We start from the raw sequence: 57671 nt of genomic DNA on the forward strand, positions 1-57671 counted from the left end.
TGCCGGGCTCGACAACGAACTGTTCTACATGGACAAGACGATGATGGTGTTCGGCGATGCGAAGAAAGTCATCGAGGATATGGTGAAGGCCGTCGAGTGATGTCTGTGTGCCGGCCGCTGATTATGCGGCGGCCGGCTTCCGTGTGAGTGAAAGCTGGGCCGTGCTACCGGCCCGCCGTGGAGCGCGGCGCGGACGATTTACGATCGGAGGGCGCTTCGACACGACGCAGGTAATCGGCGAGCCGCCGTCCTTCCATGTCGGGAAACGGTTCGTGCTCGGCGACGTTCGTCATGTTGGCGATGTCGAAGTTGCGGAAATCGCCGCGTAGCTCGCACCAGGCACCGACGGTCCAGCGCCCGCCCCAGTAGACGAGGCTCAGCGGCCAAATCCGCCGCTCCGTATGCGCCCCGAGCCGGTCGCGATACGCGAAACTGACGACATGCCGCGTATCCACCGCGCGGTGCAGCGTGTCAACTTTCTCCGAAAACGCTCGGTCGATGTGGAACGACGGCGCGAAGACGGCCAGACGTTCGAGCGTCGCGCGCTTGTCGGCCGGCATCGCCGAGGCCACTTTCGCCAACGCGCTGCGGGCGCCGCCGGCGAGTGCCGCACCGCCCCAGGTCTCGATCATTCTTGCGCCGGCCGCCAGCGCCGCCAACTCTTCAGCCGTGAACGTCAACGGCGGAAGGCTGGCCGAGCGGCTCAGCCGATATCCGATCCCGGCTTCACCCTCGATCGGCACGCCCGACAACTGTAAATCGCGCACGTCCCGATAGACGGTGCGCTGCGACACATGCAGCCACTCGGCCAACTGCTGCGCCGTCGTCAGGCGCCGGCCGCGCAGCAGTTCGGCGATTTGGAATAGGCGGTCGGCGCGTCGGGTCATGGTGCGGCCAGTGTATCAACGCGCTCAACGCAGATGGCGCGAATGCAGGCCGATACGGTTGCCTTCCGGGTCGATGAAGAACGCGATGTAGCCGATGTCGTTCGGCAGCTCGACGATCGAGCCGTCGAGCTTGCCGCCGGCCGGCGCCACCCGATCCAACGTGGCCTGCAGCGTCGGCTCGGCGGCGAGATAGACGGTCACGCCGTCGCCCGTCACCGACGGCCGCAGGTCGCGCGGATTGCCGACGATGGCGCCGCCCGTTGCTTCGTCTTCGTGCGAGAAGACGGCCATCGGCACGCCGCCGAAGACTTGGCGCTGCATCGGCTGATCGAGGGCGGCTTCGTAAAACCGCACGGCACGCTCGAAATTGATCGCGGGAATTTCGAACCAGGAAATGGTGCGCGTGGCAGTGGCAGTAGCAGTCATGACAGTCTCCGTCTAGGGTGGGAAGACAAGCTGGGCAAGGCGCCGGATAGCGCGTGAGACAGAGTTTGCGACAGCGCTGCTGACACCGTTCTGTCAGCAGCTTGTTCCCTTTTCGCGGGCACGGCCGGCCACGTGAAACCCAAGGGGCGGCGGCGATGGGCGCGCGCCGAAGCTCGGCCCGGAGCCGGACTCCCGGAACCAGGCTCCCGGGATGGCGTTTCCGGGACCGAGTTCCTGCGACGGAGCTTTTAGACGGAGGAGAGAATTAGGCCTGCGATTCCTGCGAGCCCGGCCGCGATTTCACGCTGCCCGCGACGAGATCGAAGCGGAACAGCCGGCATTCGAGCGCGCCGTTGAAAAGCGGCGTCTTGGTCGATTCGCGCAGCCGCATTTGCCCCGGCAGCGAACGGTCCGCCGTCAGCACGAATGCGCGCCAGCCGGCGAAGCGCTGCTTGAGCGCATCGCCGAAGGCGCGGAAGAATTCGCTGTCGGCGGCATCGGGCTGCGCGCGGCTGAACGCCTCGGCACCGTCCTCTCGGCTCGCGTGACGCGGCTCGCGCACCTCGCCGCGCGGGCCGCGGCCGCGCACGGCAATCCGCTCGCCGTAGGGCGGGTTCGCGATGATGATGCCCGGCTGCTCGAGCGGCGGGACGATTCCGCGCGCATCGAGCTGCTTGAGCCAGAGCGAAGGCACCCCCGCGCGCGCCAGGTTCGCGCGCGCCTTCTCGAGCATGTCGCCCGAGATATCGCTGCCGAAGATCGGCAGATCGGCCTTCTTGGCGCCGGCCTGGCGCTTGGCATCGAGCGCGGCGACCTTCATCGTCTGCCAGGTCGACACGTCGTATTGCTTGAGCTTCTCGAAGCCGAAGCGGCGTTCGACGCCGGGCGCGACGCCGAGCGCGATCTGCGCGGCTTCGGCGATGAACGTGCCGCTGCCGCACATCGGATCGTAAATGGGCGTGCCGGGCGCCCAGCCGGCCAGGCGCAGGATGCCCGCGGCGAGGTTCTCGCGCAGCGGCGCGGCGCCTTTGTCGAGCCGCCAGCCGCGCTTGAACAGCGGCTCTCCCGAGGTATCGAGGTAGAGCGTGCAGTTCGTCGCGGTCAGGAACGCGAATACGCGCACGTCGGGCTGTGCCGTGTCGATGCTCGGGCGCGCGCCGCTCACGCCGCGCAGCCGATCGCAAACGGCGTCCTTCACGCGCAGCGTGGCGAACTCCAGGCTGCGCAGCGGCGATTTGATCGCCGTGACGTCGACGCGCAGCGTTTCGTTCGCCGAAAACCAGCGCTCCCACTGCTGTTCGGCTGCCAGGGCGTAGATGTCCTGTTCGCTTCGGTAGGGACGTTCGGCGATCTTCAGCAGGACGCGGCTCGCGATGCGCGAGTGCAGATTCGCCGCCATGCCGGCAGCCCACCCGCCGCGAAAATGGACGCCGCCCGGTACCTGGGCGCCCGCTTCGAACGAGGGCGCGCCGGCCGCGCTCGGCAGGCGCTGCGCGATCTCGGCTAGCTCGGCGGCGAGCGGGGCTTCGAGCCCGCGCGGGCAAGGGGCGAAGAAGTCAAACGGCATGGGCGAAGGCATGGAGGAAAACCGAGCGTGCAAAGGCGTCATTGTACGCGGGTGCCGGGCCGGAGCCCGTCACGGTGCGTGGCCGTTTGCTGTGCTTTCCGTGCTGCCCGTGGTGCAATCGCCTGCATTGGCGCCGGGCGTCGGCGCGCGCGCGCCGGACGACATGGCGCGTACGACCGAGGCGATCGCATCGGACAGCGCGCCGACTGCGCGCCGATGTCCGTCCACGAGCGCGTCGTAGCCCGGCCCCACGGCTTCGGTTTCGACGCTCCGGCACGTCACCACGGTTTGCGTGCGCAGCGAATGCACGCTCCATACGGCATCGAGCACGGCGCGCGAACCCGGCCAGGATTCGAACCGGCCCACGTTCACGGCGATGCGGTAGACGGGCACGTTCTGCGGATGAGGCGAGCCGAAGACGTCGAACGTGCCGAGCTTGGCGGCCAGGTCGCTCGAGAGGGCCCGACGCAGTTCGTCGGCCGGCGGCGACGCCCAGCGCTCTTGTTCGAGCACCGTCACGCGCGTCGCGCTGTCGCGCACGACGAGCTGATTGCGGGCGACTTGCGTCGGCACGTCGACGGTCGGCACTTCGATCAGGAAGGGGGGCGTCGTTGCCTGGCCGGCGGCAGCCGCATGCTCGGTCGGGCTTTCGCCGCCGAGCGTATAGAAGCGGCTGGACGGCGTCGAGGCACATCCCGGCAAGAGGGCGGCGCCGAGCAGTGCGGCGCAGGCGGCAAACCCGGCTAGCGGGCGCCCGTAAAGGGTGAGTCGTTCACGCTTCATGGCTTTGACGAGTCCTTGTCCTTGGCTTTGCCGCGCAGCAGCGATTCGGGATGGCGCTCGAGGTAGTCGGCGAGTGCATTGAGCGTTTGCAGCGTCTGCGTGAGCTGGGTCAGTGCCTGATGCATGTCCGATTGCAGCGGCGAGTCTTGCTGCAGCGTCGATTGCGCCGCGCCGAACGTGCGCTGCGCGGCGGCCAGCGTATCGCGCGCCTGCGGTGCGAGTTGCGTATTCAGTTGCTTGAAGAGGCCGTTCGCGCTTTCGAGCGTGCCGTTCAGATTCTGGCTGATCTTGTCGAACGGAATCTGATCGACCTTGCGCGCGATGTCGGCCACCTGCACCTGCAGCTCTTCCAGCGTGTTCGGCACGGTTGGCAGCTCGAGCGGCGTATGGTTCACGTCGAACGAAACCGGCGCGGCTTTCGGGAACATGTCGAGCGCGACGTACAGCTGGCTCGTCAGCAAATTGCCCGTGCGCAGCTGGCCGCGCAGCCCGTGCGTGACGAGCGTGCGCAGCAGCTGTTTGCCCGCCGATTCGCCGCCTTGTTCGATCGATTCGCGGAACTTCCGGCCGAGACGATCGGGGTAGAGATTCATCGTGACCGGCATCGTGAAGTCGCGCGCCTTCGGGTCGTATTGAATGCCGATTTTGGTGACCTCGCCCAGTTCGATGCCTCGGAAATCGACGGTCGCACCGACGGACAGCCCGCGCAGCGACTGGTTGAAATTCATGACGACGGTGATCGGCGGGCCGTCGGGTGCGCGCATCGCGTCGCCCTCGTTCGCCGCCAGGTTGAAGACGGTGTTGTCCGCGGCTTCGGTGCCGACGGCTTCGCCGGGCGGCGATTGGAACGCGAGCCCGCCGATGATGACAGTCGCCAGCGACTGCGTGTTCAGCTTCAACCCGCCCGAGTCGATGCGCAGATCGACCCCGCTCGCATGCCACCAGCGCGAATTAAGGCCGACATACTGGTCGTACGGCGCATCGATGAAGACGTCGATCGACACGCCGGTGCCGTCGCGGTCGAGCGAGAAGCCGGTGACTTGTCCCACCTGCACGCGCCGGTAGTAAATCGGCGAACCGATGTCGATCGAGCCGAGCGAGGTGCCGTGCAGCGTGTAGCGCCGCCCCTTCTGATCGCCCGTGACGGCCGGCGGCTTCTCGAGTCCGACGAAATCGCTCTGCGAGTCGTGCGACCGGCCCGCGTCGACGCCGATGTACGAGCCCGAGAGGAGCGTGCCGAGCCCCGTGACGCCCGTCGTGCCGATGCGCGGACGCACGATCCAAAAGCGCGTGTCCTCGACGGCGAAATCGCTCGCTTCCTTCGTGAGCTGGACCGACACGATCACGCGCGAGTGATCGTGCGAGAGCCGGATCGTCTTCACCGAGCCGATGTCGACGTCCTTGTACTTGACCTTGGTCTTGCCGGGCTCGAGGCCCTCGGCCGTCGAGAAGCTGATCGTGATCAGCGGGCCGCGGTCGATGACGGATTTGGCGACGAGCGCGATGCCGACGAGCGCGGCAATGAGCGGCACGAGCCAGACCAGCGAGGGCAGCCAGCCCCCGCGATGCGTGGCGACGGGCTCGGGCAGGTCGGGCGGCAGCTCGGGGCCTCGCGGAGGGCCGCCGGCCGAGCCGCCGTTCGGGGAGGGGGGCTGTCCTTGCGGGCTAGTCATGGTCTCGTCCAGATGCAGAAGCGGAAGCGTTTCGGGTGCGGGTCTCCGCGCAGTCCCAGATGAGGCGCGGATCGAACTGAAGGGAGGCGAGCATCGTGAGCACGACGACGCAGGCGAATGCGAGCGCGCCCCAGCCCGCCGTGATGACGGCCAGGGACTTGAAGCGCACGAGCGCGACGGTCAGCGTCACGACGAACACGTCGAGCATCGACCACCTTCCGATGCGCTCGACGATGCGGTAAAGCTTGGTGCGCTCGAGCGGCCGCCAGTCGGAGCGCCGCTGCGTGGTCCAGGCGAGCAGGGCGAGCACGGTCAGCTTGAGCATCGGCACGAGGATGCTGGCGACGAACACGATCACGGCGAGCGGCCAGTCGCCCGACACCCAGAAATAGACGACGCCGCTCATGATCGTGTCGTCCTCGTTGCCGAACAGGGATGTGGTGTGGAGTACAGGCAGCAGGTTGGCCGGGATATAGAGAATCGCGGCGGCGATCAGGAGCGCCCACGTACGCGTCACGCTGTCGGGCTTGCGCAAATGGAGCGCCGCGTCGCAGCGTTCGCAGCGCTGCCGCGGCAAGGGGTTGCCCGCCGCGCGCGGCTGTACGTACCCGCAGGCATGGCAGCTGATCATGCCCGCGCGGGCGGCAGTCAGGTATCTCATCGGGTTGGGGTGCTGCCGCTCGAAGTGGGTGGGATCGATTGCCCGGTGCGCTCGCCGCGCGAGCGGCGCTGCGCAATCGCATCGGCCACATCCCAGAGGGCGCGCGGATCGAACAGGACGACGACCGCCAGCATCAGCGTCAGCGCGCCGAACGCGAACAGGGCCGCCTCGGGAATCACGCGCGCGAGGCTCGTCATTTTGACGATGGTGACGAGGATGCCCAGCATCAGCACTTCGATCATGCCCCAAGGCCGCACGAACTGGATCGCGCGGAGCACGAGATTGAAGCCGGGCGGCACGGTGCCGGCCCGGATCGGCACGAGCACGTAGAGCAGCGCGAGGAGCTCGATCAGCGGAAACAGGACGGTCGAGCAAAAGACGGCGATCGCGACGAGCTCCATCCCTTCGCTCCACAGCGCGACGAGCGCGCCGATCAGCGTCGTTTGCGACGTCACGCCGTTGACGTCGAGCTCGACGATGGGGAAGGCTTGCGCGATCAGAAACGTGAACAGCGCCCCGAGCGTGAGCGCGCTGATCCGCTCGAGCTGCACCGAGCTCGGACGGTAAAGCATCGCGCCGCACCGCGGACACTGTGCGCTGCCCTTCGCTGAATGGCGCGGTTTTCGCAACAGTGCATCGCAGTCGTGACATGCAATAAGGTCGTTTCCATTCATAGGCGTTGCGCGTCGACTCCGTGGGCCGGGGGATCCAAAGGGGGTGAACAATGACGGTTGACACCCCGCAAACCCGCGCCCATCTTACCAAAAGGGGTGCAATGCGCTTATCGGGAGATGCAGCCGAGCGTGCAGGCGAAGCGCCGAGCCGCCACCCGATGAGGCAACTTTCGCGCCACCTCGGGCAGCCTAGCCGACGGTGCAGGCGCTCCATGGCCGGCCGCATGAAAATACGGCTTGAGTTAGCATGGCGACGGTCCATTTTGGCAGCAGGCAATGACACACCGTAATTCGTTTTCCGCTTCCGACGAGGCTTATACCGCCACCGCGATCGGCCTGCATTGGCTGATTGCCGCCTTGATGGTTTGCGGCTTTTCGCTCGGCTGGGTCATGACGAGCATCCATGGCTTCACGCCGGCCAAGCTGCGCTACGTGTCGTGGCACAAGTGGATCGGCGTGACCGTGTTCGCGCTCGCGACGCTGCGCATCCTGTGGCGCGCCACGCACCGCGCGCCGCCGCTGCCGCCCGGCATGCCGGCGTGGCAGCGCGCCGGCGCGAATCTCGTGCACGTGCTCCTGTACGTGCTGATGATTGCGATTCCGATCACCGGGTATTTGTTCAGCTCGGCCTCGAACGTGCCCGTCGTCTACCTCGGCATCGTGCCGCTGCCGCGGCTGATCGCGCCGGACAAGGCGCTCAAGGCCGTGTTCGAGACAGCCCACCTCGTCCTCAATTGGAGCTTGGCCGCGCTCGTGCTGGCCCACGTGGGCGCGGCGCTCAAGCATCAGTGGATCGATCGCGACGGCTTGCTCGCCCGCATGATCCCATTCTTGAAGACGAAACAAAAAAAGCTCGATTTGCGTCAATTGCAAGAAAAATGAAAGGCATCAACTGACAAGGATGAAAATGAAAGCTTCGTTTTATCGCTATATGCTCGCCGCGTTCACGGCTGCGTCGATGGCTGCCTCGGGCATCGCCTTCGCGCAAGTCGACGCGGCGAAGAGCACCGTGACCGCCACGTCCAAGCAAATGAACGTGCCCGTCGAGGGCAAGTTCAAGAAATTCGACGCGAAGGTGAGCTTCGATCCGGCCAAGCCGTCCGCGGGCAGCGCGCAGCTGACCGTCGACGTCGGCAGCTACGACCTCGGAGACGACAGCTACAACGACCAGGTGCGCGGCAAGGAATGGTTCGACGCCAAGACCTTCCCGAAGGCCACGTTCGTTTCGTCGGCCATCGCGGCCGCGGGCGCGGGCAAGTACACGGTGACGGGCACGCTGACCATCAAAGGCAAATCGCAAAGCGTCTCGTTCCCGATGACGGTCGGTCAGCAAGGCGCGGAGCAGACGTTCGACGGCAGTTTGCCCATCAGCCGCCTGAAATTCGACATCGGCACCGGCGAATGGAAGGACACGTCGGAGGTCGCGGACGAAGTCACGATCAAATTCCATATCGTTGTACCGAAAAAGTCGTAGGCCCGGAGCGCCATCCCTGCCCAACGTTTCCGGCTTGCAATTCCATCGCTTAGATCGCCGCTCGCGCGTAGCGGCTTCCCATACGGAGCATCCTTTGTTGAACACTCGCACTCTCATCGCCGCCGCCGTTGCGGCCGCATCGATCGTCTCGCTGACGCCGGCATTCGCAGCGGACACGTATCAACTCGATCCGAATCACACGTACCCGAGCTTCGCGGCCGATCACTTCGGCGGCCTGTCGGTGTGGCGCGGCAAGTTCACGAAGACGACGGGCACCGTGACGCTCGATCGCGCGAACAAGACGGGGACGGTCGACGTCGAGATCGATCCGGCTTCGATCGATACCGGTAACGCGACGCTGAACTCGCATCTGCAAACGGCCGAGATGTTCGACGTCAGCAAGTACCCGACGGCAACCTACAAGGGTACGCAGGTCAAGTTCGACGGCGACAAGCCGGTCGAAGTGATCGGCACGCTGACGCTGCACGGCGTCACCAAGCCTGTCGATCTGAAGATCAAATCGTTCAAGTGCATGATGCACCCGATGCTCAAGCGTCAAGTGTGCGGCGTCGAGGCCGACGCCGACTTCAATCGCGACGAGTTCGGTCTCGATTTCGGCAAGGCTTACGGCTTCAGCATGGACACGAAGCTCGAGATTCAAGCCGAAGGCATCAAGCAGTAAGCGTTCAGTCGCCGCGGGCTGCCCCGAGCAGCCTCGTCGCGCGCACGCTCATGGAAAGCCGCCCGCGAGCGTTTCGCTTCGGGCGGTTTTTTGTCTCCCGAGAAGGTTCGCGTTGCATGCGACGTTTTAGCGGGCCATACTGGGCGCCGGCCGTCGCTGTCGTTCCGGCGGCACTTGGTTGCGCGCACATCCAATCCAAAAATCCCAAATGGGCGCTCGCGATGAACAGGCGCCTTCGTCGAGGATTTTCCCGGAAGACCACGACAGGAGACTGGCATGAGTGACACGTTGGCGGCAGCATCGATGACTTCCCGCGGCCATGTCTGGCGCGCCGTTCTGGCCACCTCGATCGGCAACGCGCTCGAGTGGTTCGATTTGGTCGTCTACGGCTTTTTCGCGGTCGTGATTTCCAAACTGTTCTTCCCGGCCGGCAACGACACCGTTTCGCTCCTGCTCGCGTTCGGTACGTTCGGCGTTTCGTTCTTCATGCGGCCGCTGGGCGCGATCGTGATCGGCGCTTATGCCGACCGCGTCGGCCGCAAGGCGGCGCTCACGCTCTCGATTCTGCTGATGATGTTCGGCACGGCCATCATCGTCGTGTTGCCGACCTACGGGACGATCGGCATCGCGGCGCCGCTGATTCTCGTTTTGGCGCGCTTGATGCAGGGCTTCTCGGCCGGCGGCGAGTTCGGCAGCGCCACGGCGTTTCTCGCCGAGCACGTGCCGCACCGGCGCGGCTTCTTCGCCAGCTGGCAGGTGGCGAGCCAAGGGCTCACGACCGTGCTCGCCGCCGTGTTCGGCACGGTGCTGACCGGTTCGCTTACCCACGAGCAACTGATGTCCTGGGGCTGGCGCGTGCCGTTCGCATTCGGTCTGCTGCTCGGGCCGATCGCGTATTACATTCGCTCGAGCGCCGACGAAACGCCTGAATTCCTGGCGGCGAAGACGACGGCTTCGCCGCTCCGCGACACGTTCGCGGATCACAAGGCGCGGCTCTTGATCGCGATCGGGATCGTCGTGCTCGGGACGGTCGCGACCTATCTCGTGCTGTTCATGCCAACCTACGGCGTGAAGCAATTGGGGCTGCCGCCGTCGGTGGCGTTCTCGGCCGTCGTGTTGACGGGCTTGATTCAGATGGTCGGGTCGCCGTTCGTCGGCCATCTTTCCGACAAGATCGGGCGCACGGGGATCATGTGTGCGTCGGCTGTGCTGATGCTGGTCCTGATTTACCCCGCCTTTTCCTGGCTCGCGCATGCGCCGAGCGCGGGTACGCTGATCGCCGTTCAAGTGGGGCTTGGCGTGCTCGTGACCGGCTATTTCGCGGCGCTGCCGGGCTTGCTCTCCGAAATCTTCCCGGTTCAGACGCGCACGACCGGTATGTCCCTCGCTTACAACATCGCCGTGACGATCTTCGGCGGGTTCGGACCGTTCATCATCGCGTGGCTCATTCGCGCGACGGGCGATAAGGTCGCGCCGAGCTTCTACATGATGTTCGCAGCGCTCGTCAGCTTGGCCGCGCTGATCGCCGCGCGCCGGCAGCTCGGCTTCAAGTAACGCAGCCGCGGCGACAAACGAAACGACAAACGAAAACGGCGCGCAGCGGAATCACCCGCATGCGCGCCGCTTTTCGAAGCGGAGCGACAACTAAAACGAACCGCTCAAACCTGTGCGCCCGCGTTCGGATCGCTCGGATCGTGTTTCGGCTTTTTCTCCTTGAGCAGATCTTCGCGCTTCACGCCGAGCCACATCGCCAGCGCCGCCGCGACGAACACCGACGAATAAATACCGAAGCAGATGCCGATCGTCAGCGCGAGCGCGAAGTAGTGCAGCGTCGGCCCGCCGAACAGGAACATCGACAGCACCATCATCTGCGTACAGCCGTGCGTGATGATCGTACGCGACATCGTGCTCGTGATCCCGTGGTTGATCACGTCGATCACCGACATCTTGCGTTCGCGGCGGAACGTCTCGCGAATCCGGTCGAAGATAACGACCGATTCGTTCACCGAGTAGCCGAGCACGGCCAGCACGGCCGCCAGCACTGACAGCGAGAACTCCCACTGGAAGAACGCGAAGAAGCCGAGAATGATCACGACGTCGTGCAAGTTCGCGATGATGCCGGCCACCGCGTATTTCCATTCGAAGCGGAACGACAGATAGATGACGATGCCCACGACGACGCAAGCGAGCGCGAGCAGGCCGTTCGTGGCCAATTCCTTGCCCACCTGAGGCCCGACGAACTCGACGCGCTGCAATTGGGCCTGAGCGTCTTGCTGCTTCAGGCCCGCCATGACTTGCTCGCTTTGCTGCGACGACGTGAGCCCTTGCTTCAGCGGCAAGCGGATCATCACGTCGCGCGAGGTGCCGAACGTCTGCACCTGCGCGTCGCCGTAGCCGAGCTTGTCGAGCGTGGTGCGCACGGGATCGAGCTGGACGGTCTGGGGATACTGCACTTCGATGACGGTGCCGCCCGTGAATTCCACCGACAGATGCAGCCCGCGATGGATCAAGAAGAACACCGCCGCGAGGAACGTCAAGAACGAGATCGCGTTGAAGATCAACGCGCGTTGCATGAACGGAATGTCTTTGCGGATGCGGAAAAATTCCATGGTCTGTCTCCGGGTTCTCGCGAACCGATTAGCGGGGGGCGCCCGGTTTGCGCGGCGCGTTGCCTTCGCTCGCGCGATTGCGCAGGACCGGCTTCGCGCCGCTACGGCTGCCCTTGCCCTTCGGTTGCGCGGCGACGGCCTTGGCCGCGCGCATCGTGTCCGTGTTCTCGTCGGTGTCGTTCGTGACTTGCGGGTAAGGCACGCCCTCGGCCGCGGCCGGCCGCCATACTTGGCCGATCGCGAGCGACTTGAGCTTCTTCTTGCCGCCGTACCACGCGTTGACGATCCCGCGCGAGAAGAACACGGCCGAGAACATCGACGTCAAGATGCCGATACAGTGGACGATCGCGAAGCCGCGGACCGGGCCCGAACCGAAGGCGAGCAGCGCCAGACCGGCGATCAGCGTCGTCACGTTCGAGTCGAGAATCGTCGCCCAGGCATGTGCATAGCCGTTCTGGATCGCGAGCTGCGGCGGCGCGCCGTGGCGCAGTTCTTCACGCACGCGCTCGTTGATCAGCACGTTCGAGTCGATCGCCATACCGAGCGCGAGCGCGATAGCGGCGATGCCGGGCAGCGTCAGCGTGGCCTGCAGCATCGACAGCACCGCGATCAGCAGCAGCAGGTTGACCGACAGGCCGATGACCGAGACGAGGCCGAACAGCATGTAGTAGAGGATCATGAACACGGTGATCCCGGCGAAGCCGTAGATGACCGAGTCGAAGCCCTTCTTGATGTTGTCGGCGCCGAGGCTCGGGCCGATCGTGCGCTCTTCGATGATGTCCATCGGCGCGGCGAGCGAACCCGCGCGCAGCAGCAGCGCGAGATCGGCCGCCGCTTGCGGCGTGGGCTGGCCCGTGATCTGGAAGCGATCGCCGAGTTCGGACTGGATCGTCGCGACCGTCAGCACCTGCCCCTTGCCCTTCTCGAACAGCACCATCGCCATCGGCTTGCCGATGTTGTCGCGCGAGACGATGGCCACGGCGTGGCCCGCCGACGAGTTCAAGCGAATATTGACGGACGGGCGCTGGTGTTCGTCGAAGCCGGCCGATGCATCGATGATGCTGTCGCCCGTGAAGATCACTTGCTTGCGCAGCAGCACCGGCGCCTGGTTGCCTTCGGTGAAGAGTTCGTCGCCGGGCGGGACCGCTTCGCCGGGTGCCGGATGCGTGTTGACCGGATCGGCCAAGCGCGCTTCGAGCGTGGCCGTGCGGCCGATGATTTCCTTCGCCTTCGCCGTGTCTTGCACGCCGGGCAGCTCGACGACGATGCGGTCGGCGCCTTGCTGCTGGATCACGGGCTCGGCTACGCCGAGTTCGTTCACGCGGTTGTGCAGCGTCTGGATGTTCTGCTTGACGGCCGCTTCCTCGACGGCGCTCAGCTGCGCGGGCGGGAAGGTGCCGACGACTTGCACGCCGCCGGCCGCCGCCGGGCGCGTGGCCCATTGCAGCTCGGTCACGCTGCGCGTCAGTTGCGTGCGCGCATTGTCGGCCGTCGCCTGATCGGCGAAATCGATCACGACCGATTGGCCGACGCGATTGACGCCGCCTTCGCGGATTTCGTTGTCGCGCAGGAACGTGCGCGCATCCGATGCGTCGGAGTCGAGGCGCTTGTTGAGCGCGCCCGCCATGTCGATCTGCATCAGGAAGTGGACGCCGCCGCGCAAGTCGAGGCCGAGATACATCGGCAGCGCGTGCAGGGCCGTGAGCCAGCGCGGCGACGCGCTTTCCAGGTTCAGCGCGACGACGTACTGCGGGTCGTTCGGATCGGGGTTCAGCGCCTTTTGCAGCAGGTCCTTCACGTGCAGCTGCGTATCGGTGTCCTTCACGCGGACGCGGATATTGGCGTTGGACGAAGCGTTGTCGAACGTGACGTCGTCAGGCTTGATCTGGTTCGAGGCGAGCGCGGACTCGACTTGCGAGAGCGTCGATTCGTCGAGCTTGACCGTTGCCTTGCCGCTGAGCACCTGCACGGCCGGCGCTTCGCCGTAAAAGTTGGGCAATGTGTACAGAAGGCCGATGGCGAGCGCCACGGCCATCACGACATATTTCCAAAGGGGGTAGCGATTCATGAGGGAGCCGAACGGGTGGGTTGGCGTGGGGGCGGTGCGGGGCTTTCGCCTGCCGGGCCGGCTTGGCGTCGCGCGTCAGGCGCGCCGCCTCGGGCCGGGCTCGGCAGGATAGGGCCGCATCAGAGCGATTTGATCGTGCCTTTCGGGAGAATCGTCGTGACCGAACCCTTTTGCACGGTGATTTCCGTGCCCGTGGCGATTTCGATACCGACGTAAGCGTCGCCGACCTTCGTGATCTTGCCGACCACGCCGCCGTTCGTCACGACTTCATCGCCCTTGGCCATCGCGGCAAGCATGTTGCGATGCTCCTTCTGACGCTTCATCTGCGGACGAATCATGATGAAATACAGCACCGCGAACATGAGAATGAGCGGCAAAAAGCTCATCAGATTCGACTCGGCGCCGCCGCCGGCTGCGCCTTGCGCGAGTGCGTTGGAAATCAGCGACACGTTGGTTTCTCCGTAAATAACGATCGTAAAGATCGTAAAGATCGCGGGCGATCGAAAAATAGCCGCGTATTTTACCACCGGCGCATGCCGCGCCGGCTGGGTGGTTTCCTCACCTGCCCGTTACCGCGCGCCGCCTCCCGCGCGGGCAGCGGCGAGGCCCGGTGTTCGCACGCGGCCGCTAGTCGACGCCGCGTGCGCGTTCGTCTCGAAAACGCAGACGAAATGCCTCGAACGTGCTCGTTTCGATGGCTTCGCGAATCTCGCTCATCAGTTCGAGGTAGTAATGCAGATTGTGGATGGTATTGAGTTGAGCGCCGAGAATCTCGCCCACTCGATGCAAATGGTGCAGGTAGCCGCGGGTGAAATTCCGGCAGGTGTAGCAGCCGCAGGTTTCGTCTAGCGGGCGCAGCGAATTCCTGTGCGTCGCGTTGCGGATCTTGAGGTCGCCGAAGCGCGTGAAGAGCCAGCCGTTGCGCGCGTTGCGCGTCGGCATGACGCAGTCGAACATGTCGATGCCCGAGGCCACGCCGGCCACCAGATCCTCGGGGGTGCCCACGCCCATCAGGTAATGCGGCTTGTCGGCCGGCAGCTTCGGGCCGATGTGCTCGAGCACGCGCATCATTTCCTCTTTCGGCTCGCCGACGGACAACCCGCCCACGGCCAGGCCGTGAAAGCCGATCTCGGCGAGGCCCGCCAGCGATTCGTCGCGCAGATCCTCGAACATGCCGCCTTGGACGATGCCGAACAGCGCGTTCGGATTGCCGAGCCGCTCGAATTCGTCGATCGAACGCTTGGCCCAGCGCATCGACATCCGCATCGAGGCGGCGGCGTCCTCGCGGGTCGTCGGCACGCCGTCGGTCGCGTACGGCGTGCATTCGTCGAATTGCATGACGATGTCCGAGTTCAGGACCTTTTGAATCTGCATCGACACTTCGGGCGAGAGGAACAGCTTGTCGCCGTTCACGGGCGAGGCGAACGTGACGCCGTCTTCCGTGATCTTGCGCAGATCGCCGAGCGAGAAGACTTGAAAGCCGCCCGAATCCGTGAGGATCGGCCGGCGCCAGCCCATGAAGCTGTGCAGCCCGCCGTGCGCGGCGACCGTCTCGAGCCCGGGGCGCAGCCAGAGGTGAAACGTGTTGCCGAGGATGATCTGGGCGTGAATCTCCTCGAGCTCGCGCGGCTGGATGGCCTTGACGGTGCCGTAGGTGCCGACCGGCATGAAGATCGGCGTTTCGACGACACCATGGTTCAGCGTCAAGCGGCCGCGGCGCGCGAGGCCGTCGGTCTTCAGCAATTCGAATTTGAGCCCGTCCAGACCCGGGACGGGCACGGACGAGTGATCGTGGGTATGACCTTCGGTCATCGATAAACTCCAAGCGCAACCGGGCTGCTCTGCATGAGACCAGAGTAAGCGCTAAAGCGCAAACTCTGGATCGCAAGTCCGGCGCAGGGGGGAAAGACACGCTTCCCAGGGTGACCGAGACGCGTGAATAAAAGCTAGGCGGTTCGACTACTTTGGCTATCCGCGCCGCCAATCCCTTCGTCGCGGAAGCAAGCTTCAAGACGCGCGAAGGGCCGACAACATAGGCGATCCGCCCGAACTCGGTTCAGTCCTAAGGCTCGACCTTCGTAAGCAGCATCGCGTCGCCATAGCTGAAGAAGCGATAGCGCGCTTCGATCGCATGCCGGTACGCCTCGCGGATCGTCTCGATGCCGGCGAACGCGCTGACGAGCATGAGCAGTGTCGACTTCGGCAGATGAAAATTCGTCACGAGCCGATCGACGACGCGGAAACGGTAGCCCGGCGTGATAAAGATGTCCGTCTCCGCCGAAGTGGCCGCCAGCGGCCGGCCCGCGGCCTCTGCATCGCGCGCTGCGGCTTCGAGCGCGCGCATCGACGTCGTGCCCACGGCAACGACGCGGCCCCCGCGCGCGCGCGTGGCGGCGATTTTATCGACGAGCGTTTGCGGCAGCTGGTACCACTCGCTGTGCATCTTATGCTCGGCGATGTTCTCGACGCGCACAGGCTGGAACGTGCCCGCGCCGACATGCAGCGTGAGCGTGGCGCGTTCGATGCCGCGCGCCTCGAGCCGCGCGAGCAGCGCCTCGTCGAAGTGCAGGCCCGCGGTGGGCGCGGCCACGGCGCCCGGGTTTTGCGCGAAAACGGTCTGGTAACGCGTTTCGTCGGACGCGTCGGCATCGTGCTCGATGTACGGCGGCAATGGCAGCCGGCCATGGCGCTCGATCAGCGTGAGGCAGTCGTCGGGAAAATGCAGCGTGTAGAACGGCTCGACGCGCTCGCCGACGGTCACGTCGAAGGCATCGGCCAGCCTCAAGGTCGTGCCCGGCGTGGGGCTTTTGCTCGCGCGGATCTGCGCGAGCGCGGTGCGCTCGCCCGTCAGCCGCTCGACGAGCACCTCGATCTTGCCGCCGCTCGCCTTTTGGCCGAAGAAGCGGGCCTTGAGCACTTTGGTATCGTTGAAGACGAGCAGATCGCCGGGCGCCAGGCACTCGGGCAGCTCGGCGAAGCGCCGATCGGCGAGGCGCGCGGGCGCGACGGCGGTGTCGACCTCGAGCAGGCGGCTCGCGCTGCGTTCGGGCAGCGCCGTTTGCGCGATCAGCTCGGGCGGTAGATTGAAATCGAAATCGGAAAGCGTGAACATGCTGCGTTGGTTGGCGGCGGGTGCGGCGCGACGGCCCGTGAGCCGCTATGATCGCGAAGCGCGATGCTCGTGCTTGATGCGGCCCCGCAGGCCTTTCGTTCTGAATAAACCGTTATTGTACTTGCCACCAGAGTAATGCCGTTGCCTCGATTGCGTCCGACCGATCCCGCCGACGATACGACGCCGCCCGCGCCCGCCGCGAAGCGGCGCCAAGCCGCGCCCGCCGACGCGCTCGCGCGCGATGCCGGCGGCACGCAACCCAAGGACGAGGACGACGTGCCGGTCGAACCCGCCGCCAGCGGCGCGGCGAAGAAGCGAACGAAGGCGGCGGCCGAAAAAGCGGCCGGCAAGGCAGCCGACAAATCCGCGGCCAAGCCCGCGAAGACCGCCGACAAGCTCGCCAAGCTCGGGCTCGCGCGCGACATCGATCTCGTCCTGCATCTGCCGATGCGGTACGAAGACGAAACGACGCTCACGCCGATCGGCGAGCTGTTGCCCGGCGAGACGGCGCAGACGGAAGGGCTCGTCGTCGATAACGAGATCGGCTACCGGCCGCGACGGCAGCTCGTCGTCAAGCTGCGCGACGCCGAAGGCGGCGAGCTCTCGCTGCGGTTTCTGAATTTCTACGGTTCGCAGGTCAAGCAAATGGCGCTCGGCGTGCGTCTGCGCGTGCGCGGCGACGTCCGCGGGGGCTTCTTCGGGCTCGAGATGGTCCACCCGGCCGTGCGCCCCGTCGAGGAAGACACGCCGCTGCCGCAGGCGCTGACGCCCGTCTATCCGAGCACGGCCGGCGTCTCGCAGGCGTATCTGCGCAAGGCCATCGACAATGCGCTCGCCCGCACGCCGCTGCCCGAGATCCTGCCCGAGCGCGTCGCCGAGCAGTATTGCCGGCCGCTCGAGATGCCGCCGCTCGCGCAGGCCGTGCGCGTGCTCCATCACCCGGGTGTGGGCGCCGACGAAACGGCATTGATCGACGGTACCCATCCGGCCTGGACGCGGATCAAGTTCGACGAACTGCTCGCGCAGCAGCTCTCGCTCAAGCGCGCGCACGAGGAGCGGCGCGCGCGCCTGGCGCCGTCGATGCCGCGCGGGGAGGGCGAGGCGATCGGGGAGACGCTCGTGGCGAAGCTCTCGGCCGCGCTGCCGTTCCAGCTGACGGGCGCGCAGACGCGCGTCGTCGCCGAGATCTCGGCCGATTTGAGCGCGCCGCATCCGATGCAGCGACTTTTGCAGGGCGACGTCGGCAGCGGCAAGACCGTCGTCGCCGCGCTTGCGGCCGCGCAAGCGATCGATTGCGGCTATCAGGCGGCGCTGATGGCGCCGACCGAAATCCTCGCCGAGCAGCATGCACGCAAGCTGCGCGGCTGGCTCGAGCCGCTCGGCGTCACCGTGGCCTGGCTCGCGGGCTCTCTGAAGGCGAAGGAAAAACGCGCGGCCGTCGAAGCGGCGGCTTCCGGCGCGGCGCAACTCGTCATCGGCACGCACGCGATCATCCAGGACACCGTGCAATTCGCGCGGCTAGGCCTCGTCATCGTCGACGAACAACATCGCTTCGGCGTCGCGCAGCGGCTCGCCCTGCGCGCCAAGGCCGACCGCACGGCCGAGGGCGGGGCGGCTTTCCAGCCGCATCAGCTGATGATGTCGGCGACGCCGATCCCTCGCACGCTCGCCATGACGTACTACGCCGATCTGGATGTCTCCACGGTCGACGAGCTACCCCCGGGGCGCACGCCGATCGTCACGAAACTGATCTCCGATGCGCGCCGCGACGAAGTGATCGCCCGCGTGCGCGACGCGGCGCTGAAGGGCAGGCAGGTGTATTGGGTGTGTCCGCTCATCGAGGAGAGCGAGACGTTGCAGCTGCAAACGGCGATCGAGACCTACGAAACGCTCGTGCTGGCGCTGCCCGAGTTGCGTGTCGGCCTCGTGCACGGACGGCTGCCGCCGGCCGAGAAGGCCGCGGTCATGGACGCATTCTCGCGCAACGACGTCCAGCTGCTCGTCGCGACGACGGTGATCGAGGTGGGCGTGGACGTGCCGAACGCATCGCTGATGGTGATCGAGCACGCGGAGCGCTTCGGCCTGGCCCAATTGCACCAGCTTCGCGGACGCGTGGGGCGCGGCAGCGCGGCTTCGATCTGCGTGCTGCTCTACAGCAACCCGCTGTCGCTGACGGCGCGCGAGCGGCTGAAGACGATGCGCGAGACGACGGACGGCTTCGAGATCGCCCGGCGCGACCTGGAGATCCGCGGCCCCGGCGAGTTCCTCGGCGCGCGCCAGTCGGGCGCGGCGATGCTGCGCTTCGCCAGTCTCGAGAACGACGCCTGGCTCATCGAGCCGGCGCGCGAAGCCGCGGCGCGGCTCATCGCGGAGTACCCCGAAGTCGTCCTGCAGCACCTGGCGCGCTGGCTCGGGGGGCGCGAACAATTTTTGAAGGCGTGAAAACGGGGACATGCCTGCCGCCCCCGTGCGGCCGAGGACACGTTGCCTGTTGGCTAATCGCCATCTCGGGTGTATAAGATAAACCTATCGATTCCAACGCCCTGATTGGTCCCCCAATGACGCTCACTGAACTGAAATACATCGTGGCGGTGGCGCGCGAGCGGCATTTCGGCCGTGCCGCCGAGGCGTGCTTCGTCAGCCAGCCCACCTTGTCGGTCGCGATCAAGAAGCTGGAAGACGAGCTCAACGTCCAGATCTTCGAGCGCGGCACGAGCGAGGTCAGCGTGACGCCGATCGGCGAGCAGATCGTCACGCAGGCGCAGCGCGTGCTCGAACAGACGCTCGCCATCAAGGAAATCGCGAAGCAGGGCAAGGACCCGCTCGTCGGGCCGCTGCGTCTCGGCGTCATCTATACGATCGGCCCGTATCTGCTGCCCACGCTCGTCAAGCAGATGATCAAGGGCGTGCCGCAGATGCCGCTGATGCTGCAGGAAAACTACACGCTCAAGCTGATCGAGCTGCTCAAGCAAGGCGAGATCGACGTCGCGATCATGGCGTTGCCGTTTCCCGAAACGGGCCTCATGGTGCGCCCTCTGTACGACGAGCCGTTCGTCGTCGCGTTGCCGGCGGGGCATGCGTGGGAGGCGCGCAAGAAGATCGATGCGAACGACTTGAAGCAGGAAACGATGCTGCTGCTCGGCAACGGCCATTGCTTCCGCGACCACGTGCTCGGCGTCTGCCCCGAGCTCATGCGTTTTTCGCAGACGGCGGACGGCATCCAGAAGACATTCGAAGGCTCGTCGCTCGAAACGATTCGCCATATGGTCGCAAGCGGCGTGGGCATCACGGTGCTGCCGCGCATGTCGGTGCCCGAGGTCAGGGCGCACGCCGGCGGGCCCGACGCGGGGCTGCTGAGCTACGTGCCGTTCGACGAGCCCGTGCCTGACCGCCGCGTCGTGCTCGCTTGGCGCAAGAGCTTTACGCGGATGCCGGCCATCGACGCCATCAGCGAAGCCATCTCGTCGTGCGTGCTGCCCGGTGTCAGCAAGCTCGATATGCCCGCCGTCATGAACTGATACCGATACTGCGGTTACTGTGCAGTGGCGGGTCGGCACGGCGTCCACCGCGTACCATGGCTTGCCGGTCGCAACCGGCATTGCGGTAAAGCTATCGAATAGATAAAAACAATCAAATTTATATTTTTGATAGTTTTTGTATTATTGGCTCCATGGATCGCCGTTCCCGGCGTTCACCGCAAACATGGAGGAAGTCATGTCGAAACTCATCGCTCGTGTCGTTTCTTCGTCGGCACGATCGCGTGCCGCGTTTTTTGCTCTGCTTGCCGACCGCGCGCTCGCCGCGTGAGCGATTCGTTTTCGCTCACCGCGCCGGCTTGGCCGCTTGGCTCCCCGCCCGGGCCATGCCGATGCGACGGCACGCATGTGGCACCGTTTCACTGGCCTGGGCTACACTGGCGTTCGTCCGTTCCACACTGAATTGCGCCGGCAGTGCGCGCTCGATCTCGATCGTCCGATCGCCGCCGACAGGTTCGGCCGTTTCGCTTCATCCTCGGAAGGAATCGCTATGGCAAAGAAAAACCCCGCAGTGCAAATCGACATCGGCATCAACGACAAAGACCGCAAGAAAATCGCGGACGGCCTGTCGCGTCTGCTTGCCGATACCTACACGCTTTATCTGAAGACCCACAACTTCCACTGGAACGTGACGGGCCCGATGTTCAACACGCTGCACCTGATGTTCGAAGGCCAGTACAACGAACTCGCGCTGGCAGTCGATGCCATCGCCGAACGCATTCGTGCGCTGGGCGTGCATGCGCCGGGCAGCTACAAGGACTTCGCCAAGCTCTCGTCAATTCCCGAGGCCGACGGCGTGCCCGCGGCGGAAGAGATGATTCGCCAGCTCGTGCAAGGCCAAGAGGCCGTTGCGCGGACGGCGCGCGAGGTCTTCACGGCCGCCGATGCCGCCAACGATCAGCCGACGGCCGATCTGCTGACGCAGCGCCTGCAAACGCACGAAAAGACGGCTTGGATGCTGCGTTCGATGCTCGCTTGATGAATCGCTTATCGCTTGATGCCGGCATGACGTAGTTGCCGCATCGTGCGCGCGCCGCGGCAGGGCTGCCGCGGCGCGCCATGACGAGGGCCTCTCCAAGGCAGGCCGCCTGATCGGGCGGCCCGTTGTCGGGGAGGCCCTCGGCGTTTCGGCTCTACAATACGGCGATTGTCTTCAGCTCTCGGCCGCCTTGCCCATGTACGCGCCCATGTTCGCCCGTCTTCCGCTTTATCTGCGCTTGATCCGCATGGACAAGCCGATCGGCAGCCTGCTGCTGCTGTGGCCCACGCTCAACGCGCTGTGGATCGCCTCGAACGGGCATCCGTCGCCTTCGCTGCTCGCCATTTTCGTCGTCGGCACGATTCTCATGCGTTCGGCGGGCTGCGCGATCAACGACTACGCCGATCGCGACTTCGACCGCTACGTGAAGCGCACCGAATCGCGGCCGATCACCTCGGGCAAGATTCGAGCATGGGAAGCGCTCGCGATCGCGGCGGGGCTATCGATCGTCTCGTTCCTGCTGATCTTGCCGCTCAACGGATTGACGAAAGGCCTCTCCGTGGTGGCGCTGTTCGTGGCCGGCAGCTATCCGTTCACGAAGCGTTTCTTCGCGATCCCGCAGGCCTATCTCGGCATCGCGTTCGGCTTCGGCATTCCGATGGCGTTCGCGGCTGTGCAGAATCACGTGCCGGCGATTGCATGGATCATGCTCGCGGCGAACGTGTTTTGGTCGGTGGCCTACGATACCGAGTACGCGATGGTCGATCGCGACGACGACATCAAAATCGGGATCCGCACTTCAGCGCTGACGTTCGGCCGTTTCGACGTGGCGGCGATCATGCTGTGCTACGCCGTCACGCTTGGAATCTACGCGTCGCTCGGCATCGTGCTGCACTTCGGCTGGCTGTTCTGGGCAGGGTGGGCGGGGGCGGTCGGTTGCGCGCTCTATCACTACACGCTGATTCGCGATCGCGAGCGGATGCCTTGCTTCAAGGCGTTCCTTCACAACAACTGGCTCGGCGGCGTGCTCTTCGTCGGCATTGCCGCGCATTACGCGGTGGCTGGGCTTTGATGCGATGCGCGGCGTCGCGCCGTGCCTTGCCTTGCCGCGTAATAGAAAATTACAGATTCCGAACGAGCGCCGGTAGTCGAAATGGGCGAGTAAGGCGTTATCCGTCATAAGGGAACCACCCTTATTTCGGAGAAATGAAACCATGAAAATCAAAACGCTTGCCGTCCTCTTGGGCGCCCTGGCAGTGGCCAACATCGCTTCGGCCGACGAACTCCACAACAAGGCGATGGCCGCGACGCACGATCTGCAGCGTTCCATCGAAGAAATGCACGTGATTCAGCAGGAACACGGCGGTCAGTTCGGCGGCCACATGGCACGCGCCGAGCAATTGGCCCGCCAAGCCGAGCAAGAGCGCAACGCGGCGTTGGAGTACTACCGCGCGGCGCACCCCGGCTGGCAATAAGGGTCGTTCAATAAGCGTTATTGATTGCCCAGCTCGTCGCCCATCTCCTTCGCTCGAGCGTCGGCGGCGAGCACCCCTTTCACGATCGCTTCCTTGATGCCTTGCGCGTCGAATGCGGCCAGGGCCGCCGCCGTCGTGCCGCCCTTCGAGGTGACGCGTTCCCGCAAGACCGAAGCGCTCTCATCCGATTGCACGGCCAATTGCGCCGCGCCCGCGAACGTACCGAGCGCGAGCGCCCGGCCTTCCTCGTCGCTCAAGCCGAGACGGCTAGCGGCCTCTTGCATCGCTTCGATGAAATAGAAAATGTAGGCCGGACCGCTGCCCGAGATGGCCGTGACGGCATCGATCTTGGATTCGTCGTCGAACCATACCGTGGTGCCGACGGCGCCGAGCACCGCCGACGCGAGCGTGCGGCCTGTCTCGTCTACACCCGGCAGCGCTGCGAGCCCGGTCACCCCTTGGCCGATCAGTGCCGGCGTATTCGGCATCGTGCGCACGATGCGCGTGTAGCCGCCGAGCCAGCGCGACAGATCGGCGCCGCGAATGCCGGCCGCGATACTGATGACGAGTTGCGTCGACAGATGCGGCGCGAGCGACGCCGATACGGCTTTCAACACCTGCGGTTTCACGGCGAGCACGACGGCATCGTAGCCGCGCAGCGCTTCGTCGGCCGCCGCGGCCGTTGCAATGCCGAATTGCGCATGCGTGCGCGCGCGGGCGTCTTCGTTGACGTCGATGGCGAAGAGGCCGGCGGGTGCGACGCCGCGCTTGATCAAGCCGCCGATCAATGCCGCGGCCATGTTGCCGCCGCCGATGAATGCGATCTTCATGATGGAGATGTGAGTGGGAGCAGCGGCTGATTATAGACCGCTGCTCGATGAGAATCAGTTGGGTGCAACCCGAAAGAGGTGCAACCCATTTGCGTGCGTGCTTCGGCCCAGCCTCGAACGCCTTCGGTCAATGCGCGTAATCGCGCTTGCCGAAGACGGCGGTGCCGATGCGCACGATCGTCGCGCCTTCCATCACGGCCGCTTCGAGGTCACCCGACATGCCCATCGACATCGTATCGAGCGCCACGCCTTCGGCCACGAGTGCGTCGAACAGCGCCCGCAGGATGCGATGCGGTTCGCGCTGCGCCTCGAGATCGCCGGCGGGTTCGGGGATCGACATGAGGCCGCGCAGCCGCAGCTTCGGCAACGCGCCGATCGCTCGTGCGAGGGCGGGCGCATCCGCCGGGGCGACACCGCTTTTCGACGCCTCGCCGCTCACGTTGATCTGCAGACAGACGTTGAGCGGCGGCAGCGCATCGGGGCGTTGCTCGGACAAGCGCTGCGCGATCTTGAGCCGATCGACCGAATGGACCCAGTCGAAATGCTCGGCCACGGGCCGTGTCTTGTTCGATTGCAGCGGCCCGATGAAATGCCATTCGATCCGTGCGCGCAGATCCGCGAGTGCCTCGATTTTCGAAAGCGACTCCTGCACGTAGTTTTCGCCGAAGGCGCATTGGCCCGCGGTGAACGCTGCGCGGACATCTTCCGCGGGGAATGTCTTCGAGACCGCGAGCAGGCGGATCGAATCGGGCGTGCGTTCGGCCGTTTGAGCCGCGCGTGCTATGCGAGCTTGAACGGCCAGCAGGTTGTCGGCGATATGTGACATGGGTTGTGCTCGAGGGAGGGCCTGGCCAAGCGCCGTAGCCTACCCATAAATCAAGTGCTCCACCAGTTCGACCCAGTGAGCGACCGGCATCGACGTCCCGCTTTGCAGGTGCGCGATGCAGCCGACGTTGGCCGACACGATCATCTGCGGCTCGAGCACTTCGAGGTTGCGCACCTTCCTATCGCGCAGCGTATAGGACATCGAAGGCTGCGTGACCGAATAGGTCCCGGCCGATCCGCAGCACAAGTGGCTGTCGGCCGGCAGACGGACTTCGATGCCGAACGAGGCGAGCAGATGCTCGACCACGCCGCGAATCTGCTGGCCGTGCTGGAGCGTGCACGGCGGGTGATACGCGACCGTATGCACGCCGCGCCGGCGCGCGAGGCCCGCCAGTTCGGCTTCGAAACCGCCGAGCACCTCGGCGATGTCGCGCGAAAGATCGGTAATCCGCTGTGCCTTTTCCGCATAGGCGGGATCGTTGCGCAGCAGGTGGCCGTACTCCTTGACCGTTGCGCCGCAGCCCGACGCGTTGATGACGATCGCTTCGATGCCCGCTTCGACGTGCGGCCACCAGGCGTCGACGTTGCGGCGGATATCGTCGAGCGCTTCGTCGCGGTACCCGAGGTGCAAACGAATGGCGCCGCAGCAGCCTGCTTCGGGCTCGATCAGCGTCTCGATGCCGAGCGCATGCAGCACGCGCGCCGTCGCGATGTTGATGTTCGGCAGCATGGCCGGCTGCACGCAGCCCGCGAGCAGCAGCATGCGGCGCGCAGCGGCGGGCGGGTTCGCTTCGCTCGCGCCTTCGGCGGGGGCCGGTTTCGTCGGCCACTCGAGCAGACGCTGGCGCGCCGGAATCTTGTCGCGCAGCCGGCGCGGCAGGAACGGCCGGACGAGCTGGCCGAGCCGCATGGCCGGCGCGAACACGGTGCCGTTCGGCAGCACGCTCGCGAGCACTCTGCGCAGAAGCTGCTGACGCAGCGGCCGCGGAACCGTCTGTTCGACCTGCTGCCGTCCGATCTCGACGAGCCGCCCGTATTGCACGCCCGAGGGACACGTCGTTTCGCAGCTGCGGCAGGTCAAGCACCGGTCGAGATGCAATTGCGTGCTGCGCGTGACGGCGCCGCCTTCGAGCATTTGCTTGATCAGGTAGATGCGTCCGCGCGGGCCGTCGAGTTCGTCGCCGAGCAGTTGATAGGTGGGGCAGGTGGCCGTGCAAAAGCCGCAATGCACGCATTTGCGCAAGATCGCATCGGCCTCTTCGCCGTCGGCCGTGTTACGGATGAAGTCTGCGAGTTGGGTTTGCATCGCGTCGCCCTTATCTCTTGCCCGGTCGCGTAATTCTGGAACGCACTGAACTCCTTCGTGACATCGATGCCAGCGATCAGAAATCGGGATACATGCGCGCGCGGTTGAAGATGCGCGCCGGATCGAAAGCTTCCTTCAGGCCGCGATGGATCTTCATCAGCGGCGTCGGCAGCAGCGTGAAGACGCCCACGCTGCGATCGAAGTTGCGGCCCGCGCGAAAGATCGTGGCGTGCCCGCCTGCCTGCTTCGCGCTGATGCGCACCGTCTGCGCATCGGTATCGGTGATCCACCAACGCTGCGCGCCGCCCCATTCCATCAACTGGGCGCCCGGCAGTTGCAGCGGCTCCGTGATCGAGGGCAGCGCGAGGCGCCATAGGGCTGCGTCGGGCGGGATCGAAGCGAAGAAAGGATCGGTCTGCTCGCGCAGCCCTTCCCAAAATCGTTCGGCCTCCACGGCATCGACAACTTCCCCGCCGATCGTATTGCGCGCGGTCTTCACGGCCGTTTCCGCGCCGGACAGGCGAACCGCGAGCGTGCCGTTGCGCCAGGCGCTGGCCGTGATCGGCAGCGGGCGGCCGCCCCATTCGTTGAGCTTGCGCACGGCGTCGGTGCCGTTCGTGTCGAACTTGAGCGTGATTTCGACGGCAGGCCGCGGCAGCACCTTGATCGACAGGTCGAGCATGAGGCCGAGCGTGCCGAGCGAGCCCGCCATGAGCCGCGCGACGTCGTAGCCCGCGACGTTCTTGACGACTTGGCCGCCGAAGCGCAGCACTTCGCCCGCGCCGTTCATCATCGTGACGCCGAGGACGAAGTCGCGCGCGGCGCCCGCTTGCGCGCGGCGCGGCCCCGAAATGCCGGCCGCGATGCAGCCGCCGAGCGTCGCGGCGCGGCCGAAGTGAGGCGGCTCGAACGCGAGCATCTGGTCGTGTTCGGCGAGCGCTGCTTCGATTTCCGCGAGCGACGTTCCGCAGCGGGCGGTGATGACGAGTTCCGCGGGATCGTAGGAGACGATCCCGCGATAGGCGCGCGTATCGAGGATTTCACCTTGCAACTGCTGGCCGTACCAGTCCTTGGTGCCTGCACCGCGCAAACGCAGCGGGCGCGCATCGGCCGTGGCCTGCCTGATCCTGTCGGACCAGTAGGTCACGATCTCCTCTTCCTGCATGGCTTCCCGCTTCGTGTTGTCGTTCATCCGGTTGAGCCGCAAGTCATGCCGTGGTTGCATTCTGTCCAGATTGTACCGGCCGAGCGCGGCGAGACAAGCCGCGGCGGCCGCGCCTAGGGGTAATTCCGCGTGCTCTCCGGCGCCAAGAGAGCTGAGCGGCCTCTCGAGAACCGCTCAACGACGGCTCAGGGGCCGCTTCGGACACGCTTCAAATCAGAATCGCGGCAGCTCGGGATGCGGCAGCAAGCCGCCGCGCACGTGCATCTTGCCGTATTCGGCGCAGCGCGCGCGGGTGGGGATGCCCTTCGTCGGGTTGAGCAGCTCGGCCGGATCGAAGGCGCGCTTGACCGCGAAGAACGCCTCGCGCTCGCCGGGCGAAAACTGCACGCACATCGAATTGATCTTCTCGATGCCGACGCCGTGCTCGCCCGTGACCGTGCCGCCGAGTTCGACGCAGGTCTCGAGGATCTCGGCACCGAACGCCTCGGCACGGCGCAGTTCGTCCCGGTCGTTGCCGTTGAACAGGATCAGCGGATGCATGTTTCCGTCGCCCGCGTGGAATACGTTGATGCAGCGCAGCCCATATTTCCCCTCCATCGCTTCGATGCGAGCGAGCAGCGGGCCGATGCTGCGGCGAGGGACCGTGCCGTCCATGCAGTAGTAATCGGGCGAGATGCGGCCCGCCGCGGGAAACGCGTTCTTGCGGCCCGACCAGAAGCGCAGCCGTTCGGCCTCGCTGCGCGAAATCTGCAAGCGCGTGGCGCCGTGCTCGCGCAGGACCGCCGTCATGCGAACGATTTCGTCGGCGACTTCATCGGGCGTGCCGTCCGATTCGCAGAGCAGGATCGCCGCGGCATCGAGGTCGTAGCCGGCGCCGACGAAGCCCTCGACGGCGCGCGTCGCGGGCTTGTCCATCATTTCGAGTCCGGCCGGAATGATGCCGGCCGCGATGATCGCCGCAACGGCTTCACCGCCTTTGACGACGTCGTCGAAGCTCGCCATGACCACTTGCGCCGCTTGCGGCTTCGGGACGAGTTTGACCGTCACCTCCGTCACGACGGCGAACATCCCTTCGCTGCCGATCATGACGGCCAGCAGGTCGAGTCCCGGCGCGTCCGGCGCGAACGAACCGAACTCGACGATCTCGCCGTCCATCGTCACCGCGCGCACGCGCAGCACGTTATGGACGGTCAGGCCGTATTTCAGGCAATGGACGCCGCCCGAGTTCTCGCTGACGTTGCCGCCGATCGTGCAGGCGATTTGCGACGAGGGATCGGGTGCGTAGTAGAGCCCGTAGGGCGCGGCGGCTTCGGACACGGCGAGATTGCGCACGCCGGGCTGCACGGTGGCCGTGCGCGCGTAAGGGTCGACATCGACGATCTTCGTGAAGCGCGAGAGCGAGAGCACGATGCCGTGCGCGATCGGCGTGGCGCCTCCGGATAGGCCCGTGCCTGCGCCGCGCGGCACGATGGGCACGCCGAGCCGCCGGCAGATCTGCAAGACGCGCTGAACTTGCGCCTCCGTTTCGGGCAGCGCGACGGCAAGCGGCAATTGGCGGTAGACACTCATGCCGTCGCACTCGTACGGCGCGGTATCTTCATCGCGATAGAGCAGGCAGTGCGTCGGCAACGTGGCCATGAGCGCCTGCACCACTTCGCGTTGACGCTCGGCGCGCATTTCTGCTGCCGGCAAGGCAACGGCTTCCATAGGCTCCCCCGTTGGCCGCTTCAGGCCGTGTACGAAAAAATCTTGCCCGGGTTCATCAGATTGCGCGGGTCGAACGCGTGCTTGACCGCGCGCATCGCGTCAACTGCCGCGAGTCCGTGTTCCTCGAGCAGGAAATCCATCTTGTGCAGCCCGATCCCGTGTTCGCCCGTGCAAGTGCCGCCCATGGCCAGCGCACGCGCCACGACGCGGCGGTTCAACCGTTCCGCTTCTTCCAGCTCCTCGGGCTTCTCGGGATCGATCAGCATCGCGACGTGGAAATTGCCGTCGCCGACATGGCCGACGATCGGACACGGCAGCGGCGAGCCGAGCAGATCCTGTTCGGTTTCGACGACGCAATCGGCCAGCCGCGAGATTGGCACGCAGACGTCGGTCGTCACGGCGCGGCAGCCGGGCTTCAATTGCAGCATCGCGAAGAACGCCGTGTGACGCGCATTCCAGAGGCGGCTGCGCTCTTCGGGCCGCGTGGCCCACGCAAAGCCGCTGCCGCCGTGCTCGCCGGCAAGACTCTCGACGCGCTCGGCTTGCTCCTTGACGCTCGCCTCGGTGCCGTGGAATTCGAAGAAAAGCGTGGGCGATTCGGTCAGCGTGAGATTCGAATGCCGGTTGATGGCGCGAATGGCCAGCGAATCGACGAACTCGACGCGCGCGATCGGCACGCCGAGTTGGATCGTCTCGATCACGGTACGGACGGCCTCGCCCATCGACGGGAACGCGCAGACGGCCGCCGAAACGGCCTCGGGCTGCGGGTAGAGCCGCACCGTGACTTCGGTGATGACGCCGAGCGTGCCTTCGGAGCCGACGAACAGGCGCGTCAGATCGTAGCCCGCCGACGATTTGCGGGCGCGCGTGCCGGTTTTGACGATGCGCCCGTCGGCGAGCACGACGGTGAGACCGAGCACGTTCTCGCGCATCGTGCCGTAGCGCACGGCGTTCGTGCCCGAGGCTCGAGTGGCCGACATGCCGCCCAAGCTCGCATCGGCGCCCGGATCGATCGGGAAGAAGAGCCCGGTGTCGCGCAGCGCTTCGTTGAGCGTCTTGCGCGAGACGCCGGCCTGCACGGTGGCCGTCATATCCTCGGCCGCGATCGAGACGATGCGGTTCATGCCCGACAAGTCGATGCTCACGCCGCCTTCGACGGCAAGCAGTTGGCCTTCGAGCGAGGAGCCGTTGCCGTAGGGGATGATCGGCACATCGTGGCGCGCGCACAGCTCGACGATCGCGCGCACGTCCTCCGTGCTTTGCGCGAAGACGACGGCATCGGGCAACTGCGGATCGAACGGGGACTCGTCGCGGCCGTGGTGGGCACGGACAGCGTCCGAGGTCGATACGCGCTCGCCGAACTCGGCTTGCAAGGCAAGAAGCAGATCGGCCGGAAACGGCCGGCGCGGGCGCCGGGCCGCCGGGGGCGCGGGATGGTTCACGAATGTAGTCTCCTGGCGCGCGAATCGCCTTCGCAGGCGCCGCGCGTCCGTGTAATCGAACGCGGCGCGCTGGCCGCCCGCGCGGCCGCGCCTACCCTGCGTTCAGTTCAAAAGTCGGTTTATTCTACGCCCAACGACGGGCCGCCAGTATGGGCCGACGTGGGCCTGCGGGCCGAACCCGAAGCCCGCCCGAAGCGCTTCGCGGCGCGCCTATAATGGGTCGCTTCGCATTTCGGCGCGGCATGCGCGAGCCGCCTCGCGGCGCGGCGAACCGCAGCCGAAACGCTGCCATAGGCCGCTAAAAGGCCGATCAGGCGCCGCAAACGAATCAAGGAAAAGGAGCAAGGACGATGGGCCACCGCTTGAGCAAGATCGCCACGCGCACGGGCGACGACGGCACGACGGGCCTCGGCGACGGCAGCCGCGTGCGCAAGGACGACGCGCGCATCGCCGCGATGGGCGAGGTCGACGAACTGAATTCGCATATCGGCGTGCTGCTGACCGAGCCGTTGCCCGCCGACGTCCATGAAGCGCTGACGGCCATCCAGCACGACCTATTTGATCTCGGCGGCGAGATTTGCATTCCGGGCCATACGGTGATCGGCGATGCCCACCTCGCCCGGTTGGACGGCTGGCTTGCGCGCTACAACGCCGATTTGCCGCCGCTGAAGGAATTTATCCTGCCCGGCGGCACGCGTGCCGCGGCGCTCGCGCACGTGTGCCGGACCGTTTGCCGGCGCGCCGAGCGCGCGATCGTCACGCTCGGCGCCGGACAAGCCCTTGCCGATGCTCCGCGCCGATACGTCAATCGCCTGTCCGATCTCTTGTTCGTGCTCGCCCGAGTGCTCAATCGCGCCGGCGGCGGCAGCGACGTGCTTTGGCAGCCGCAGCGTCGCGTCGAGTAGGAATCGACGGACGGGCATCGGGGTAGGGCGCCAGGGCGATAGCGCATCGCAGCAGCTTCTTGGCTCTGATCTGATGTAAACGAAGGGCGATTGCGGTCCTCCCGACATGCTGCCCTGCGACAAAGTGTCGTATGGAGTGCGCACCTTGTTAAAATGTATTCTTGATGCATCTTAACGAGGAACGCAAAACGATGACCTCCGCTCTTACGCCCGATCAAATCTCCCGTGTCAAAGCCACGGCCCCCGTGTTTGCCCAGCACGGCGCGACGATCACGAAGCACTTCTACCGCCGCATGTTCGCGAATCGTCCCGAATTGCGGAATCTGTTCAACCAGACGCACCAGACGAGCGGCAGCCAAGCCGACGTCCTCGCGCGCGCGGTCTACGCCTACGCCGCCAACATCGACAACCTCGGCGCGCTCGGCTCCGCGGTCGGCAGGATTTCGCATAAGCACGCAAGTTTGAATATCCGCCCCGAACATTACCCGATCGTCGGCGAAAACCTGCTTGCGTCGGTGGTTGAAGTGCTCGGCGACGCTGTCGACGAGGCAACACTCGAAGCTTGGCGCGCGGCCTACGCGCAACTCGCGCAAATCATGATCGGCGCGGAAGCGAAGCTCTACGACGGCGCGGCATGGAGCGGCTATCGTCCGTTCATCGTTTCGCGCAAAGTCGTGGAAAGCGACGAAATCACGTCGTTCTACCTGACGCCGGCCGACGGTGCCTCGGTTTCGGGCTTCCAGCCGGGCCAGTTCGTCACGGTGAAGCGCTATGTCGGCGAACTCGGGGTCGATCAGCCGCGGCAATACAGCATGTCGGATGCGCCGCACGGCAAGTGGCTGCGTATCTCGGTGAAGCGTGAGGGCGGAAACGAAGCGGTGCCGGCCGGGCGTCTCTCGACGCTCCTGCACGACGGCGTGGAAGAGGGGGCCATCGTCGAGGTGACCGCGCCGATGGGCGACTTCCGCCTCGATCGGACGAAGTCGTCGCCGGTCGTGCTCGTTTCGGGCGGCGTCGGCATCACGCCGATGATGTCGATGCTCTCGACGCTGGCAGCGGAAGGCAGCACACGCCGTGTCGCTTTTGTCCATGCCTGCCGGAACGGCAAGGTGCATGCGTTCAAGGAATGGCTTGCCAACACCGCGGCGACGCATGCGAACCTGTCGCGTGCGGTGTTCTACGAAGAGGTGGGCGCGGATGATCGGAAGGGCGTCGATTACGACTTCGAAGGCCGTATCGACTTCTCGTGTATCGCCGAGCAAGCCGTGCTGCCCGATGCCGATTACTACCTGTGCGGGCCGATGGCCTTCATGGAAGCACAGCGCAATGCACTCGTCGCACGCGGCGTCGATGCGGCGCGCATCCACAGCGAAGTGTTCGGAACGGGCGCGCTGGCGTAACCGGCCGCACCGATCAGGCAAGGGACTGCCTGGTAACGGGCCGCCCGCTCCCGGAAGCGACGCTCCGAGGGCGGGCGGCCCGTTTGTTCGTCAATTGCCGCTGCCGCGGGCGACACGCCGCTGCTTGACGCTCTCGGCCAGCCCTTCGAGCACGGCAATGCTTTCGTCCCAGCCGATGCATGCATCCGTGATGCTCTGGCCGTACGTCAGTGCGCAATCGGGCTGCAAGTCCTGGCGGCCGGCGACGAGATGCGACTCCACCATCACCCCGACGATGCGTTCGTCGCCGCCGGCCACTTGCCGGCCGATGTCCGCGCAGACGGGAATCTGATTCTCGTGCTTCTTCGAGCTGTTCGCGTGGCTCGCATCGATCATCAAGCGTGCGGCCAGCCCGGCGCGGCCGATGTCGGCGCAGGCCGCGTCGACGCTTGCCGCATCGTAGTTCGGCGTCTTGCCGCCACGCAGAATCACGTGGCAGTCCTCGTTGCCGGCCGTCGAGACGATGGCCGAATGGCCGCCCTTGGTGACCGAGAGGAAATGGTGCGGCTGCGAGGCGGCCTTGATCGCATCGACGGCGATCTTGACGTTGCCGTCGGTGCCGTTCTTGAAGCCCACCGGGCACGACAACCCGGAAGCCAGCTCGCGGTGCACCTGCGATTCGGTCGTGCGCGCGCCGATCGCCCCCCAGGACACGAGATCGGCGATGTACTGCGGGCTGATCATGTCGAGGTACTCGGTGCCGGCCGGCAGCCCGATTTCGTTGATGCCGACGAGCAGCTCGCGCGCGGCGCGCAGGCCGTCGTTGATCTTGAAGCTGTTGTCGAGATACGGGTCGTTGATGAGCCCTTTCCAGCCCACCGTCGTGCGCGGTTTTTCGAAATAGACGCGCATGACGATTTCGAGCTCGCCCGCGAAGCGCTTGCGCTCATGAACGAGCCGGCTCGCGTATTCGAGCGCCGCCTTCGGATCGTGGATCGAGCAGGGGCCGATGATGACGATGAGGCGATCGTCCATGCCGTGCAGGATCCGATGCATCGCACTGCGCGCGCTGTAGATCAGATCGGAAGCGGCTTCGGTGCACGCGAACTCGCGAATCAAGTGCGCGGGCGGCGTGAGTTCTTTCAACTCGCGGATACGGACGTCATCGGTGTTGTACGGGGGCATGCTGCGCTTCTCCTCATCGGGTACGGGGCTCGCCTGCGACCGGCTAATTGGCTGTTGGCCATTTGCTATTGGCTTTCGGCCGATTGGCGCCAAGGCGAAAAAAAACCGCCAGGCTCGCTGGCGGTTTTTCGGGAATTCGGGTTTGTGCTTTACGCGCTAACACCCCTCTCGATCCGCCAGCGGACTGAGATGCCAAAAGAAGTAAAAGTAAAACTTCGGCGACATGATCGGGGTGAGGCTCGTTAAAAAGATGCGTTCAACTTTATACCCCGGTTAAGCGGGGCCTGCAAGCCATATGCCGTTATAACGCGGAAAACCCGCATAAATCAGAAGGGCGATGCAAGATTCTTGCATCGCCCTCTCGGTTGGCTCTTAAACCGTGCCGCCCACGGTCAAATTATCGATACGCAGCGTCGGCTGGCCTACGCCCACAGGCACGCTCTGGCCTTCCTTGCCGCAGACGCCGACGCCCGTGTCGAGCGCCATGTCGTTGCCGATCATGCTGACGTATTTGAGCGACTCGGGGCCGCTGCCGATCAGCGTCGCGCCCTTGACGGGGTAGGTGACCTTGCCGTTTTCGATCATGTAGGCCTCGGAGGCCGAGAACACGAACTTGCCGTTCGTGATGTCGACCTGGCCGCCGCCGAAGTTGACGGCGTAAAGGCCGTGCTTGACCGATTCGATGATTTCCTGCGGCGCTTTGTCGCCGGCCAGCATGTACGTGTTCGTCATGCGCGGCATCGGCAGCGCCGCATACGACTCGCGCCGCGCGTTGCCCGTGACGGGCATCTTCATCAGCCGCGCGTTCAGCGTGTCCTGAATGTAGCCTTTGAGCACGCCGTCTTCGATCAGCGTCGTGCACTGGGTCGGGTTGCCTTCGTCGTCGATGTTCAGGGAGCCGCGGCGGTTCGGCAGCGTGCCGTCGTCCACGACCGTGACGCCCTTGGCCGCGACGCGCTCGCCCATGCGGCCGGCGAACGCCGACGATCCCTTGCGGTTGAAGTCGCCCTCGAGCCCGTGGCCGATCGCTTCATGCAGCAAGACGCCGGGCCAGCCCGGGCCGAGCACGACCGTCATCGCGCCGGCCGGCGCCGGGCGCGCGTCGAGGTTCACGAGCGCCGCCTTGACGGCGTCGTCCACATACCGCGCGAGGACGTCGTCGGTGAAGTAGCCGTAGTCGAAACGCCCGCCGCCGCCGCCGCTGCCGATTTCGCGCCGCCCGTTCTGCTCGGCGATGACCGTCACCGAAACGCGCACGAGCGGGCGAACGTCCGCCGCGAGCACGCCGTCGCTGCGCGCCACGAGCACGACGTCGTATTCGCCGGCGAGCCCGGCCATCACCTGCGTGATGCGCGTGTCGCGGCTGCGCGCCATTTTCTCGACGCGCTCGAGCAGCTTGACCTTTTCGGTGGCGTCGAGCGAGGCGAGCGGATCGGCCGCCAGATAAAGATCGCGTCCCGCCACGCCCTTGAGCGCGCTGGCCACCTTGATCTTCTGCTTGCCGCCGCCCGCTTTCGCGATCGAGCGCGTGGCGTGCGCGGCCTGAGCGAGCGCTTCGACGGAAAGATCGTCGGAATAGGCGAAGGCGGTTCGGTCGCCGGCGACGGCACGCACGCCGACGCCCTTGTCGATGCTGAAGCTGCCCGACTTCACGATGCCTTCCTCGAGGCTCCACGCCTCGCTGCGCGTCGCTTGGAAGTATAAGTCCGCGTAGTCGACGCGATGCGTGAAGATGTCGGCGAGCGTGCGCGTCAAGCGCGCTTCGTCGAGGCCGTAGGGCGTGAGCAGGACGTCTTTCGCGGTCGCGAGATTGCGGATGCCAGGTTCGATCAGATTCATGCGGTCGGTTCTTCGATGCGAAAAGGGGTTAAGCAAGCACGCTCGTCAAGCAAGTACTCGGTGGCGCCACGCCGGCAGGCTGCGCCTGACTTCGTCGATGCGCGCGCGATCGATGTCGCCGGCGACGACGCCGGAGCCTTCGTCCAGCACGGCCACGATTTCGCCCCACGGGTCGATCAACATACTGTGGCCCCATGTGCGGCGGCCGTTTTCATGCGAGCCGCCTTGCGCGGCGGCCAGCACGTAGCATTGGTTTTCGACGGCGCGGGCACGCAGCAGCATCTCCCAATGCGCGCGGCCCGTCGTGTACGTGAACGCCGACGGCACGACGATCAGCGCGCAATCTCCCATGCGGCGGTACAACTCGGGAAAGCGCAGATCGTAGCAGACGGACAGGCCGACCCGGCCGAAGGGCGCGTCGAACGTGCGAACGTCGCTGCCCGGGCGGATCGTGCGCGCCTCGTCGAACGATTCGGCGCCTTTTTCGAAATTGAACAGATGGATCTTGTCGTAGCGCGCTTGCTCGGCGCCGCTCGGATCGAAGACCAGTGTGGAGTTGAGCACGCGCGCGGCATCGGAAGGATCGGTTGCGGCCAGCGGCAGCGTGCCGCCGATCACCCAGATGCCGTGGCGCCGCGCGCTATCGGCCAAGAACCGCTGAATCGGGCCGTCGCCGTACGCTTCGCGCACGGTTAGTTTGTCGGCGTCCTTGTGCCCCATGAAGCAAAAGTACTCGGGCAGCAGCACGAGCTGCGCGCCCTCGGCCGCGGCCTGCGCGATGAGCCGCTCGGCGTCGGCGAGATTGCGCTCGCGCTCGGGCGTGCTGACCATCTGGAGCGCGGCGACGCGAAACGGTGTCGTAGGGACGGGTCGATCGCTCATGAATTCGGTGTCGGATGCTGCCGAGGATTCGCTGGCGCTGGGCTGGCTGGGCGCGGGGCCCAGCCGGGGGCGCTACTTCTCCGTCGCCTCGGCCGGAGCAGTCATCTTACCCCGATCGGCCGAGACCCGCTCGACGCGCGGGTGCGACCACGATCCCGTCACCGAATAGTCGTGCGCGAAGGCCCGCGAGATCGACTGCGACAGCGCGACGTTCGCCACGAGCGCGCCGAGCCCGAGCAGCGGATTGACGACGGTGGCCGCGATCACGGCCGATCCCGCGGAGATCGTCGGCGTGAGCACCACGTGCAGGTCCTGCGTCTCCTGAGCGAGATCCACGCTGCCCGACAAATCGGCGCGCATGGGCGCCGTGACGACGCGGAAATCCTCGGTGCCGGCGATGCCGTTGCGCACGGTCGCCGTGCCCGTCGCGCTCTTGAACGGCAGGCCGTCGCCGCCGATGACGTCGCGGAAGTTCAGCGCGAGCACGCGCGTGATGCTTTGCAGGCTCAGCACCCCGAGCAGCTTGGCGACGGCCGGGTCCACCTTCAGGATCTGGCCGTGATGCAGATCCATCGTCAGATGGCCGTCGAGCGTCGGATAGTCGATCGCCGTCGGGCCGCCGCGCCAGACGGCCTTGCCCGCGAGCGACCCGGAGCCGCCCTTGACCGTGCGCGGCAGGCCGAACCGGTCGAGCAGCGCGCCTGCGTCGGCGACGTCGAGCGTGAAATCGACGATCGTGCGGCGCGGCGTATCGGCGCCGGCTGCGCCGCCGAGGCGGCGCGAGGTGCGCCAGTTGGCCGTCGCGACGAGGTGCGCGGCCGGATTCGAGACGTCGAGCTTGTCGACCTGCCAGACCGGCACGCCGTCTTCGTCGAAGTTGCGTGCGTTCACGGCAAGCCGGCCGACGTCGTGGCCGTGCATCGTCAAATCGTCGATGACGAGGTCGATCGCGGGCATCGGCTGGTTCGCGCTCGGCGTGAGCTGCCCGAGCAGATCGTGACCGACCGCGACCGGGATCGCGGCCTTCGTCAGCCGCGCGCGCAGCTGGCCGCCGGGCGTGTCGGCCGCGCCGGGCCGCCAGGACACGTTGCCGGTCACTTCGTCGGAGGCGACGCTCGCTTGCCAATTCGGCGCCGCATGCGTCACGTCGACGACGACGTTCGACCACTGGCGGTTCAGGAGCTTGAGCGTCTTGAAGCGGGCCGAGATGCGGCTCGGCATGAATTGCTCCGCCTGCGAGGGCGGGTGCGATGCCGGCCGCGGCTTGCCCGGCGTATTTTGCGCCGTGGGCTGCGCTGCTTGCGGCGATTGCGCCGGGTCCTGGGATTGCTCGCGCAACGTGCTCACGAACGAGCGCCAAGCATCGGCGTCGAGCGAGTCCGCGCTCAGGCTGGCGGTGACGCCGTGCGCGGGAAGCGGCGCGGGCTCGTTCAAGCCGATTGCCCCGCTCAGAACCGATAAACCGGGTTGCCCCGCGTCGCGGTTTCCGCGTTCGACGACATACGCCGCTTGAACCGGCCCGAGGCGCAAATCGGCGCGCGCCCTGGTTCCCCCGTTTGCGCTCGCGCCGGCGCCTTCGCTTTCGTCCGTTGCGAGAGGTTGGACCGCGAGCGAAAACGGCATCGGCGTGCCGAGCGCCTTACCGAGCGGGGCGGGCAGATCGAGGGCGAGGCCAGTCAGGTCCGACGTGGCCGAGACCGTCGGCAGCCCGCCTTTCTTGCCGCGCACGGCGATCGAGTAGGGCGCGGCGCCGAAGGCGTGGCCGAGCAATTTCGCGGCCGGTCCGTCGAGCTTCAGTTGGCGCGCGCTGTCGGCGGCGATGCGGCCGGCGACGTTGAACGCATAGCTGCCGTTTTCCTGCAGCGCGCCGTCGGCATGCACTTCGCCGCCGAGCCAGCGGCCCGCCATGTGTTCGAGCGACAGCGAGCGCTTCGTGAAATGAACCTGGCCGGCGAGCCCTTCCAGCGGGGGGAATTGCGGCGCGGACAACGTGTCGCCCTCGAACGTGACGGTGCCCGCGACACCGACTTGCGGCGCCGGAGTGCGCGGCACGGTCAGCGTCAGAGCGAGGCCCGCGGGGCCGCTTGCCTCTAGTGGGTCTCCGGCGTGCCCCGACATGCCCGCGACGGCGCTGTGGTTCACGTAGTCGAGCAGGTCGGCAAGCGGGCCGTGCGCTTGGCCCGCGATGACGAGCGGGGAGCCGTGGTTGCCGAGGTCGTCGATGCGTCCCGCGATTCGGGTGAGCGCGACGCGCTTGTAATGGGCGCGGGCGAGATCGAAACGCAGCACGTTTTCCTTCAGCGTGAACACGCCGTCGATGCCTTCGAGCGCGGGCCAGACGTCCGGCGTGCCGTTCTTCAGCGTCCTGGGCGGATAGGGCGAAGGATCGAACTTGCCGCCCGTGAACGGTGCGACGATGCGGAAGATGCCGGCCTTCGGTTCGCGCGAGTAGGGGAATTTGTCGAGGTTGCCGTGCACCTCGATCGTTGCGTTGCGCGCGATGCCGCTTTGCAGGCCGTGGCCCAAATAGTGGCGCAGATGTTCGCCGATGCTGGTCGGCAGATAGCGCGGAATCAATGGCACCTTGGCGCGCGCGATCGTCGCCGTGAGGTCGAGCGCGCCGCGTCCGTGGCCGGGGTTCGTATAGGTTGCCGCGAGCGAGCCGGCTGTGTCGGCGTTCTCGATGCTCAGTTCCGGCACCGTGACCGAAAACGCCTTGTGCGCCTCGCCCGGCGCACGCGTGGGGCTGACGGTCCAGTCTCCGCGCATGCGCAGCCGGTCGAACTTCAGCCGTGGATCGTCGAACTCGCCGGGGATCGTGACGGCCGCGTTGACGGTGTCGAGCGTGAGCGAACCGTGATGCTCGTCGGCGTCGATGCTGCCCCATAGATTCTCGAATCCGGGCAGGCCGGCGCGCGGGTGGCCTGCCGGCGAGAGCCCCGGCGGCGGCTCCTGCGCGGCGAAGCTGATGCCTTGCAGATCGGCCTTGAACCGGTAGCCGACGACCGGCGCGGTGCCGCCGGCGCGCTCCTCGCTCGCGGCGAGCGGGCTCTCCGGACGGGCGCGTTCGACGGCGATCGTGTAGTTCGCGACCATGCCGCGCGGATCGAAGCGCACGAGCTCGTCGAGGAAGCGGCGCGGCACGGGCAGCGCGCGCGTGAATTCGGCGAGGATGCCGAGGTCGACGCGGTCGCCCGTTACGCTCATCAATTGCCCATGTTCGACCGTCGGCACGCGATAGCGGCCCGTCAGCGTCGACAGCGCGAGCGTGCGCGAGACGGGCGTGCCGTCGGGCAGCGGCGGCTGGGCGAGTTCGGCGCGCAAGTTCGTGAGCTGCAGCCGGTAGTCGCGCTGCGGGTCGATGTCGAGCGTCCAGCCGAAGCGGGCCACGGGCATGTCGAGCCGCGGCTGCGTCGGGCGTACGCGCAGCGCGATGTTCGATCCGTCGAGCCGGCCGTGCGCCGACCGAATATGCCCGCCCGAGAAGCGTGCCCAGATCGCGTTGTCGACCCGGCCGGCGTAGGTGGCCACGGGCAGCTTCACGTAGCGTGACAGCATCGGCAGCTCGACGGGGCCCGTCGACAGATACGCCTCGCCGTTCCAGTTCTGCGGCTTGCCGACGGACTTGAGCGGCGTATGGCGGAAGCGCGCGCGAAAATCGAGCTGCCCCTTGAGCAGGGTGCCCTCGGCCGGGGCTTGCAGGGCCACGCGATGAACCAGGCCGTCGTTCAGGATGGCGATGCGTACGTCGTGCAGCGCCAGTTCCGGCGCGCCCTGCTGTGCGTCGCGCCAATGCAGCGTGCCGCCGCGCAAGACGATCGCCTGTTGCGAAAGCAGCCAGGTCGAGAACGTGTCGTTGCCCGTGTGGGTCGTGGGCACTTGTACGCCGCCAACCCAGAGCGTGCCGTCCCGCTCGCGCGCGGCGTGCACGTCGGGCTGCTCGATGACGAGGCTGGCGAGCGCCGGTTTGCCGCGTAGCAGCGAGGCCCACGACAAGTTGGCGGTGGCATGCGGTACCGACAGCGCAAGGTTGCCCTGGCGGTCGTGGATGACGAGCCCGGTGACGTCGACCCCGGGCTCGAACACGGACCAGTACGGGGCCAGCTTGCCGATCCGTACGTCGACGTGCAGCCGCTGCGCGACGAGCGCCTCGATGCGCGGGCGAAAATCGTCGATCCGGGGCAGGAGCACGTAACGCAGCCCGATGAAGAGGGCTGCGGCGACGAAATAGACGATGAAGGCGACGGCCAGCGCGAATTTTAGAATTCGGCGCAGCCCTTGATGATCGTGCGCGTGTCCGGCAACGGCGGCTTCGGCGGATTCCTTGCTGTCGGACATACTGCTGCGAATCGGGGATATGGTAGTTTGGCGTCTCGGACGACGAAATGTATCACAGCGGCCGGCCGTCCCCGCGCGCGGGAACGTGCGCCGCCCGCCTTGCCGGCGGCCCCGCCGCGCCTCGTTCGGGCGTTCGGCGGCCGCTCGGCGTTGCGGTGCGGCAAGCACTGCGCGCGCGGCCGCCGTTTCCGCCGTTACCGCTTTTACCCAAGCGAGCCACGCCTATCCATGACTGCTGCCGTACTGCTGAGTTCCGCTTATTCATCGTATGCCTCGCGCGCGATCGCCGCGCGCCCTGAACTTTCCGAGCGTATCGCCGCCTGGGCCCAAGCGCCGATCACGCGAGCGCGCATCGATGCGCGGCTCGCCGAGCTGATTGCCGAACTGCGCAAGACGCGGGCCACCGAAGAAGGGGCGCCCCTCGGCGAAGACGCGCTGCGCTGCGTGCTGCGCCGGCTGCGCACCGAGGTTTTCTGCGCGGCGATGGAGCGCGATTTGGCCGGCACGGCGGATGTCGCCGAGGTCACAGGCACGATGACCGATCTGGCCGAAGCCGCGATTCAGCGCGCGATCGAAGTCCTTTCCGCCGATTTGGAAGCGCTGTTCGGCGAGCCGCGCTCGGCCGACGGCAATCGGCTCACGCTCGGCGTCGTGGGCATGGGCAAGCTCGGCGGCCGGGAGTTGAACGTATCGTCCGACATCGATCTCATCTTCGTCTATGAAGACGACGGCGAAACCGCGGGCGGCAGCCGCGCCGCCATCTCGACGCAGGAGTTCTTCACCCGGCTCGGACGCCGCCTGATCGGCGCGCTGGCCGAGCCGACCGCGGACGGGTACGTTTTTCGCGTCGACATGCGGCTGCGCCCGAACGGCGATTCCGGCCCCCTCGTCTGCAGCCTGGGGATGCTCGAGGAGTACTTCTACGTTCAGGGCCGCGAATGGGAGCGCTACGCCTGGATCAAGGGGCGGCTCGTGTCGGAGCAGGACAGCGATGCGGCGCGGCGGCTCTCGGAGCAGCTCGACGCGATCGCCAAGCCGTTCGTCTATCGGCGCTACCTCGATTTCGGCGTGATCGGCGCGATCCGCTCGCTGCATCGGCAGATTCGCGAGGAAGCCCAGCGCCGCGCCACGATGCGGCCCGACAAAGCGGACGACATCAAGCTCGGCCGCGGCGGCATCCGCGAGATCGAGTTCAGCGCGCAAGTTTTTCAATTGATCCGCGGCGGCCAGGATTCGGGCTTCCGGATCCGTCCGACGCTGGCGGTGCTCCGGCACGCGGCGGCACGGGGGCTGATTGCGCCGTCCGTCTGCGCGGATTTGTCGGTCGCTTATCGCTTCCTGCGCGAACTCGAGCATCGCCTCCAATATCGCAACGATGCGCAGACGCACGCGCTGCCCGTCGATGCCGACGAGCGGGCGAGACTGGCGGCGTCGATGGGTTTCGCCGATTACGCCGCGCTCATGGCGGTGCTCGACGCGCATCGCGAGCTCGTGGAGGCGCAATTCGATCAGATCTTCGCCGACAAGGCCGAGGCCCAAGCGCAGGCGGCCGATGCGAGCGGCGGGGAGGCGGTGCGAGCGGGCGAGCTGTGGGGCTGCGCGCTCGATGACGAAGCGGCCGACGAGCAAGTGGTCGCGCGCCTGAAGGCCGCCGGCTTCGACGCCGCCGGCGAAGTGCATGCCCGCTTGAGCGCCGTGCGCCGCTCGGGGCGCTACCAAGGCCTGCCCGAGCGCAATCGCGAGCGTTTCGACAAGATCGCGGCACGTGCGCTCGATGCGGCGGCGGCGATGGAGCCTTCGGCCAAACGCGCCTCGACGCTCGCGCGCATGATCGACCTGCTCGAGGCCGTGAGCCGGCGCGGTGCGTACCTCGCGCTGCTCAACGAATTTCCGGCCGCGCTCGATCGTGTGCTGGCCGTGCTCTCCGGATCGCGCTGGGCGGCCGGCTATTTGATTCGGCATCCGCAGCTGCTCGACGAACTGCTCGACGACGAAGCGATCGGGAGCCCCTTCGACTGGCCCGAGTTCAAGACGTCCCTGCGCTCGCGCTTGGCCGCCGCCGACGGCGTCGAGCAGCAGATGGATTTGCTGCGCCACGCGCATCAGGCCGAAGTTTTCCGCATCCTGCTGATCGATCTGGCCGGCCGGTTGACGGTGGAGCAGGTCAGCGACCGCCTGTCCGAACTTGCCGATTCGGTGCTCGACGTGGCGATCGGTGCCGTCTGGCAGCAGTTGCCGAAGCGCCATCGCGACGTGCCGCGCTTCGCCATCATTGCCTACGGCAAGCTTGGCGGCAAGGAGCTCGGCTATGCGTCCGATCTCGATCTGATCTTCCTCTACGACGACCCGGACGACGCGGCCGCCGATATCTACGCGACGTTCACGCGCCGGCTCATTACCTGGCTGACGACGGCGACCGGTGCCGGCACGTTGTTCGACGTCGACTTGCGGCTGCGGCCGAACGGCGAATCGGGGCTGCTCATCACCGATCTGGACGCCTTCCGGCGCTATCAGCTGCGCGAGGGCGACGCGGCCAACACGGCCTGGGTGTGGGAGCATCAGGCCCTGACGCGGGCCCGCTTTTGCGCGGGCGATACGCAGATCGGCCGCGAATTCGAGGACATTCGCCTGCGCGTGCTGACGACGCCCCGCGAGGGCGAGCCGCTCGCGGCCGAGATCGTGGCGATGAGAGAGCGTGTCGCGGCGGGCCATCCGAATCGCAGCGAATTGTTCGACGTCAAGCACGATCGCGGCGGAATGGTCGACATCGAGTTCGTCGTGCAGTACTGGGTGCTGCTGCACGCGGCGCACGATCCCGAACTGATCCGCAACACGGGCAACATCGCGCTGCTGCGCGAAGTGGCCCGCTTCGGGCTCATGGGTGCCGACGAGGCGGAGACGGTCGGCGCGGCCTATCGGACCTACCGCAAGCTGCAGCATCAACTGCGGCTCGACGGCATGGAGAAGGCTTGCGTCGCGCACGAACGCATCGAGCAGGAGCGCGAGGCCGTGCTCAAGCTCTGGCAGCGCGTGTTCGGCTAGGCGGCCAGCATTTCCTTGGCGTGCCGGCGCGTGGTTGCCGTGATCTCCAGCCCGCCGAGCATGCGCGCGACTTCCTCGATACGCTTGGCGTGATCGAGCGCCACGACGGTCGAAAGCGTCTTTCCGCCCTGGCTCGCCGCCTTCGCGACCTGGAAGTGATGATCGCCGCGCGCCGCCACTTGCGGCAGGTGCGTGACGCAGAGCACTTGCCGCATCTGGCCGAGCTGATGCAGCAAGCGGCCGACCACTTCCGCCACGCCGCCGCCGATGCCCGTGTCGACTTCGTCGAAGATCAGCGTGGGTGTGGGGCTCGCCGCGCTCGCGATGACGGCCAGCGCCAGGCTGATCCGCGCCAATTCGCCGCCGGACGCGACTTTCGCGAGCGGCCGTAGCGGCACCCCGGCGTGGCCGGCGACGCGGAACTCGACCTGCTCGAGCCCGTAGGCGCCGCCCTCGGCGAGCGCCACGAGCGCCACTTCGAAGCTGCCGCCCGCCATCGACAGTTCCTGCATGCCCGTCGTGACCGCCGCGCCGAGTGCCTTGGCGGCCTTCGCGCGCGCTTTCGACAACTGCTTGGCCTCGGTCATGTAGGCCTGCCGGGCTTTTTCGACCGCGGCCGTCAGCGCATCGAGATCGGCGGCGGCATCGAGCGCCGCTAGCTGTGCGCGGCGTGCTTCGTGTTCCTGCGGCAGCGTCTCGGGTTGCAGGCGGAACTTGCGCGCGAGCGAATGCAGCGCATCGAGCCGCAGCTCGACTTGCGCCAGGCGATCGGGATCGAGTTCGAGCCGCTGCGCATAGTGCGTCAGCGAGTAGGCGCCTTCGCGCAATTGAATCTCGGCCGGTTCCAGCGCGGCGAGCGCGTCGCCGAGCGCGGGATCGATCTCGGCCAGATCGCGCAGCTTCGAAACGATCGAGCCGAGCTGGCCGACCATCGCGCCATCGGATTCCGAGATCGCGTCGAGCGCGCCGCGCACGCCTTCGATCAGACTGGCCGAGTGGGCGAGCCGCCGATGCTCGGCACCGATCTCTTCCCACTCGCCGGGCTGCGGGGCGAGCTTGTCGAGTTCCGCCAGTTGCCAGGCGAGCCGCTCGCGTTCGAGTTGGATTTCGCGGTCTTTCGAGATGGCGTGTTCGAGCGCTTGCTGGGCGTCGCGCCAAGCGCGATGGGCGCGCGCGACGGCGGCCGAGATGGCCGTGAGCCCCGAGTGCGTATCGAACAGCGTGCGCTGGGCGTCGGGCCGCATGAGCAGCTGATGCGCATGCTGGCCGTGAATGTCGACGAGCATTTCGCCGACTTGGCGCAGCTGCGTGAGCGTGGCCGGCGTGCCGTTGATGAACGCGCGCGAGCGCCCGTTCGCGTCGACGACGCGGCGCAGCAGCACGCGGGTCTCGCCACCGTCGGCGTCTTCGGCGCCGAGCGCATGCTCGGCGAGCCAGCGTGCGACGTCGCCGCCGGCGTCGAATTCGGCCGTCAGATCGGCGCGCGCCGCGCCCGTGCGGACGACGTCGGCGTCGGCGCGGGCGCCGAGCGTCAGGGCGAGCGCATCGATGAGAATCGATTTGCCCGCGCCCGTTTCGCCGGAGAACACGGTGAAGCCGCTATCGAATTCGAGATCGAGCGCGGCGACGATCACGAAGTCGCGTATCGAGAGGTGGCGGAGCATGGGTAGGTTGTGTGCGACGAACGACGTTTCGTACGAGGCCGACGGGAATCGATGCAAGCTGGGCGGGCCGGATCCGCCGGGCGCGCCAGACAGGCCGGGTTACGGGGCCTTGGCATCGCCTTCCTCGTCGGACGGGTGCTCGTTCCAGTGGAGTTTCTGCCGCAGCGTCGCATAGTAGCTGTAGCCGACGGGATGCAGGAAGGGCACCGTGTGCCGCGAGCGGCGCACTTCGATCGTATCGTTCAGCTTCACGGCGGTGAACGATTGCATGTCGAAGTTCACGTTCACGTCGCGCCCGCCGATGATCTGGATGCTGACGTTGGAGCCGTCGGGCAGCACGATCGGACGGTTCGACAGCGCGTGCGGGGCGATCGGCACGAGCACGAGCCCTTGCAGCTGCGGATGCAGAATCGGGCCTTGCGACGACAGCGCATAGGCCGTCGAACCCGTGGGGGTGGCGACGATGAGGCCGTCCGAGCGCTGGATGTACATGAAGCGGCCGTCGACCGACACGCGCAGCTCGGCCATCCCGGAAAAGCCGCTGCGGTTGACCACGACATCGTTGAACGCAAGGGCATGGTAGATGGGTTCGCCGTCGCGCATGATGCGCGCCTCGAGCAGCGTGCGCTCCTCGCGCTCGAAGCTGCCCGCCAGCATTTGGGATATGCGCTGGCTCATTTCCGAGATCGCGATGTCGGTGATGAAGCCGAGCCGCCCTTGGTTCACGCCGATCAGCGGCGTGCGATAGGGCGCGAGCTGCCGGCCGATGCCGAGCATCGTGCCGTCGCCGCCCAGCACCACGGCGACGTCGGCGCGCGCGCCGATCTCGGCGGGCGTGAGCGCCGGATAGCCGGTGACGCCGATGTCGCGCGCGGTGGCGGCCTCGAACACGACCGAGAGGCCGCGCTTCTCGATGCAAGAGGCGAGCGCCGTCAGCGGCTCGCCGATGCCTGGCGTGTTGCTGCGCCCCACGAGCGCCACAGTCTTGAATTGGCTGCCAATTTCCATGCCGGCATTACACCATAGGTGTGTGTCGAAAAGAACCGTCGTCGTGGTTTGCCCTGCCTTGGTGCGGCCAAGCGCGCCGTCCCGTTCCGGCCATTTGTCGCTAGAATGGCGTTGTCCCGATAAGACGCCGGCGGCCAGGCGCGCCCGTCGCCGGCCGGGCGTCGCGTGCTTCCGGCCGGCCTTCCGCCTTCGTGCCGTGCGCATGCGAACGCTCGAGCGCCGCCACGCGCTCACGGGGGGCACGCCGTTCGGCTAAAATTTTGCGTCATGTTAGAACCCCGCGCACAGACTCTCCTCAAAACGCTGATCGAGCGCTATATCGTCGAAGGCCAGCCCGTCGGCTCGCGTACGCTATCGCGCTACTCGGGGCTCGAATTGAGCCCCGCGACGATCCGCAACGTGATGTCGGATCTCGAGGAGCTGGGTCTCGTCGCGAGCCCCCACACGTCGGCCGGCCGGATTCCGACGCCGCGCGGGTATCGGCTGTTCGTCGATACGATGCTGACCGTCGAGCCGGTTCAGGACGACGAAGCGGTCGAGCGCGTCGTGCGCAAGACTTTGAGGCCCGGCGAGCCGCAGAAGGTGGTCGCGGCCGCGGCGAGCGTGCTCTCGAACCTGTCGCAGTTCGCCGGTGTCGTGATGACGCCGCGCCGCAGCCACGTGTTCAAGCAGGTCGAGTTCATGCGGCTGTCGTCCAAGCGCATCCTGCTCATCATCGTGACGCCGGAAGGCGACGTGCAAAACCGCATGATGGCGACCCAGCGCGACTATTCGCCGTCGCAACTGACGGAAGCCTCCAATTACATCAACGCTCACTTCGCCGGGCTTTCGTTCGACGAGGTGCGGCGGCGCTTGCGCGAGGAAATCGACCAATTGCGCGGCGACATGACGACGCTGATGCATGCGGCCGTCACGGCCAGCACCGAGGAAAGCGAAGACAGCGAAACCGTGCTGATTTCGGGCGAGCGCAATCTGCTCGAAGTGGCGGATTTGTCGTCCGACATGGCGCGCCTGCGCAAGCTGTTCGACGTGTTCGACCAAAAAACGAGCCTCCTCCAGTTGCTCGACGTGTCGAGCCACGCGCAAGGCGTGCAGATTTTCATCGGCGGCGAATCGACGCTGGTGCCGATCGAGCAGATGAGCGTCGTGACGGCGCCCTACGAGGTGAACGGCAAGATCGTCGGCACGCTCGGCGTGATCGGGCCGACCCGGATGGCCTACAACCGGGTGATCCCGATCGTCGACATCACCGCGCGCCTACTGTCCACCGCGCTGAGCCAGCCCTAGCGCGCCGCTATAATGGTCCTCACGCCAACCTAAGCGGCGCAGCATTCGGGCCGCTTAAGCCTCGCCTTCGGGCGCTTCCTATTGCTCATGCGTTTCGATCTCGAGTTGCCGTCGCAGCCCGCCGCATCCCATCGCGTCGCCGTGCTGCTGATCAATCTCGGCACGCCCGACGCGCCGACGCCGCGCGCCGTGCGCCGCTATCTCGCCCAGTTCCTGTCCGATCCGCGCGTGGTCGAAATTCCCGCGCTCGTTTGGCAGCCGCTGCTGCGCGCGCTGATCCTGCCGCTGCGGGGGCGTTCGTCGGCGAAGAAATACGCGTCGGTCTGGATGCCCGAAGGCTCGCCGCTGCGCGTGTACACGGAGAGGCAGACCGAAGCGCTGCGCCAGTTGCTGCATGCGAACGGCTATCGCGTCCTCGTCGATCACGCGATGCGCTACGGCACGCCCGGCATCGGCGCGATGCTGGGGCAGCTCAAGCTCGCGGGCGCCGAGCGCGTGCTGTTGATGCCGATGTATCCGCAATATTCGTCGTCGACAACCGCCACGGCTTTCGACGACGCGTTCGCGGCGCTCGCGCGCATGCGCAACCAGCTCGAAGTGCGCACCGTGCGCCACTATGCCGATTCCCCGGCCTACATCGCGGCGCTGGTCGAGCAGGTGCGGCGCTATTGGGCCGCGCACGGCCAGCCCGATTTCGCGGCCGGCGATAAATTGGTGCTGAGCTTTCACGGCGTGCCGAAACGCACGATGGATCTCGGCGATCCCTACCACGATCAGTGCCGCACCACCGGGGCACTGGTGATGGCGGCGCTCGGGCTCACGCCCACCGAATGCCGCGTGACGTTCCAGTCGCGCTTCGGCCGCGCGGAATGGCTGCAGCCGTACACGGCGCCGACCTTGCGCGAGCTGGGCGCGGCCGGAGTGCGCCGCGCGGACGTCTTTTGCCCCGGCTTCACGGCGGACTGCCTCGAAACGATCGAGGAGATCGGGATCGAAGTGCGCGACGAGTTTCTGCACGCGGGCGGGAAGGAATTTCATCGAATCGCCTGCCTCAATGCCTCCGAGGCTTGGATCGCGGCGCTGGGCGAAATCGTGGTCCAGCAATTGCAAGGGTGGCCGGCGCGCGAGAGCGTGCCGGCCGGTGTCCCGGCATGAACGTTCCCGCCGCGCGTCATGGCGTTTATTTTCCGATGCTGCGATGAATCACAAGATTTCGACCGAACCCGGCGCGCGCACGCGCATCGACAAATGGCTCTGGGCCGCCCGTTTCTTCAAGACGCGGTCGCTGGCCGCCGATGCCGTCGAGAAAGGCCACGCGCGCATCGGCGGCGCAACGGTGAAGCCGGCGAAGGATGTTCGGATCGGCGATCTCGTCACGGTCGAGATCGAGCGGATCGTGTGGGAGGTCCAGGTGCTCGGGATCTGCGAGGTGCGCGGGCCGGCGAGCGTGGCGCAAACGCTCTACGCGGAGACGCCGGACAGCCAGACCAAGCGCGCGGCGGAAGCCGAGCGGCGCCGCACCTATCGCGAGCCCGCGGCCGCGCTGCAAGGGCGGCCGACGAAGCGCGACCGGCGCGTCATTGACAAGTTTTCAGGCGGGGATTGAACAGCGAATCGATCGCGGCGTGCGCGCCACCGTATTCCGTCGTGCAGGCGGTCACGGCGCCGGACAGGCAAATGGTGGTGGTTCCCGCGACGAGTACCAGGGCGACCACCGCAACGGCAAAGGTCAGTTTCACGGTACTCCCTCACGCGGAGAAAGGCGAATCGGACGTCGGCAACTCGGATGGGCACAGCTTGAGTGCGTTCCGGAGCGGGGGGCTCGGATTCGAAACGCATGCAAGCAGTTTAGGGCAAACCAGGATGGTGCTCAACGCGGTTTTGCCTTCGGTGCCGGTAACCAGTGTTACCGTTCGTTTCCGGCTCGCATTAAGTGCAAAAAAGGGGCGCGCAGGGGCTTGAAATGCGGCTCGGCAGCCCCATCTGCCGAAGCAATGCACGGCGGCATAGTTGTATTCGAGCAACGGGTCGAACCACGATGCGGTTTACGTTGCCCGGCCGGGCGGGGCGAAGTCCCCGCCTGTCGGCCGCTGCTTCGATTTCACTTTTTGGACGATTTTCAGCGACATGGAACATACGCAAGACAATCCGGCCAACCAGCAACCGTCGTCTCCCGACGCGACCGCGCAGCAGGGCGCGGCTGAGAACGCCGCGGCGCAGAGCGCCGCCGCCCAGGGCCAGCCCGCTGCCGCCGGCGCGTCCCCCGACGCCGCGCTAGCCGAAGCACAGGCGAAAGTCGCCGAGCTGAGCGAGAGCTTCTTGCGCGCGAAGGCCGAGACGGAAAACGTCCGCCGCCGCGCCGCCGAGGACGTGACGAAGGCGCGCAAGTTCGCGATCGAAGCGTTCGCCGAGCATCTGCTGCCCGTGCTGGACAGCCTCGAAGCCGCTTTGGCCGATACCTCGGGCGATGCCGCGAAGCTGCGCGAGGGCGTCGATCTGACGCTGCGCCAGCTGTCGAGCGCGATGGAAAAGGGCCGCGTGACGGTTGTGAACCCGGTGGGCGAGAAGTTCGATCCGCATCAGCATCAGGCCATTTCCATGGTGCCGGCGGAACAAGAAGCGAATACGGTCGTTTCCGTGCTGCAAAAGGGCTATGCGATCGCCGATCGCGTGCTGCGCCCGGCGCTCGTGACGGTCGCGGCGCCGAAGTAAGCCGCGCGGCAAGCCCCACGCAAGGCGCCGTCGATGAGCGCGCACGGCGTCGACGCCACCGCGTTTTCCGTTTTCGAGAGCGGGACGTGTCCGGCGAGGCGCGGGCGAAAATTGCAAAAATCGATTGACCTTATAGATTTCAGGGTCTTGAAAACGGTCCGGCGGCACACATCTTGGGTGCAGGTTTGAATTGAGCGGGCGGCAGCGCCAACGAAGCGCCGTCTCGTCGAAGTAATCGGAATATCTCGGAGATCAGGAAAAATGGGCAAGATTATCGGTATCGACCTCGGCACCACGAACTCGTGCGTGGCGCTGATGGAAGGCAACCAAGTGAAGGTGATCGAGAACTCGGAGGGCGCTCGCACGACCCCGTCGATCATCGCCTACATGGACGACAACGAAGTGCTCGTCGGTGCGCCGGCCAAGCGTCAGTCGGTGACGAACCCGAGGAACACGCTGTTCGCGGTCAAGCGCCTGATCGGCCGCCGCTTCGAAGAAAAGGAAGTGCAGAAGGACATCGGCCTGATGCCCTACAAGATCCTGAAGGCCGACAACGGCGACGCCTGGGTCGAAGCGCACGGCGAAAAGCTCGCTCCGCCGCAAATCTCGGCGGAAGTGCTGCGCAAGATGAAGAAGACGGCCGAAGACTACCTCGGCGAGCCGGTCACGGAAGCCGTGATCACGGTGCCGGCGTACTTCAACGACAGCCAGCGTCAAGCCACGAAGGATGCGGGCCGCATTGCCGGTTTGGAAGTCAAGCGGATCATCAACGAGCCGACGGCGGCCGCGCTGGCGTTCGGCCTGGACAAGGCCGAAAAGGGCGACCGCAAGATCGCCGTGTATGACCTCGGCGGCGGCACGTTCGACGTTTCGATCATCGAGATCGCCGACGTCGACGGCGAAATGCAGTTCGAAGTGCTCTCGACGAACGGCGATACGTTCCTCGGCGGCGAAGACTTCGACCAGCGCATCATCGATTACATCATCGGCGAGTTCAAGAAGGAGCAGGGCGTCGATCTGTCGAAGGACGTGCTCGCGCTGCAGCGCCTGAAGGAAGCGGCCGAAAAGGCGAAGATCGAGCTGTCGTCGAGCCAGCAGACCGAAATCAACCTGCCGTACATCACGGCCGACGCCTCGGGTCCGAAGCACTTGAACCTGAAGATCACGCGCGCCAAGCTCGAAGCGCTCGTGGAAGAGCTGATCACGCGTACCGTCGAGCCGTGCCGCATCGCGATCAAGGATGCCGGCGTGAAGATCAGCGACATCGACGACGTCATCCTCGTCGGCGGTATGACGCGTATGCCGAAGGTGCAGGACACGGTCAAGGAATTCTTCGGCAAGGAGCCGCGCCGCGACGTGAACCCTGACGAAGCCGTGGCCGTGGGCGCCGCGATTCAAGGGCAGGTGCTCTCGGGCGAGCGCAAGGACGTGCTGCTGCTGGACGTGACGCCGCTTTCGCTCGGCATCGAGACGCTCGGTGGCGTGATGACGAAGATGATCAACAAGAACACCACGATCCCGACGAAGCACGCGCAAGTGTATTCGACGGCCGACGACAGCCAATCGGCGGTGACGATCAAGGTGTTCCAAGGCGAGCGCGAGATGGCCGCGGGCAACAAGCTGCTCGGCGAATTCAACCTCGAAGGGATTCCGCCCGCGCCGCGCGGCGTGCCGCAGATCGAAGTGACGTTCGACATCGACGCGAACGGCATCTTGCACGTCGGCGCGAAGGACAAGGCGACGGGCAAGGAAAACAAGATCACCATCAAGGCGAACTCGGGCTTGTCCGAAGCCGAGATCGAAAAGATGGTGAAGGATGCCGAGGCGAATGCCGAGGAAGATCACCGCATGCGCGAGCTGGCCGATGCGCGCAACCAAGGCGACGCCCTGGTGCACAGCACGAAGAAGGCGCTGACCGAGTACGGCGACAAGATCGACGCCTCCGAGAAGGAGAAGATCGAGTCGGCATTGAAGGAACTCGAGGACACGCTGAAGAGCAGCTCGGCCGACAAGGCGGAGATCGAAGCGAAGGTCGAGGCGGTCGCCACGGCGTCGCAAAAGCTAGGCGAAAAGATGTACGCCGACATGCAGGCGCAAGGCGCCGCCGGCGCGGCAGCCGGTGGTGCGTCGGCGGGCGGTGCGGGCGGAGCGAGCGCCGGCCAGGGCACGAGCAAGCCCGAGGACGACGTCGTCGATGCCGAGTTCAAGGAAGTGAAGAAGGACTGACGATTGACTGACGGCCGCGGAAATCGCGCCGTGAAGCGGCCGGCCATGAAAATGGACCGGCCGGATCGACGCCTGGCGGGCCTTCGGGTCCTCCGGGCACATTTGCTTTATGGAGGGCGGGGCTGCTTGGCCCGTTCGAGACGGCCTGGCGGTGCCAGCCTAACGAGTCGCAAGACTCCACAGTATGCGAAAGGAGCGGTCGCGCCCCAAAGCGCGAACCGGCGGTGAACCGATGGCGAAACGGGATTACTACGAGGTTCTGGGCGTTGCGAAGAACGCGAGCGACGACGAGATCAAGAAGGCGTATCGCAAGCTCGCGATGAAGTACCACCCCGACCGCAACCCGGACAGCAAGAATGCCGAAGAGCATTTCAAAGAGGTGAAGGAAGCCTATGAAATGCTGTCGGACTCGCAAAAGCGCGGGGCGTACGACCAGTACGGTCACGCCGGCGTCGATCCGAACATGGCGGGCGCCGCGGGTGCGCAAGGCTTCGGCGGCTTCGCCGATGCGTTCGGCGATATCTTCGGCGACATCTTCGGACAAGCAGCGGGCGGCGCCGGTGCGGGCCGCGGCCGCGCGGGCCCTCAGGTCTACCGTGGCGCCGATCTGCGCTACAGCATGGAGATCACGCTCGAGCAAGCGGCGCACGGCTGCGAGACGCAGATTCGCGTGCCGAGCTGGGTCTCGTGCGAGATCTGTCACGGCTCGGGCGCCAAACCCGGCACGAAGCCCGAAACCTGTCCGACCTGTAACGGCTCGGGCGCCGTGCGCATGTCGCAGGGCTTTTTCAGCATCCAGCAGACGTGTCCCAAGTGTCACGGCACCGGCTCCTACATTCCCGATCCGTGCGTGAACTGTCACGGCGCTGGAAAGGTGAAGGAGACGAAGACGCTCGAGGTCAAGATTCCGGCCGGCATCGACGACGGCATGCGCATCCGTTCGTCGGGCAACGGCGAGCCGGGTGTCAACGGCGGGCCACCGGGGGACCTGTACGTCGAGATCCACATCAAGGCGCACACGGTGTTCGAGCGCGACGGCGACGATCTGCACTGCCAAATGCCGATTCCGTTCACGACGGCGGCGCTCGGCGGCGAGATCGAAGTGCCGACGCTCGCGGGCCGCGCGTCGTTCACGGTGCCCGAGGGCACGCAGTCGGGCAAGACGTTCCGGCTCCGCGGCAAGGGCATCAAGGGCCTGCGCTCGAGCGTTCCCGGCGATCTGTACGTGCACGTGCAAGTCGAAACGCCCGTCAAGCTGACCGACCCGCAGCGCGATCTGCTCAAGCAGTTCGAGAAGTCGCTCGTTGAAGGCGGTCCGCGTCACAGCCCGCAGAGCAAAAGCTGGTTCGACCGGGTGAAGAGTTTTTTCGATTGATCGGCTGGTCGGGCGTGCGCTCGTTCGCACGACGTGTTGTTGCACGAGCGCGCCGACGCAAGGGTAGTAGATGAACGCAGAACAACGCGGCGCCGTTTTCGCGCTGCTCGACGATTGCGACGCGAGCGCCGCGACTCCCACCAGCCGTCTCTACACGGGCTTCGCGCGGGCGCATGTCTGCACGGATCCTTCGATGCTCGACGCGGTCTGTGCCGAAGTCGAGCGCGACGTGCGCGGCGGGTTGCACGCCGTCATGCTGGGCGATTACGAATTTGGCCGCGATTTGGAATTCGGCAAGCGGCTGATTGCCTCGGCGGCTGTTCCGGCTTCGGTAGCCTCTTATTCGCCTTCTCGATTCACGCAGCGCGGCGATGCCTCGCTGCGTTTTTTGTTGTTCGAGCGATGCGATAAGCGCTCGCGCGAGCAGGTCGATGCGTGGCTCGCGGCACTCGACGGCGGCATGCCGCCCGAGCATGGCGGGGCGGTATCGGGCGCGGGCGCGGGCATCGGAACTGGCACTGGCACTGGTGAGGCCGAGGCGCTGCCGCCGCCGCCGCCGTCCGTGGCCGGCGCGGCGAACGTCGTCGAGAGCGTGACGCCCGAGGCGTTCGCAACGGCGATCGCTGCCGTGCATGAAGCGCTGCGTGCCGGCGAGTCTTACCAAATCAACTACACCTATCGCCTCGCATTCGAGGCGTTCGGTTCGCCCGTCGGGCTGTACCGGCGCTTGCGCGCGCGGCAGCCTGTCCGTTACGGCGCGCTGATCGCGCTGCCCGGCGACGAATGGGTGCTCTCTTGCTCGCCGGAGCTGTTCGTCGAAAAGCAAGGGGGGCGGCTGCGCACGCGCCCGATGAAGGGAACGACGGCGCGCGGCGCCTCGCCCGAGGACGATGCGCGCGCGGCGGCCTTCTTGCGCAGCGATCCCAAGAATCGGGCCGAGAACCTGATGATCGTGGATTTGCTGCGCAACGACCTCTCGCGCGTGGCGAAGACGGGCTCCGTTTGCGTTCCCGCGTTGTTTTCGGTCGAACCGTATCCGTCGATCTGGGGGATGACCTCGACGATCGAGGCGGACTTGCGCGAGCGAACCTCGTTCGCCGGCATCCTGCGCGCGCTGTTTCCGTGCGGATCGATCACGGGCGCGCCCAAGCACCGGACGATGCAGCTCATCGACGAGATCGAAACGACGCCGCGCGGGCTCTACACGGGCACGATCGGCTGGGTCGAAGCGCCGGCTGCAACGTCCGCGCACGGCGAGGAGGCCGGCTGCGGCGATTTCTGTCTATCGGTCACGATTCGCACACTGACGCTTGGCGCGCCGTCCGGTACGCGCGGCACGCGGCGCGGGACGATGGGGGTCGGCGGCGGCATCGTGCTAGACAGCGTGGCCGCCGACGAATACGCGGAATGCCGGCTCAAGGCGAAGTTCCTGACGGGCGCGGACCCGGGGCTGCAGTTGTTCGAGACGATGTATGGGACGCGCAACGACGGCGTGCGCTACCTCGAGCGGCATCTTGCGCGCCTGGGCAAGAGCGCGGCCGCACTAGACTTCCTATTCGACGAATCGGTGCTGCGCGAACGCTTAGCAAAGCAATGCGCGCAATTTCCGGCGGGCGTCGCGCACCGGGTGCGGCTCGCGCTGAGCAAGGATGGCAGCGCGCAGATCACGAGTGCCGTGCTCGGCGAAGTGATGCGGCTCGCCGATGCGGGCGATACGGCTAATATGGCTAATACGGTCGATGCCGCCAACACGGGCTATTCGGGCGGGGCGGCAGCCGATCGGCCCGCCGCTCCCGATAACGCCTTCGCGCCGGTCGGCGTTCTGCTCGCACCGGAGCACGGCTTCGAGCCCGTGCGCTCGGACGATTTCCTACTCCGGCATAAAAGCACGTCGCGCGCCGAATTCGACCGCGCCTGGCGATTGGCCGAAGCGCGAGGCTGCTTCGACACGCTGTTCTTCAACGAACGCGGGGCGTTGACCGAGGGCGGGCGCTCGAACGTGTTCGTCAAGCTCGACGGCCGCTGGTATACGCCGCCGCTATCGGCGGGGCTGCTGCCGGGCGTGATGCGGCAAGTACTGCTCGAAGATCCCGCGATGCAGGCGAGCGAGCGGACGCTGACCCAAGCCGACTTGTTGCGCGCGGAAGCACTCGTCATCTGCAATGCGTTGCGCGGTGCTTTGCCCGCGCGCATCGTTCGGAACGCCTAAGCGCTAGCTCGTACGCGCCCGCACTCGACCTGGGGTGCGGAGGCGACCCGGCGGCGGCCGTCGTCGGCAGGTCCGGCGACAACCCATTCGAGTGCAAAACGTGGTTTCAGAACACGTGCTCGAGCCCGGGGAACGAGCCGTCCTTGACGGCCTTCACGTACGCCTCGACGGCTGCCCCGACGCTGGGCGCGCCGGCCATGAAATCCTTCACGAAGCGGGCCGGCTTGCCGGGGAAGATGCCGAGCATGTCGTGCAAGACGAGCACTTGGCCCGAACAGTCGACACCGGCGCCGATGCCGATCGTGGGCACGGCGACGGCCTTCGTGACGGCCGCCGCGACGGCCGGCGGCACGGCTTCGAGCAGGACCGCTTGGGCGCCGGCGTCCTGCATCGCGCGTGCGTCGCGCAGCAGGCGGCTCGCGCCTTCCTCGGTTCGGCCTTGCACTTTGAACCCGCCGAACGCATGCACCGACTGCGGAGTCAGCCCGATGTGCGCGCAGACGGGCACCGAGCGCTCGACGAGAAAGCGCACCGTTTCGGCCAGCCATTCGCCGCCTTCGAGCTTGATCATCTGCGCGCCGGCGCGCATGACTTCGACCGAACTCGCGAACGCATCGGCCGGCGTGCCGTAGGTGCCGAACGGCAGATCGGCGGCGATCAGCGCACGCGGCTGCGCGCGCGCGACGCAGGCGGTGTGATAGGCGATGTCGGCGAGCGTGACGGGCAGCGTCGTCGTTTGACCTTGCACGACGTTGCCGAGCGAATCGCCGATCAACAGCACGTCGACGCCCGATCGGTCGAGCAGCGATGCGAAGCTCGCGTCGTAGCACGTCAGCATCGCGATCTTCTCGCCCGCTTCACGCATGGCCTGCAGCTTCGGCACGGTGATCTTCGGCCGGTTGGATTCCTGCAAATAGGTCATCGAAAGTCTCGTGTTCGGAAAAAGGGACGCCGGGAAACCGGGAACCCGTAAAGGAAATTTAGCGTGCGTGCACCGACGGACCGGATATTAAAGCGCTTTGACGAAGCTCGCCTTGCGTCCGCGCATCGTCTCGATGTGTTCGATCAGCAGCGCGAAATCCGTATCGGATTCGAGCAGATTCAGGTGCTCGGTGTTGACGGTCAGCACGGGGCTGTCGTCGTAGTGATAGAAGAACTGATCGTAGGCGTCGCTCAGTTGGCGCAGATACGTTTCGGAGATTCTCGCTTCTTCCGATCGTGCACGCTTGTTCACGCGCGTGAGCAGCGTCGCGGGGCTCGCCTGGAGGTGAATGACGAGGTCGGGCACCGGCGCATCCGCGGCGGCGATGCGCTCGGCTAGCAACTGATAGAGCGGCCATTCGTCGGCATCGAGCGTCAGGCGCGCGAAGATCGCGCTCTTGTGCGGGATGAAATCGGTGACGAGTGCGTGTGCGTCGCCTCGCGCGAGCAGTTCCGCGGCTTGGCGGCCCTCTTCGGTGCGCTGCAGCGCGAATTGGAGTTCGGTGGCCAGCGCGTAGCGCGGCATGTCGCCGTAAAAGCGGGCGAGAAACGGATTGGCTTCGGGCCGCTCGAGCAGCGTGCGCATCGGCCAGCGCTCGGCGAGCCGCTGCGCCAGCAAGGTCTTGCCCGCGCCGATCGGTCCTTCGATCGCGATGTAGCGGTGCGGGGCGCGCAAGTCGGGAGCCGTCACCGTTACAGGCGGGACATTCGACGGCATCATGACTTGCCGCCTTGGGCTGCGGCGAGGGCGTCGGCCA

The 57671-nt window shown here is 66.1% G+C and carries 48 protein-coding genes (1 of these 48 running past the window's edge); 20 read left to right on the forward strand and 28 right to left on the reverse strand.

The features are described from left to right. A partial coding sequence (locus DWV00_RS30650; protein WP_147298014.1) for an NAD(P)(+) transhydrogenase (Re/Si-specific) subunit beta occupies window positions 1–100 on the forward strand: 100 nt, incomplete at its 5' end. Between the two features lie 64 nt (window positions 101–164). On the opposite strand, the gene DWV00_RS30655 is transcribed toward DWV00_RS30650, so the two are convergent. The 7 genes from DWV00_RS30655 to DWV00_RS30685 form a co-directional block, all read right to left on the reverse strand. Further along, complete coding sequence (locus tag DWV00_RS30655) at window positions 165–887, reverse strand: helix-turn-helix transcriptional regulator (RefSeq protein WP_115537378.1); 723 nt, start codon at window positions 885–887, stop codon at window positions 165–167. A gap of 24 nt (window positions 888–911) precedes the next feature. Beyond that, window positions 912–1313: a VOC family protein gene (locus DWV00_RS30660; RefSeq protein WP_115537379.1), complete on the reverse strand. Its 402-nt coding sequence runs from the start codon at window positions 1311–1313 to the stop codon at window positions 912–914. Window positions 1314–1578: 265 nt separating this feature from the next. Then, a complete protein-coding gene (locus DWV00_RS30665; protein ID WP_115537380.1) occupies window positions 1579–2892 on the reverse strand; it encodes a THUMP domain-containing class I SAM-dependent RNA methyltransferase in 1314 nt (437 codons plus the stop codon). A gap of 57 nt (window positions 2893–2949) precedes the next feature. Further along, a complete protein-coding gene (locus tag DWV00_RS30670; protein WP_115537381.1) occupies window positions 2950–3663 on the reverse strand; it encodes a PqiC family protein in 714 nt (237 codons plus the stop codon). Then, on the reverse strand, window positions 3660–5336 hold the full coding sequence (locus DWV00_RS30675; RefSeq protein ID WP_115537382.1) for a PqiB family protein: 1677 nt from the start codon (window positions 5334–5336) through the stop codon (window positions 3660–3662). The genes DWV00_RS30670 and DWV00_RS30675 overlap by 4 nt, the downstream gene beginning before the upstream one ends. Next, a complete protein-coding gene (locus DWV00_RS30680; protein WP_115537383.1) occupies window positions 5329–5997 on the reverse strand; it encodes a paraquat-inducible protein A in 669 nt (222 codons plus the stop codon). The genes DWV00_RS30675 and DWV00_RS30680 overlap by 8 nt, the downstream gene beginning before the upstream one ends. After that, the gene (locus DWV00_RS30685) at window positions 5994–6671 is read right to left on the reverse strand and encodes a paraquat-inducible protein A (protein ID WP_115537384.1); all 678 of its coding nucleotides are present in this window, start codon (window positions 6669–6671) and stop codon (window positions 5994–5996) included. Before DWV00_RS30685 ends, DWV00_RS30680 begins: the two co-directional genes overlap by 4 nt. 276 nt (window positions 6672–6947) lie before the next feature. Here DWV00_RS30685 and DWV00_RS30690 point away from each other — a divergent pair, with 276 nt between their 5' ends. The 4 genes from DWV00_RS30690 to DWV00_RS30705 all read left to right on the forward strand — a co-directional run bounded on the left by DWV00_RS30690 (window position 6948) and on the right by DWV00_RS30705 (window position 10381). After that, window positions 6948–7553 carry a cytochrome b gene (locus DWV00_RS30690; RefSeq protein ID WP_115537385.1) on the forward strand — a complete coding sequence of 202 codons (606 nt, stop codon included), beginning with the start codon at window positions 6948–6950 and terminating at the stop codon, window positions 7551–7553. Between the two features lie 25 nt (window positions 7554–7578). Further along, window positions 7579–8145: a YceI family protein gene (locus DWV00_RS30695; RefSeq protein WP_115537450.1), complete on the forward strand. Its 567-nt coding sequence runs from the start codon at window positions 7579–7581 to the stop codon at window positions 8143–8145. Window positions 8146–8242: 97 nt separating this feature from the next. Then, window positions 8243–8827, forward strand: coding sequence for a YceI family protein (locus DWV00_RS30700; RefSeq protein WP_115537451.1), 585 nt, complete (start codon window positions 8243–8245; stop codon window positions 8825–8827). Between the two features lie 276 nt (window positions 8828–9103). Next, window positions 9104–10381 (forward strand): MFS transporter, encoded by a 1278-nt coding sequence (locus DWV00_RS30705; protein WP_115537386.1) that lies wholly within the window; start codon window positions 9104–9106, stop codon window positions 10379–10381. A gap of 104 nt (window positions 10382–10485) precedes the next feature. Here DWV00_RS30705 and secF read toward each other — a convergent pair whose 3' ends face one another. The 5 genes from secF to queA form a co-directional block, all read right to left on the reverse strand. Further along, window positions 10486–11436, reverse strand: a complete 951-nt coding sequence (secF, locus tag DWV00_RS30710) for a protein translocase subunit SecF (RefSeq protein WP_115537387.1) — start codon at window positions 11434–11436, stop codon at window positions 10486–10488. A 28-nt stretch (window positions 11437–11464) separates the two neighbouring features. Beyond that, on the reverse strand, window positions 11465–13504 hold the full coding sequence (secD, locus tag DWV00_RS30715; protein WP_115537388.1) for a protein translocase subunit SecD: 2040 nt from the start codon (window positions 13502–13504) through the stop codon (window positions 11465–11467). Between the two features lie 119 nt (window positions 13505–13623). After that, complete coding sequence (gene yajC / locus DWV00_RS30720; RefSeq protein ID WP_115537389.1) at window positions 13624–13953, reverse strand: preprotein translocase subunit YajC; 330 nt, start codon at window positions 13951–13953, stop codon at window positions 13624–13626. A 178-nt stretch (window positions 13954–14131) separates the two neighbouring features. Next, window positions 14132–15316, reverse strand: coding sequence for a tRNA guanosine(34) transglycosylase Tgt (tgt, locus tag DWV00_RS30725; RefSeq protein WP_115537390.1), 1185 nt, complete (start codon window positions 15314–15316; stop codon window positions 14132–14134). 250 nt (window positions 15317–15566) lie between these two features. Then, complete coding sequence (gene queA, locus DWV00_RS30730) at window positions 15567–16616, reverse strand: tRNA preQ1(34) S-adenosylmethionine ribosyltransferase-isomerase QueA (RefSeq protein ID WP_115537391.1); 1050 nt, start codon at window positions 16614–16616, stop codon at window positions 15567–15569. A gap of 135 nt (window positions 16617–16751) precedes the next feature. On the opposite strand from queA, the gene recG reads away from it, so the two are divergent. From recG to DWV00_RS30755, 5 genes are all read left to right on the forward strand, one after another. Further along, a complete protein-coding gene (gene recG, locus DWV00_RS30735; RefSeq protein ID WP_115537392.1) occupies window positions 16752–19058 on the forward strand; it encodes an ATP-dependent DNA helicase RecG in 2307 nt (768 codons plus the stop codon). A gap of 116 nt (window positions 19059–19174) precedes the next feature. Further along, window positions 19175–20134 (forward strand): LysR substrate-binding domain-containing protein, encoded by a 960-nt coding sequence (locus tag DWV00_RS30740; protein WP_115537393.1) that lies wholly within the window; start codon window positions 19175–19177, stop codon window positions 20132–20134. 508 nt (window positions 20135–20642) lie between these two features. Then, window positions 20643–21131 (forward strand): Dps family protein, encoded by a 489-nt coding sequence (locus tag DWV00_RS30745; protein ID WP_115537452.1) that lies wholly within the window; start codon window positions 20643–20645, stop codon window positions 21129–21131. A 208-nt stretch (window positions 21132–21339) separates the two neighbouring features. Beyond that, window positions 21340–22203: a 4-hydroxybenzoate octaprenyltransferase gene (gene ubiA / locus DWV00_RS30750; protein WP_115537394.1), complete on the forward strand. Its 864-nt coding sequence runs from the start codon at window positions 21340–21342 to the stop codon at window positions 22201–22203. Between the two features lie 142 nt (window positions 22204–22345). Beyond that, the gene (locus tag DWV00_RS30755; protein ID WP_115537395.1) at window positions 22346–22606 is read left to right on the forward strand and encodes a hypothetical protein; all 261 of its coding nucleotides are present in this window, start codon (window positions 22346–22348) and stop codon (window positions 22604–22606) included. Between the two features lie 17 nt (window positions 22607–22623). Here the strand turns inward: DWV00_RS30755 and proC are convergent, their stop codons facing one another. From proC to DWV00_RS30785, 6 genes are all read right to left on the reverse strand, one after another. After that, window positions 22624–23436, reverse strand: a complete 813-nt coding sequence (gene proC, locus DWV00_RS30760) for a pyrroline-5-carboxylate reductase (protein ID WP_115537396.1) — start codon at window positions 23434–23436, stop codon at window positions 22624–22626. Window positions 23437–23563: 127 nt separating this feature from the next. Next, on the reverse strand, window positions 23564–24262 hold the full coding sequence (locus tag DWV00_RS30765; RefSeq protein ID WP_115537397.1) for a YggS family pyridoxal phosphate-dependent enzyme: 699 nt from the start codon (window positions 24260–24262) through the stop codon (window positions 23564–23566). A gap of 39 nt (window positions 24263–24301) precedes the next feature. Beyond that, window positions 24302–25567 carry a glycolate oxidase subunit GlcF gene (gene glcF / locus DWV00_RS30770; RefSeq protein ID WP_115537398.1) on the reverse strand — a complete coding sequence of 422 codons (1266 nt, stop codon included), beginning with the start codon at window positions 25565–25567 and terminating at the stop codon, window positions 24302–24304. A gap of 76 nt (window positions 25568–25643) precedes the next feature. Continuing rightward, the gene (glcE, locus tag DWV00_RS30775) at window positions 25644–26732 is read right to left on the reverse strand and encodes a glycolate oxidase subunit GlcE (protein ID WP_115537453.1); all 1089 of its coding nucleotides are present in this window, start codon (window positions 26730–26732) and stop codon (window positions 25644–25646) included. Window positions 26733–26945: 213 nt separating this feature from the next. After that, a complete protein-coding gene (locus tag DWV00_RS30780) occupies window positions 26946–28439 on the reverse strand; it encodes an FAD-linked oxidase C-terminal domain-containing protein (protein WP_115537399.1) in 1494 nt (497 codons plus the stop codon). Window positions 28440–28459: 20 nt separating this feature from the next. Next, window positions 28460–29881, reverse strand: coding sequence for an FAD-binding oxidoreductase (locus tag DWV00_RS30785; RefSeq protein ID WP_115537400.1), 1422 nt, complete (start codon window positions 29879–29881; stop codon window positions 28460–28462). Between the two features lie 350 nt (window positions 29882–30231). On the opposite strand from DWV00_RS30785, the gene DWV00_RS30790 reads away from it, so the two are divergent. Both DWV00_RS30790 and hmpA read left to right on the forward strand, forming a co-directional pair. Beyond that, complete coding sequence (locus DWV00_RS30790) at window positions 30232–30786, forward strand: cob(I)yrinic acid a,c-diamide adenosyltransferase (protein WP_115537401.1); 555 nt, start codon at window positions 30232–30234, stop codon at window positions 30784–30786. Window positions 30787–30977: 191 nt separating this feature from the next. Next, complete coding sequence (gene hmpA / locus DWV00_RS30795; RefSeq protein WP_115537454.1) at window positions 30978–32186, forward strand: NO-inducible flavohemoprotein; 1209 nt, start codon at window positions 30978–30980, stop codon at window positions 32184–32186. A 90-nt stretch (window positions 32187–32276) separates the two neighbouring features. Here the strand turns inward: hmpA and aroG are convergent, their stop codons facing one another. The 4 genes from aroG to DWV00_RS30815 all read right to left on the reverse strand — a co-directional run bounded on the left by aroG (window position 32277) and on the right by DWV00_RS30815 (window position 40409). Next, window positions 32277–33350, reverse strand: a complete 1074-nt coding sequence (gene aroG / locus DWV00_RS30800) for a 3-deoxy-7-phosphoheptulonate synthase AroG (protein ID WP_115537402.1) — start codon at window positions 33348–33350, stop codon at window positions 32277–32279. 372 nt (window positions 33351–33722) lie between these two features. Beyond that, entirely contained in the window at window positions 33723–35189 is a 1467-nt protein-coding gene (gene tldD / locus DWV00_RS30805) for a metalloprotease TldD (RefSeq protein ID WP_115537403.1), read from the reverse strand. Between the two features lie 45 nt (window positions 35190–35234). Next, window positions 35235–36071: a carbon-nitrogen hydrolase family protein gene (locus DWV00_RS30810; RefSeq protein WP_115537404.1), complete on the reverse strand. Its 837-nt coding sequence runs from the start codon at window positions 36069–36071 to the stop codon at window positions 35235–35237. 72 nt (window positions 36072–36143) lie between these two features. Continuing rightward, complete coding sequence (locus tag DWV00_RS30815) at window positions 36144–40409, reverse strand: YhdP family phospholipid transporter (RefSeq protein ID WP_115537405.1); 4266 nt, start codon at window positions 40407–40409, stop codon at window positions 36144–36146. A 228-nt stretch (window positions 40410–40637) separates the two neighbouring features. Here DWV00_RS30815 and glnE point away from each other — a divergent pair, with 228 nt between their 5' ends. Continuing rightward, window positions 40638–43451, forward strand: coding sequence for a bifunctional [glutamate--ammonia ligase]-adenylyl-L-tyrosine phosphorylase/[glutamate--ammonia-ligase] adenylyltransferase (gene glnE / locus DWV00_RS30820; protein WP_115537406.1), 2814 nt, complete (start codon window positions 40638–40640; stop codon window positions 43449–43451). Here glnE and recN read toward each other — a convergent pair. After that, window positions 43448–45115: a DNA repair protein RecN gene (gene recN, locus DWV00_RS30825; protein WP_115537407.1), complete on the reverse strand. Its 1668-nt coding sequence runs from the start codon at window positions 45113–45115 to the stop codon at window positions 43448–43450. The genes glnE and recN overlap by 4 nt on opposite strands. A 99-nt stretch (window positions 45116–45214) precedes the next feature. Further along, on the reverse strand, window positions 45215–46123 hold the full coding sequence (locus tag DWV00_RS30830) for an NAD kinase (RefSeq protein ID WP_115537408.1): 909 nt from the start codon (window positions 46121–46123) through the stop codon (window positions 45215–45217). 267 nt (window positions 46124–46390) lie between these two features. On the opposite strand from DWV00_RS30830, the gene hrcA reads away from it, so the two are divergent. From hrcA to DWV00_RS30845, 3 genes are all read left to right on the forward strand, one after another. Then, a complete protein-coding gene (gene hrcA / locus DWV00_RS30835; RefSeq protein WP_115537409.1) occupies window positions 46391–47410 on the forward strand; it encodes a heat-inducible transcriptional repressor HrcA in 1020 nt (339 codons plus the stop codon). An 87-nt stretch (window positions 47411–47497) separates the two neighbouring features. Beyond that, window positions 47498–48565 (forward strand): ferrochelatase, encoded by a 1068-nt coding sequence (gene hemH, locus DWV00_RS30840; RefSeq protein ID WP_115537410.1) that lies wholly within the window; start codon window positions 47498–47500, stop codon window positions 48563–48565. 43 nt (window positions 48566–48608) lie between these two features. Continuing rightward, a complete protein-coding gene (locus tag DWV00_RS30845) occupies window positions 48609–49016 on the forward strand; it encodes an RNA-binding S4 domain-containing protein (protein ID WP_115537411.1) in 408 nt (135 codons plus the stop codon). Here DWV00_RS30845 and DWV00_RS34250 read toward each other — a convergent pair. Then, on the reverse strand, window positions 48988–49149 hold the full coding sequence (locus tag DWV00_RS34250) for a hypothetical protein (RefSeq protein WP_181885649.1): 162 nt from the start codon (window positions 49147–49149) through the stop codon (window positions 48988–48990). The two genes, DWV00_RS30845 and DWV00_RS34250, sit on opposite strands and share 29 nt — an antisense overlap. Before the next feature lie 388 nt (window positions 49150–49537). On the opposite strand from DWV00_RS34250, the gene grpE reads away from it, so the two are divergent. From grpE to DWV00_RS30865, 4 genes are all read left to right on the forward strand, one after another. Then, a complete protein-coding gene (grpE, locus tag DWV00_RS30850) occupies window positions 49538–50122 on the forward strand; it encodes a nucleotide exchange factor GrpE (RefSeq protein ID WP_115537455.1) in 585 nt (194 codons plus the stop codon). 261 nt (window positions 50123–50383) lie between these two features. Continuing rightward, window positions 50384–52348, forward strand: a complete 1965-nt coding sequence (dnaK, locus tag DWV00_RS30855) for a molecular chaperone DnaK (RefSeq protein ID WP_115537412.1) — start codon at window positions 50384–50386, stop codon at window positions 52346–52348. A gap of 232 nt (window positions 52349–52580) precedes the next feature. Next, entirely contained in the window at window positions 52581–53723 is a 1143-nt protein-coding gene (dnaJ, locus tag DWV00_RS30860; RefSeq protein ID WP_115537456.1) for a molecular chaperone DnaJ, read from the forward strand. 70 nt (window positions 53724–53793) lie between these two features. Continuing rightward, window positions 53794–55932 (forward strand): chorismate-binding protein, encoded by a 2139-nt coding sequence (locus DWV00_RS30865; protein ID WP_115537413.1) that lies wholly within the window; start codon window positions 53794–53796, stop codon window positions 55930–55932. 106 nt (window positions 55933–56038) lie between these two features. Here DWV00_RS30865 and panB read toward each other — a convergent pair whose 3' ends face one another. From panB to folK, 3 genes are all read right to left on the reverse strand, one after another. Continuing rightward, window positions 56039–56854 carry a 3-methyl-2-oxobutanoate hydroxymethyltransferase gene (gene panB / locus DWV00_RS30870; protein WP_115537414.1) on the reverse strand — a complete coding sequence of 272 codons (816 nt, stop codon included), beginning with the start codon at window positions 56852–56854 and terminating at the stop codon, window positions 56039–56041. An 87-nt stretch (window positions 56855–56941) separates the two neighbouring features. Beyond that, entirely contained in the window at window positions 56942–57634 is a 693-nt protein-coding gene (locus DWV00_RS30875) for a deoxynucleoside kinase (RefSeq protein ID WP_245965103.1), read from the reverse strand. Further along, window positions 57631–57671, reverse strand: partial view of a 2-amino-4-hydroxy-6-hydroxymethyldihydropteridine diphosphokinase gene (gene folK, locus DWV00_RS30880; protein WP_115537415.1) — the 3' portion only. The gene runs 490 nt beyond the window's last position; only the last 41 of its 531 coding nucleotides appear in the window; the start codon falls outside the window, past its right edge; its stop codon occupies window positions 57631–57633. Before folK ends, DWV00_RS30875 begins: the two co-directional genes overlap by 4 nt.

The sequence above is a fragment of the Trinickia dinghuensis genome (genome assembly GCF_003367175.1).
In the GTDB taxonomy this organism is placed as follows: domain Bacteria; phylum Pseudomonadota; class Gammaproteobacteria; order Burkholderiales; family Burkholderiaceae; genus Trinickia; species Trinickia dinghuensis.

Coding starts and splice junctions, on each gene's coding strand:
- DWV00_RS30655 (WP_115537378.1), bottom strand. CDS start 887: ATGACCCGACGCGCCGACCGCCTATTCCAAATCGCCGAACTGCTGCGC.
- DWV00_RS30660 (WP_115537379.1), bottom strand. CDS start 1,313: ATGACTGCTACTGCCACTGCCACGCGCACCATTTCCTGGTTCGAAATT.
- DWV00_RS30665 (WP_115537380.1), bottom strand. CDS start 2,892: ATGCCTTCGCCCATGCCGTTTGACTTCTTCGCCCCTTGCCCGCGCGGG.
- DWV00_RS30670 (WP_115537381.1), bottom strand. CDS start 3,663: ATGAAGCGTGAACGACTCACCCTTTACGGGCGCCCGCTAGCCGGGTTT.
- DWV00_RS30675 (WP_115537382.1), bottom strand. CDS start 5,336: ATGACTAGCCCGCAAGGACAGCCCCCCTCCCCGAACGGCGGCTCGGCC.
- DWV00_RS30680 (WP_115537383.1), bottom strand. CDS start 5,997: ATGAGATACCTGACTGCCGCCCGCGCGGGCATGATCAGCTGCCATGCC.
- DWV00_RS30685 (WP_115537384.1), bottom strand. CDS start 6,671: ATGAATGGAAACGACCTTATTGCATGTCACGACTGCGATGCACTGTTG.
- DWV00_RS30690 (WP_115537385.1), top strand. CDS start 6,948: ATGACACACCGTAATTCGTTTTCCGCTTCCGACGAGGCTTATACCGCC.
- DWV00_RS30695 (WP_115537450.1), top strand. CDS start 7,579: ATGAAAGCTTCGTTTTATCGCTATATGCTCGCCGCGTTCACGGCTGCG.
- DWV00_RS30705 (WP_115537386.1), top strand. CDS start 9,104: ATGAGTGACACGTTGGCGGCAGCATCGATGACTTCCCGCGGCCATGTC.
- secF (WP_115537387.1), bottom strand. CDS start 11,436: ATGGAATTTTTCCGCATCCGCAAAGACATTCCGTTCATGCAACGCGCG.
- secD (WP_115537388.1), bottom strand. CDS start 13,504: ATGAATCGCTACCCCCTTTGGAAATATGTCGTGATGGCCGTGGCGCTC.
- tgt (WP_115537390.1), bottom strand. CDS start 15,316: ATGACCGAAGGTCATACCCACGATCACTCGTCCGTGCCCGTCCCGGGT.
- queA (WP_115537391.1), bottom strand. CDS start 16,616: ATGTTCACGCTTTCCGATTTCGATTTCAATCTACCGCCCGAGCTGATC.
- recG (WP_115537392.1), top strand. CDS start 16,752: ATGCCGTTGCCTCGATTGCGTCCGACCGATCCCGCCGACGATACGACG.
- DWV00_RS30740 (WP_115537393.1), top strand. CDS start 19,175: ATGACGCTCACTGAACTGAAATACATCGTGGCGGTGGCGCGCGAGCGG.
- DWV00_RS30745 (WP_115537452.1), top strand. CDS start 20,643: ATGGCAAAGAAAAACCCCGCAGTGCAAATCGACATCGGCATCAACGAC.
- ubiA (WP_115537394.1), top strand. CDS start 21,340: ATGTTCGCCCGTCTTCCGCTTTATCTGCGCTTGATCCGCATGGACAAG.
- DWV00_RS30755 (WP_115537395.1), top strand. CDS start 22,346: ATGAAAATCAAAACGCTTGCCGTCCTCTTGGGCGCCCTGGCAGTGGCC.
- proC (WP_115537396.1), bottom strand. CDS start 23,436: ATGAAGATCGCATTCATCGGCGGCGGCAACATGGCCGCGGCATTGATC.
- DWV00_RS30765 (WP_115537397.1), bottom strand. CDS start 24,262: ATGTCACATATCGCCGACAACCTGCTGGCCGTTCAAGCTCGCATAGCA.
- glcF (WP_115537398.1), bottom strand. CDS start 25,567: ATGCAAACCCAACTCGCAGACTTCATCCGTAACACGGCCGACGGCGAA.
- glcE (WP_115537453.1), bottom strand. CDS start 26,732: ATGCAGGAAGAGGAGATCGTGACCTACTGGTCCGACAGGATCAGGCAG.
- DWV00_RS30780 (WP_115537399.1), bottom strand. CDS start 28,439: ATGGAAGCCGTTGCCTTGCCGGCAGCAGAAATGCGCGCCGAGCGTCAA.
- DWV00_RS30790 (WP_115537401.1), top strand. CDS start 30,232: ATGGGCCACCGCTTGAGCAAGATCGCCACGCGCACGGGCGACGACGGC.
- hmpA (WP_115537454.1), top strand. CDS start 30,978: ATGACCTCCGCTCTTACGCCCGATCAAATCTCCCGTGTCAAAGCCACG.
- aroG (WP_115537402.1), bottom strand. CDS start 33,350: ATGCCCCCGTACAACACCGATGACGTCCGTATCCGCGAGTTGAAAGAA.
- tldD (WP_115537403.1), bottom strand. CDS start 35,189: ATGAATCTGATCGAACCTGGCATCCGCAATCTCGCGACCGCGAAAGAC.
- DWV00_RS30810 (WP_115537404.1), bottom strand. CDS start 36,071: ATGAGCGATCGACCCGTCCCTACGACACCGTTTCGCGTCGCCGCGCTC.
- DWV00_RS30815 (WP_115537405.1), bottom strand. CDS start 40,409: ATGTCCGACAGCAAGGAATCCGCCGAAGCCGCCGTTGCCGGACACGCG.
- glnE (WP_115537406.1), top strand. CDS start 40,638: ATGACTGCTGCCGTACTGCTGAGTTCCGCTTATTCATCGTATGCCTCG.
- recN (WP_115537407.1), bottom strand. CDS start 45,115: ATGCTCCGCCACCTCTCGATACGCGACTTCGTGATCGTCGCCGCGCTC.
- DWV00_RS30830 (WP_115537408.1), bottom strand. CDS start 46,123: ATGGAAATTGGCAGCCAATTCAAGACTGTGGCGCTCGTGGGGCGCAGC.
- hrcA (WP_115537409.1), top strand. CDS start 46,391: ATGTTAGAACCCCGCGCACAGACTCTCCTCAAAACGCTGATCGAGCGC.
- hemH (WP_115537410.1), top strand. CDS start 47,498: ATGCGTTTCGATCTCGAGTTGCCGTCGCAGCCCGCCGCATCCCATCGC.
- DWV00_RS30845 (WP_115537411.1), top strand. CDS start 48,609: ATGAATCACAAGATTTCGACCGAACCCGGCGCGCGCACGCGCATCGAC.
- grpE (WP_115537455.1), top strand. CDS start 49,538: ATGGAACATACGCAAGACAATCCGGCCAACCAGCAACCGTCGTCTCCC.
- dnaK (WP_115537412.1), top strand. CDS start 50,384: ATGGGCAAGATTATCGGTATCGACCTCGGCACCACGAACTCGTGCGTG.
- dnaJ (WP_115537456.1), top strand. CDS start 52,581: ATGGCGAAACGGGATTACTACGAGGTTCTGGGCGTTGCGAAGAACGCG.
- DWV00_RS30865 (WP_115537413.1), top strand. CDS start 53,794: ATGAACGCAGAACAACGCGGCGCCGTTTTCGCGCTGCTCGACGATTGC.
- panB (WP_115537414.1), bottom strand. CDS start 56,854: ATGACCTATTTGCAGGAATCCAACCGGCCGAAGATCACCGTGCCGAAG.
- DWV00_RS30875 (WP_245965103.1), bottom strand. CDS start 57,634: ATGATGCCGTCGAATGTCCCGCCTGTAACGGTGACGGCTCCCGACTTG.